Annotated in this window: 53 protein-coding genes, 1 tRNA gene and 3 pseudogenes (2 of these 57 cut by a window edge); 20 read left to right on the top strand and 37 right to left on the bottom strand. The window is 68.8% G+C overall.

What is annotated here, in order from left to right; all coding sequences use genetic code 11:
* A protein-coding gene (locus KM933_RS04770; RefSeq protein WP_221348584.1) for a phosphoribosyltransferase crosses the window boundary here: on the bottom strand, positions 1-232 show its 5' end (the start). 272 nt of this gene lie to the left of the window's left edge; the window shows 232 of its 504 coding nt (coding positions 1-232); the start codon lies at positions 230-232; its stop codon lies off the left edge, out of view.
* A 29-nt stretch (positions 233-261) separates the two neighbouring features.
* Positions 262-837 (bottom strand): dCTP deaminase, encoded by a 576-nt coding sequence (dcd, locus tag KM933_RS04765; protein WP_221348511.1) that lies wholly within the window; start codon positions 835-837, stop codon positions 262-264.
* Between the two features lie 560 nt (positions 838-1397).
* On the opposite strand from dcd, the gene KM933_RS04760 reads away from it, so the two are divergent.
* Positions 1398-1471, top strand: a tRNA-Gly gene (locus KM933_RS04760).
* A gap of 89 nt (positions 1472-1560) precedes the next feature.
* On the opposite strand, the gene KM933_RS04755 is transcribed toward KM933_RS04760, so the two are convergent.
* The 13 genes from KM933_RS04755 to KM933_RS04695 all read right to left on the bottom strand — a co-directional run bounded on the left by KM933_RS04755 (position 1561) and on the right by KM933_RS04695 (position 10132).
* Positions 1561-2727 carry a tyrosine-type recombinase/integrase gene (locus KM933_RS04755; RefSeq protein ID WP_221348510.1) on the bottom strand — a complete coding sequence of 389 codons (1167 nt, stop codon included), beginning with the start codon at positions 2725-2727 and terminating at the stop codon, positions 1561-1563.
* Positions 2727-2939 carry an excisionase family DNA-binding protein gene (locus tag KM933_RS04750; RefSeq protein WP_221348509.1) on the bottom strand — a complete coding sequence of 71 codons (213 nt, stop codon included), beginning with the start codon at positions 2937-2939 and terminating at the stop codon, positions 2727-2729. The genes KM933_RS04755 and KM933_RS04750 overlap by 1 nt, the downstream gene beginning before the upstream one ends.
* On the bottom strand, positions 2936-4234 hold the full coding sequence (locus KM933_RS04745) for a replication initiator (RefSeq protein WP_221348583.1): 1299 nt from the start codon (positions 4232-4234) through the stop codon (positions 2936-2938). Before KM933_RS04745 ends, KM933_RS04750 begins: the two co-directional genes overlap by 4 nt.
* 131 nt (positions 4235-4365) lie before the next feature.
* Positions 4366-4626 (bottom strand): SpdD protein, encoded by a 261-nt coding sequence (locus KM933_RS04740; protein ID WP_221348508.1) that lies wholly within the window; start codon positions 4624-4626, stop codon positions 4366-4368.
* Positions 4627-4639: 13 nt separating this feature from the next.
* Positions 4640-4834: a hypothetical protein gene (locus tag KM933_RS04735; RefSeq protein ID WP_221348507.1), complete on the bottom strand. Its 195-nt coding sequence runs from the start codon at positions 4832-4834 to the stop codon at positions 4640-4642.
* Between the two features lie 16 nt (positions 4835-4850).
* A complete protein-coding gene (locus KM933_RS04730; RefSeq protein ID WP_221348506.1) occupies positions 4851-5042 on the bottom strand; it encodes a mobile element transfer protein in 192 nt (63 codons plus the stop codon).
* A complete protein-coding gene (locus KM933_RS04725) occupies positions 5042-5269 on the bottom strand; it encodes a hypothetical protein (RefSeq protein WP_221348505.1) in 228 nt (75 codons plus the stop codon). The genes KM933_RS04730 and KM933_RS04725 overlap by 1 nt, the downstream gene beginning before the upstream one ends.
* An 18-nt stretch (positions 5270-5287) precedes the next feature.
* Positions 5288-5917 (bottom strand): DUF2637 domain-containing protein, encoded by a 630-nt coding sequence (locus KM933_RS04720; protein WP_221348504.1) that lies wholly within the window; start codon positions 5915-5917, stop codon positions 5288-5290.
* An 87-nt stretch (positions 5918-6004) separates the two neighbouring features.
* Positions 6005-7378, bottom strand: coding sequence for an FtsK/SpoIIIE domain-containing protein (locus KM933_RS04715; RefSeq protein WP_221348503.1), 1374 nt, complete (start codon positions 7376-7378; stop codon positions 6005-6007).
* A 5-nt stretch (positions 7379-7383) separates the two neighbouring features.
* Positions 7384-7734 carry an SCO3933 family regulatory protein gene (locus KM933_RS04710; RefSeq protein ID WP_221348502.1) on the bottom strand — a complete coding sequence of 117 codons (351 nt, stop codon included), beginning with the start codon at positions 7732-7734 and terminating at the stop codon, positions 7384-7386.
* Between the two features lie 123 nt (positions 7735-7857).
* The gene (locus KM933_RS04705) at positions 7858-8586 is read right to left on the bottom strand and encodes a GntR family transcriptional regulator (RefSeq protein ID WP_221348501.1); all 729 of its coding nucleotides are present in this window, start codon (positions 8584-8586) and stop codon (positions 7858-7860) included.
* A 62-nt stretch (positions 8587-8648) separates the two neighbouring features.
* On the bottom strand, positions 8649-9113 hold the full coding sequence (locus KM933_RS04700; RefSeq protein WP_260333039.1) for an ATP-binding protein: 465 nt from the start codon (positions 9111-9113) through the stop codon (positions 8649-8651).
* A gap of 278 nt (positions 9114-9391) precedes the next feature.
* Positions 9392-10132 (bottom strand): GntR family transcriptional regulator, encoded by a 741-nt coding sequence (locus KM933_RS04695; RefSeq protein WP_221348500.1) that lies wholly within the window; start codon positions 10130-10132, stop codon positions 9392-9394.
* An 80-nt stretch (positions 10133-10212) separates the two neighbouring features.
* Between KM933_RS04695 and KM933_RS04690 the strand changes: the two genes are divergently transcribed.
* On the top strand, positions 10213-11322 hold the full coding sequence (locus KM933_RS04690; protein WP_221348499.1) for a DUF1152 domain-containing protein: 1110 nt from the start codon (positions 10213-10215) through the stop codon (positions 11320-11322).
* Positions 11319-11552: a hypothetical protein gene (locus KM933_RS04685; protein ID WP_221348498.1), complete on the top strand. Its 234-nt coding sequence runs from the start codon at positions 11319-11321 to the stop codon at positions 11550-11552. The genes KM933_RS04690 and KM933_RS04685 overlap by 4 nt, the downstream gene beginning before the upstream one ends.
* Positions 11553-11887: 335 nt before the next feature.
* On the opposite strand, the gene KM933_RS04680 is transcribed toward KM933_RS04685, so the two are convergent.
* A complete protein-coding gene (locus tag KM933_RS04680) occupies positions 11888-15196 on the bottom strand; it encodes a type ISP restriction/modification enzyme (RefSeq protein WP_221348497.1) in 3309 nt (1102 codons plus the stop codon).
* 401 nt (positions 15197-15597) lie between these two features.
* On the opposite strand from KM933_RS04680, the gene KM933_RS38985 reads away from it, so the two are divergent.
* The 3 genes from KM933_RS38985 to KM933_RS04670 all read left to right on the top strand — a co-directional run bounded on the left by KM933_RS38985 (position 15598) and on the right by KM933_RS04670 (position 17060).
* Positions 15598-15729 carry a hypothetical protein gene (locus KM933_RS38985; RefSeq protein WP_260333038.1) on the top strand — a complete coding sequence of 44 codons (132 nt, stop codon included), beginning with the start codon at positions 15598-15600 and terminating at the stop codon, positions 15727-15729.
* Between the two features lie 252 nt (positions 15730-15981).
* Positions 15982-16368 carry a hypothetical protein gene (locus KM933_RS04675; RefSeq protein ID WP_260333037.1) on the top strand — a complete coding sequence of 129 codons (387 nt, stop codon included), beginning with the start codon at positions 15982-15984 and terminating at the stop codon, positions 16366-16368.
* Positions 16369-16595: 227 nt separating this feature from the next.
* Complete coding sequence (locus tag KM933_RS04670; protein ID WP_221348495.1) at positions 16596-17060, top strand: hypothetical protein; 465 nt, start codon at positions 16596-16598, stop codon at positions 17058-17060.
* A 369-nt stretch (positions 17061-17429) separates the two neighbouring features.
* On the opposite strand, the pseudogene KM933_RS04665 reads toward KM933_RS04670, so the two are convergent.
* A pseudogene (locus KM933_RS04665) lies at positions 17430-17627 on the bottom strand (DNA-binding protein); the annotation flags it as partial.
* Here KM933_RS04665 and KM933_RS04660 point away from each other — a divergent pair.
* A pseudogene (locus KM933_RS04660) lies at positions 17624-18027 on the top strand (transposase family protein); the annotation flags it as partial. The pseudogenes KM933_RS04665 and KM933_RS04660 overlap by 4 nt on opposite strands.
* 6 nt (positions 18028-18033) lie before the next feature.
* On the opposite strand, the gene KM933_RS04655 reads toward KM933_RS04660, so the two are convergent.
* Positions 18034-18630: a TetR/AcrR family transcriptional regulator gene (locus KM933_RS04655; protein WP_221348493.1), complete on the bottom strand. Its 597-nt coding sequence runs from the start codon at positions 18628-18630 to the stop codon at positions 18034-18036.
* A gap of 87 nt (positions 18631-18717) precedes the next feature.
* Here KM933_RS04655 and KM933_RS04650 point away from each other — a divergent pair, with 87 nt between their 5' ends.
* The 4 genes and pseudogenes from KM933_RS04650 (at position 18718) to KM933_RS04635 (ending at position 21939) form a co-directional block, all read left to right on the top strand.
* Positions 18718-19449 carry an SDR family NAD(P)-dependent oxidoreductase gene (locus tag KM933_RS04650; RefSeq protein WP_221348492.1) on the top strand — a complete coding sequence of 244 codons (732 nt, stop codon included), beginning with the start codon at positions 18718-18720 and terminating at the stop codon, positions 19447-19449.
* Positions 19450-19507: 58 nt separating this feature from the next.
* The gene (locus KM933_RS04645; RefSeq protein ID WP_221348491.1) at positions 19508-19966 is read left to right on the top strand and encodes a nuclear transport factor 2 family protein; all 459 of its coding nucleotides are present in this window, start codon (positions 19508-19510) and stop codon (positions 19964-19966) included.
* A gap of 84 nt (positions 19967-20050) precedes the next feature.
* Positions 20051-20151: pseudogene (locus tag KM933_RS04640) on the top strand (IS5/IS1182 family transposase); the annotation flags it as partial.
* An 894-nt stretch (positions 20152-21045) separates the two neighbouring features.
* The gene (locus KM933_RS04635) at positions 21046-21939 is read left to right on the top strand and encodes a phosphorothioated DNA-binding restriction endonuclease (protein WP_221348490.1); all 894 of its coding nucleotides are present in this window, start codon (positions 21046-21048) and stop codon (positions 21937-21939) included.
* Positions 21940-22036: 97 nt separating this feature from the next.
* Here the strand turns inward: KM933_RS04635 and KM933_RS04630 are convergent, their stop codons facing one another.
* The 7 genes from KM933_RS04630 to KM933_RS04600 form a co-directional block, all read right to left on the bottom strand.
* A complete protein-coding gene (locus KM933_RS04630) occupies positions 22037-23605 on the bottom strand; it encodes an ABC transporter substrate-binding protein (protein ID WP_430727277.1) in 1569 nt (522 codons plus the stop codon).
* A 1031-nt stretch (positions 23606-24636) separates the two neighbouring features.
* A complete protein-coding gene (locus KM933_RS38980; RefSeq protein ID WP_260333036.1) occupies positions 24637-24999 on the bottom strand; it encodes a PIN domain-containing protein in 363 nt (120 codons plus the stop codon).
* A 121-nt stretch (positions 25000-25120) separates the two neighbouring features.
* Positions 25121-25372 carry a hypothetical protein gene (locus tag KM933_RS04620; RefSeq protein WP_221348489.1) on the bottom strand — a complete coding sequence of 84 codons (252 nt, stop codon included), beginning with the start codon at positions 25370-25372 and terminating at the stop codon, positions 25121-25123.
* 414 nt (positions 25373-25786) lie between these two features.
* Entirely contained in the window at positions 25787-26326 is a 540-nt protein-coding gene (locus KM933_RS04615) for a hypothetical protein (protein ID WP_221348488.1), read from the bottom strand.
* 87 nt (positions 26327-26413) lie between these two features.
* Positions 26414-28393, bottom strand: a complete 1980-nt coding sequence (locus KM933_RS04610; protein ID WP_221348487.1) for a hypothetical protein — start codon at positions 28391-28393, stop codon at positions 26414-26416.
* Positions 28390-29553, bottom strand: coding sequence for a 5'-methylthioadenosine/S-adenosylhomocysteine nucleosidase family protein (locus tag KM933_RS04605; protein WP_221348486.1), 1164 nt, complete (start codon positions 29551-29553; stop codon positions 28390-28392). Before KM933_RS04605 ends, KM933_RS04610 begins: the two co-directional genes overlap by 4 nt.
* Positions 29554-30297, bottom strand: a complete 744-nt coding sequence (locus KM933_RS04600) for an NUDIX hydrolase (protein WP_221348485.1) — start codon at positions 30295-30297, stop codon at positions 29554-29556. It abuts the gene before it with no gap.
* Positions 30298-30647: 350 nt separating this feature from the next.
* On the opposite strand from KM933_RS04600, the gene KM933_RS04595 reads away from it, so the two are divergent.
* Complete coding sequence (locus tag KM933_RS04595; RefSeq protein ID WP_221348484.1) at positions 30648-31241, top strand: dihydrofolate reductase family protein; 594 nt, start codon at positions 30648-30650, stop codon at positions 31239-31241.
* Positions 31242-31279: 38 nt separating this feature from the next.
* Here KM933_RS04595 and KM933_RS04590 read toward each other — a convergent pair whose 3' ends face one another.
* The 6 genes from KM933_RS04590 to KM933_RS04565 all read right to left on the bottom strand — a co-directional run bounded on the left by KM933_RS04590 (position 31280) and on the right by KM933_RS04565 (position 39795).
* Positions 31280-31654, bottom strand: a complete 375-nt coding sequence (locus KM933_RS04590; RefSeq protein ID WP_221348483.1) for a hypothetical protein — start codon at positions 31652-31654, stop codon at positions 31280-31282.
* A gap of 50 nt (positions 31655-31704) precedes the next feature.
* Entirely contained in the window at positions 31705-33675 is a 1971-nt protein-coding gene (locus KM933_RS04585; RefSeq protein ID WP_221348482.1) for a YncE family protein, read from the bottom strand.
* Positions 33676-34079: 404 nt separating this feature from the next.
* A complete protein-coding gene (locus KM933_RS04580) occupies positions 34080-36020 on the bottom strand; it encodes a glycoside hydrolase family 5 protein (protein ID WP_430727282.1) in 1941 nt (646 codons plus the stop codon).
* Between the two features lie 216 nt (positions 36021-36236).
* A complete protein-coding gene (locus KM933_RS04575; protein ID WP_308013253.1) occupies positions 36237-36560 on the bottom strand; it encodes an SCO4225 family membrane protein in 324 nt (107 codons plus the stop codon).
* A 152-nt stretch (positions 36561-36712) separates the two neighbouring features.
* Positions 36713-37396: a response regulator transcription factor gene (locus KM933_RS04570; protein ID WP_221348481.1), complete on the bottom strand. Its 684-nt coding sequence runs from the start codon at positions 37394-37396 to the stop codon at positions 36713-36715.
* Positions 37393-39795, bottom strand: coding sequence for a sensor histidine kinase (locus KM933_RS04565; RefSeq protein ID WP_221348578.1), 2403 nt, complete (start codon positions 39793-39795; stop codon positions 37393-37395). Before KM933_RS04565 ends, KM933_RS04570 begins: the two co-directional genes overlap by 4 nt.
* A 683-nt stretch (positions 39796-40478) precedes the next feature.
* Between KM933_RS04565 and KM933_RS04560 the strand changes: the two genes are divergently transcribed.
* Positions 40479-41354: a DUF4394 domain-containing protein gene (locus KM933_RS04560; RefSeq protein WP_221348480.1), complete on the top strand. Its 876-nt coding sequence runs from the start codon at positions 40479-40481 to the stop codon at positions 41352-41354.
* A gap of 88 nt (positions 41355-41442) precedes the next feature.
* On the opposite strand, the gene KM933_RS04555 is transcribed toward KM933_RS04560, so the two are convergent.
* The 3 genes from KM933_RS04555 to KM933_RS04545 form a co-directional block, all read right to left on the bottom strand.
* Positions 41443-42123 carry a response regulator transcription factor gene (locus tag KM933_RS04555; protein ID WP_221348479.1) on the bottom strand — a complete coding sequence of 227 codons (681 nt, stop codon included), beginning with the start codon at positions 42121-42123 and terminating at the stop codon, positions 41443-41445.
* Positions 42120-43451: a sensor histidine kinase gene (locus tag KM933_RS04550; RefSeq protein WP_221348577.1), complete on the bottom strand. Its 1332-nt coding sequence runs from the start codon at positions 43449-43451 to the stop codon at positions 42120-42122. Before KM933_RS04550 ends, KM933_RS04555 begins: the two co-directional genes overlap by 4 nt.
* A gap of 230 nt (positions 43452-43681) precedes the next feature.
* The gene (locus KM933_RS04545; RefSeq protein ID WP_221348478.1) at positions 43682-45922 is read right to left on the bottom strand and encodes an MMPL family transporter; all 2241 of its coding nucleotides are present in this window, start codon (positions 45920-45922) and stop codon (positions 43682-43684) included.
* Positions 45923-46287: 365 nt separating this feature from the next.
* Between KM933_RS04545 and KM933_RS04540 the strand changes: the two genes are divergently transcribed.
* The 4 genes from KM933_RS04540 to KM933_RS04525 all read left to right on the top strand — a co-directional run bounded on the left by KM933_RS04540 (position 46288) and on the right by KM933_RS04525 (position 50640).
* A complete protein-coding gene (locus KM933_RS04540; RefSeq protein WP_221348477.1) occupies positions 46288-47613 on the top strand; it encodes an alpha/beta fold hydrolase in 1326 nt (441 codons plus the stop codon).
* A gap of 496 nt (positions 47614-48109) precedes the next feature.
* The gene (locus tag KM933_RS04535) at positions 48110-48313 is read left to right on the top strand and encodes a cold-shock protein (RefSeq protein ID WP_149511095.1); all 204 of its coding nucleotides are present in this window, start codon (positions 48110-48112) and stop codon (positions 48311-48313) included.
* A gap of 306 nt (positions 48314-48619) precedes the next feature.
* Entirely contained in the window at positions 48620-50176 is a 1557-nt protein-coding gene (locus tag KM933_RS04530; protein ID WP_221348476.1) for a DEAD/DEAH box helicase, read from the top strand.
* A 122-nt stretch (positions 50177-50298) separates the two neighbouring features.
* Positions 50299-50640 carry an SCO5918 family protein gene (locus KM933_RS04525; protein ID WP_221348475.1) on the top strand — a complete coding sequence of 114 codons (342 nt, stop codon included), beginning with the start codon at positions 50299-50301 and terminating at the stop codon, positions 50638-50640.
* Between the two features lie 113 nt (positions 50641-50753).
* Here the strand turns inward: KM933_RS04525 and KM933_RS04520 are convergent, their stop codons facing one another.
* Positions 50754-51125 (bottom strand): hypothetical protein, encoded by a 372-nt coding sequence (locus KM933_RS04520; protein ID WP_221348474.1) that lies wholly within the window; start codon positions 51123-51125, stop codon positions 50754-50756.
* A 583-nt stretch (positions 51126-51708) separates the two neighbouring features.
* On the opposite strand from KM933_RS04520, the gene KM933_RS04515 reads away from it, so the two are divergent.
* The 3 genes from KM933_RS04515 (at position 51709) to KM933_RS04505 (ending at position 54308) form a co-directional block, all read left to right on the top strand.
* Positions 51709-52035 carry a MerR family transcriptional regulator gene (locus KM933_RS04515; RefSeq protein ID WP_221348473.1) on the top strand — a complete coding sequence of 109 codons (327 nt, stop codon included), beginning with the start codon at positions 51709-51711 and terminating at the stop codon, positions 52033-52035.
* Positions 52036-52265: 230 nt separating this feature from the next.
* Entirely contained in the window at positions 52266-53144 is an 879-nt protein-coding gene (locus KM933_RS04510; protein ID WP_221348472.1) for an SCO2400 family protein, read from the top strand.
* Positions 53145-53639: 495 nt separating this feature from the next.
* On the top strand, positions 53640-54308 hold the full coding sequence (locus tag KM933_RS04505) for a GNAT family N-acetyltransferase (RefSeq protein ID WP_221348471.1): 669 nt from the start codon (positions 53640-53642) through the stop codon (positions 54306-54308).
* Positions 54309-54392: 84 nt separating this feature from the next.
* Here KM933_RS04505 and KM933_RS04500 read toward each other — a convergent pair whose 3' ends face one another.
* The gene (locus KM933_RS04500; RefSeq protein WP_221348470.1) at positions 54393-55424 is read right to left on the bottom strand and encodes a hemolysin family protein; all 1032 of its coding nucleotides are present in this window, start codon (positions 55422-55424) and stop codon (positions 54393-54395) included.
* Positions 55421-56202, bottom strand: the 3' portion of a protein-coding gene (locus KM933_RS04495) for a hemolysin family protein (protein ID WP_221348469.1). The gene runs 658 nt beyond the window's last position; only the last 782 of its 1440 coding nucleotides appear in the window; its start codon lies beyond the right edge, outside the window — the gene reads right to left on this strand; the stop codon is at positions 55421-55423. Before KM933_RS04495 ends, KM933_RS04500 begins: the two co-directional genes overlap by 4 nt.

Genomic DNA, 56202 nt, shown 5'->3' with positions numbered 1-56202 from the left:
GCATGACGGGCATGTCGAGCGTGGTCCCGACGCCCGTGTAGAACTCCACGTTCACGAGGTGGATGTTCTTGCAGTCGAGGGCGTACGCGAGCCCGCCGGCCACGAAGACGCCCCCGCGGGCGATGCTGAGCACGATGTCGGGCTCGTACCCGTCGTCGGCGATGGTCTGGGCGAGCTCGCGGACGGCGGTCCCGAACCCCTCGTAACTGAGATTCTCCCGCACGTCACTCATGCCGTCGCCGCTGCTCATGCCGTCGCCGCTCACACCTGGGTCCGGTGGAAGTTGAGGAAGGACCGCGAGGCGGTGGGCCCGCGCTGCCCCTGGTAACGGGACCCGTACCGGTCGCTGCCGTACGGGAACTCGGCCGACGAGCTGAGCTGGAACATGCACAGCTGCCCGATCTTCATCCCCGGCCAGAGCTTGATGGGGAGGGTCGCGAGGTTGGACAGTTCGAGCGTCACGTGCCCGGAGAACCCGGGGTCGATGAACCCGGCGGTGGAGTGGGTGACGAGCCCGAGCCGCCCGAGCGAGCTCTTTCCTTCGAGCCGGGACGCGAGGTCGTCGGGCAGGGTGATGACCTCGTACGTACTGGCGAGGACGAACTCCCCGGGGTGCAGGATGAACGGCTCGTCGCCCTCGGGCTCGACGAGCCGCGTCAGATCGGCCTGCTCGACGGACGGGTCGATGTGCGGGTAGCGGTGGTTCTCGAACACCCGGAAGTAGCGGTCGAGCCGCACGTCGATGCTGGAGGGCTGCACCATGGATTCGTCGTAGGGATCGATCCGCACACGCCCGGCGTCGATCTCGGCCCGGATGTCCTTGTCAGAGAGAAGCACGCCCCGAGGATACGCAGAGCCCGCGGGGCCGCCACAATCCGGCGATCGTGGCGGCCCCGCGGGCGGGTGGACAGGTGACGACCGACTGCGTGCGGCGTGTCCCGTCCCGTCCCCTCTCATGGGATCAGCGCTTCTCCAGCTCCACCGGTACGACGTTGCGGAGCCGGGCGCAACGGGGACATCGGATCAGCCGTCCGGGGCCGAGCCGTTCGGCCTGCTGCATCGGAAGTGTTGCGGTGCTGAACACGTGCCCTTCGGCACAACGGACGACGGTGCTGCGTTCCATCAAGTCCTCAGAGTCCCTTCCCCAAGAGCCGCTTCTGCCTGGCGAGGAAGCCACATTACGGTACGAAAAGGACGGGCCTCCAAGCGGCACTCCGCTCCCACCGGGCCCCTCTCCAGCGCCCCCACCGTACGCCCCGACTCCCGCACCCCGCAGCCCCGCCCACCCCACCGGAACGACTTCGAACCTCGGGACCTCAGCACCGGAGGCCCGGCATGGGGTATGGTGAATCCGCGTTTCCGACACCGGCGCGAACAGCGCGTCTTCGGCGTCACACGCGGGTGTAGTTTAGTGGTAGAACATCAGCTTCCCAAGCTGAGAGTGCGAGTTCGATTCTCGTCACCCGCTCCATGCAGAACCCCCAGGTCATTGACCCGGGGGTTTCTTGTTGTCCAGACCAGTGGGCGGGGTGCGCACCACATCCGCACCATAAGGCGTGACTAGCTGCCGGTGTGCTCCTCCTTGTGGTGCGGGCGGTCGTCGTCGTGGTGCTTCGCACGCTCGGCCCGGACCATGTCGTCGAGCCCGGCCGCCACGTCACGCTGCCGCTCCTCGTCGGAGTGCTGGTAGATCAGCGCGGCCTTCTCCGAGGACTGTCCGGCCCGGACCATCGTGTCCTTGAGGGTGGCGCCCGAGCGAGTCGACAGGGTGTGTCCGGTGTGACGAAGGTCGTAGAACCGGAAGCCGTCCGGAAGGCCGGCGGCGACACGGGCCCGACGCCACTTCCGGCCGAAGGACGTACGCCGGAAGGGTGCGCCCTTCTCCCCGACGAAGAGCAGACCATCGGGTCCCTTCTCGGCGAACCAGGCGAGATGCTGCCTCGCCTCCTTGCGGAGGAAGGCAGGGAGGACGACGGCCCGGACGCCCGCGTCGGACTTGGTCTCGCCAGGAGCACGCTTGCCGTTGGTCCGTTCCGGTTCGGCGACGCGGATGCGGATCACGAGGTTGTCGAGGTCGACGTCCCGACGGCGCAGGCCGGCCAGCTCCTCGGGCCGCATGGGGCCGTACGCGCCGAGGTAGACCATGAGCCGCCAGCGGATACCGATCGCGTCGGCGAGAGCGTCGACCTGGGCGACAGTGGCGATGCGCCGCTCAGCGGCGGACTCCTTGCCCGCGCCTTTGATCCGGCACGGATTGCGGCTCACCAGGTCGTCATCAACCGCCGTCTCGAAGATGCCCTTGAGGAGACGGTACGCCTTGGCGACGGTGGTCTTGGCCTTGGTGCTGCGAAGCCGCTCAGCCCGCCATTCACGGACACGGGGAGCGGTGATCTCGTCCAGGTCGAGCGCACCGAAGGTCGGAAGGATGTGGAGCCGTAGAAGGTGCTTGTACAGGTCCACGGTGCGAACGGCCAGCTCCCGCTCCTCGACCCACTTCTCAGCGTAGGTCCGGAAGTTGACAGCCCCGACGTCCGGAGCCCGCCAGTCCCCGCGGCTGAGATCCGCCTCTACCTGGGACAGCCAGACCTCAGCGTCCTTCTTCGTCTCGAAGGTCTCGTCCGCACGGATGCGCTCACCGTCGGGCCCGAGGTACGAAGCCGTCCAAGAGCCCGACCGGTACTGCCTCACCGCGCCGAAGCGGCGTCTCCTCCCCCGCTTGTTGGCCATCAGGCAGCCCTCCGAAGAACGGAGCGACGGAGCCGGATCGGCTCTACGGTGCGCGCTGCGATGAACTCCTCGACCGCGCTCTCAGGAATGCGGACGTGCCGGCCGACCTTCACGTACCGGATGCGCCGCTCCTCGATCAGCCGCCGGGGGAAGCGGGCGGTCGTACCGAGCAGCTCGGCGACCTGGTCGACGGACAGGTAGCGCTCGGTCATGTGGTCGGTTCTCCTTCCGTTCCGGGGGCGGGTTCGAGGGACGAGGCGAGCCAGGCCTCACCGGCGCTGAGTCCGGTACCGGCGAAGACCCAGTGCGCGAGGACGAGCGTGGTGTCCGGGTCCTGCGGGACGGGGTTCGCCTGTTCGCGGCGCCAGTCGGCACGAGCCGTACGGAGTGCGCCGAGGGTGGTGGAGTAGCGGCGGGACTTCGTGGAGAAGTGGCCGCGGAAGCCGAGCATGTGAGCCCAGGCCCGCAGCCGGAGTTCTTCCAGTTCCTTGCGCGCGCCGAGAACCCAGGCCGTGCGGATCATGCGTCGGGCGTGGTCGGTGAGCGTGGCTTGCGCCAGCTCGGCGAGGAACCTGATCGGCCGGTCGAGAGTGCCGGTCGCCGTCTCGGCGCCCTTGGTCGCGTACTTCGCGATGTACGCCGCTACGGCCCGCTCGGTCAGCTCCTGGCCGCCGTCGAAGTCGGTGGTTCGGATGGTTCGGACATCGAGCTGACGGCCGAAGGCGAAGGTGTGCGTGCGGCCGTCGATGACCGGGCCGTCGACCCGTGCCGCGCGGGCAGCGGCACCGATGGCGTCGGTGAGCAGCTCGGCGGTGGCCCAGGCGGGCGGTGCGGTGTCGCCGCCCTCGGGCCCGTCGAGGCGGATGACCGCATGGAAGTGAACGGCGCCCCGCTTCTGATACTCGGCGACCTTGGCGAACGAGATGCGTGCGTGCTCGCGGAAGGCACGTTGGGTGAGGCCGGCGCGCTTGGCGACCTCTCGGCGCAGGTAGATGGAGAACCGGCGCCACAGGGCCCCGGCATGGGCGTTCCAGAGCACGGCCGCTTCGTAGTCGTACCTGTCGGCGTCGAGGGGTGTGCCCAGGGCAGCGTCTTCCTGGTCGTGCCGGGCGCCGCAGCGGCAGGCGCGACCGCTCGAAGGGCGGTTGTGGACCGGGCCGAAGCCCGGAGCGGTGAAGGTCGCGAACACGCGCGGGTGGGTGCCGACCTGCTCGGAGGTTCCTTTGCCGCCGCGGAGTCCGGCGGTGATCAGGTGGTAGGTGTCGCGTCGGTACGTCTCGGCGCAGGCCGCACAACGGGTGGCGCGGCGGTTGTTGCAGCGGACGAGGAGGTGACCGGCGGGGAGGGCGGCAGAGTCCAAGTGGTGCAGGGCGCGGCCGATCTCGCCGGTTGTCTTGTCGACCTCGTATTCGGTGCGGTGGCCGTCGAGGCGTACGGGACGGGTGCAGCCGCCCAGGCCGGACAGCTGCCGGGCCAGCTCGGGCAGGGTGCCGAGGGAGGCCAGCATGGAGAGTTCCGCCACTGGGGGCGGAGTCTGCCGGGTGATGATGGGAGTTCCTTTCGGCTGTTTCTGCGGTTGGGAGGGGCGGCCCCGGGGCGGCGGATGCTTGGCGGCGTTGTTGCCGCCCCGGTGGCCGGTCAGCGCCTGTTGGCGCCGTTGACGAGGGAGCGCAGGACCACGGCGGCGATGGCGACCGAGACGGCCGTGACGGCGACGGCCGCCAGGAGCGCGGTGAGGACGACTCCGACGACGACCACGGCGGCGACCGCGACGACTCCGACACCCACGTACGGGGCGGCCGGACGGCCGGCGGACGGTACGGCCGGAGCCTGTACGTGCTGCTGAGCGGTGACGGTGGTCGGCAGGGGTGGAGCGTCAGGCAGCTTGGGGCGGAACATGACGGGACTCCTCTCAGTCGTTGGTGCCGTTGACGACGTCGACCCCGGAACGGGTGCCGGACTCGATGGCGGGGGCGAGGATCGTGTGCGAGAGCCAGAAGCCGAACAGGGCGATCACGGCGGCGACCCAGAGGCGTACGCCGAGGAACTTGATCGCGGCCCAGGCGATGACGCCCAGGACGAAGACGAGCGGTAGTGAGACGGTCACGGGAGCTCCTCAGCGGTCAACGGGCGGGGCAGCGGTGGGTACGGGCGGCCAGCTCGGCGGCGGCGCGGCTGTCGTAGTCGGTCGAGAAGCCGCAACGCGGAGCCGTACAGGCGGCGGTGTGCTTCTCGCGGCCCCGGCCGTCGTAGTACGTGGCGACCTGGACGGGACCGATGCGGACGACATTGCGGAATCGGCGGTTGGCGGGCATCAGATGGACTCCTTCGGGTTGTCGTGACTGGCGTGGTCGTTCTGGCTGTCGTGGGCCTCTCCGGTGAAGTCGGCGACGTGGTCGGCGAGCCAGCGCAAGATCTCGTCGCCCTCGTAGCTGTCGGCGGCGAGGATCACGGGTTCAGCGATGAGCACGGCTTCGGTGAGGCGGTTCTGGCGGGTCAGCTCGGCAGCGCGCTTGAGGGCGCGGAGCGTGGTCGGGCGCAAGGTGGAAGGTCCTCCGAGTCAGCTGAGTTGTGCGGCGATGGCTTCGGCGAGCGGTGCGGGCACGCCGAGGCGAGCGCGCAGGGTCGGGGTGTCGATGGCGGTTCCGGTCCGGGCGCGGTGTTCGTCGGCGACCTTGTGCGCCAGGGCGACGAGCGCGGGCGGGACCGGAGGTGCTGAGGGCGGGGCGGGGTTCGAGGCCACCGCGGGGAATTCGGGCGCCGTGACGATCGAGGCGGGCTCCGGCTCCTTTGCCGCCGACTCCTCCACCGGACCTTCAGTCCGCGGCAGCGCGCCATGAGCGAGCAGGGTGCCGCCGAGGAAGGCGACGGCGGGCCATCCGGCGACGAGAATGCGGAGCCAGGCCGGCACGTCGTCGAGGTCGAGCAGACCGGCGGTGGCGACGTTTGCGCCGAGTGAGGCAGTAAGCGCGACGAGGAACCAGCACCACCCGGCCGCTTTCGCCTCGCCGGAACGAAGTCGCTGCCAGGCCGCCACCATCAGCAGGTCGACGGAGACCGGATAGGCCCACGCCTTCCAGCCGTGCTGCCCGGCGGCCGAGGCCAGGTCGTGCAGGTGGGCGAAAGACAGCGCGGCGGCGATGAGCGCTTGGATGAGTACGGCGTCGAGGCGGACAGGCAGGGCACGCACGGGCGACTCCTTCCGAGTCCGTTTCGGGCATGGGAGGGGTAGGGAGTTGGCGCGGAAGGCCCGCGCCGGCGGATGGATCGGATGCGCTCAGTCGGTGACCGGGCGCGGTGTGGCCACCGGTTCGGTGACGGTTGCGGGCACCGGCGGGACGTACGGCCGGAAGGGCACGAGCGCCACTACCGCAGGGGTGAGGTGCGCCGTCTCGCGGCAGGTGGCCGCAGCGTCGGCGAGGGTCATGTACGGAGTGCGGATGCGGGACCAGCCGCCGGAGGTGTCACCGACGACGGCCAGGCCGGGCAGTTCGGCCGCGATGGCGCAGGCGCCGCCAACGGCTTCCGGGGCGATGTCGCCGAGCGCCATTTTCGCGGAGGCTTCGTCGTTGACGCGGTGGCAGACCCGGCCGGAGAGCTGAGCGCGGAGCATGGTCGCTCCCTTGCCCAACTCGGCACCGAACCGCTGGCCGCAGACCTCCAGGTAGATACCGGCAGCGCGGCCAAGCTGGGCGAGCCGGATGAGCTGGGTGACCATCTCGTCCCGCCGTTCCTCCTCCTTCCGCGTGGCGATGAGGAAGAGTTCGGCCACCTCGTCGATGAACAGCACGATGGGTGCGGGACGTTCGTCCTCGGGCAGGCCCCAGATGTCCGAGGTGATCGACTCGTCCGGGGTACCGGGGGCGATGCCCTGCCGGGCCTTGATCAGGTCGTAGCGGTCCTCCATTTCCTTCACGAGTACGGGAAGCAGCTCGGCCGCCTGCTCGGGGTCGGTCGCGAGCGCGGAGAGCCGGCAGGCGAACGGCGCCAGCTCCACACCGCGCTTGCAGTCGATGCCGACCAGGACCACCGGCTGAGCCGCCAGCCCGGTCAGCAGGTTGCGCAGGTACATGGACTTGCCCGACAGCGTGGCGCCGAGGACCAGTTCATGAGGTACGGCCCGGTAGTCCCGTACGAATGCCGTCGCGTCCTGCCGCAGCGCCACCGGCACCCGCAGCAGCCCGCCGTCGATCCGGCGGGGCATCCGCACATTCCGCAGTACGTCGAAGCCGACGAGCCGCAGTTCCACGACTCCGGGCTTCACGTCCCGCACGTACACGGCGTGAACGCCCCAGGCGTGCCGTAACCGTTCGGCAGAGGCCGCCACATCCGCGGGCTCCTGGCCCGGAGCCAGCCGGAGCCGGAGCCGCAGGCCGGTCGTGGTGGGCCGGATCATGCCCCGACGCGGGGGCACGGGCCGGACCTCACGGCGCGTCGTGGCCTTGACGGCCAGTGCCCGCAGCCGGGACGGCGCGACCGTCAGGCCGCACGCGTCCATGGTCGAGGAGTACGAGGCCATCAGCCGGAGTACCGAGACCGGCAGTCCGACCGTGGACCAGTACGCCGCAGGGTGGGCGTGCCGGGCGTAGGCCGCGCCGCCTACCGCAGCGAGCGGCCCGCCCAGCTCGGCCAGCGTCACCAGGTCGGTCACGTCGATCAGCCCGCCTGAGCGACCGGGAAGGCGCCCGCGGTGACGGCCGTGGCCCGGTAGGCGATGCCGTGCCGCTGCTGGCCGTTGAACACGCTCTCCCACGGCCGGGCGATCAGTCCCGGCAGTGAGACCGGAGCGCCGACGGTCAGCCCGTCCGTCACACCGCTCTCGGGGATGGTGACCTGGATCAGCGACGAGTCCCCCTCATCGATGAAGACGACGCCGACCGTCATCAGTGCCTCACCGCTCACCGCGTCCTTGGCGATCTCACCGGTCTGCCGGTCGCGCACCTTCGGCGACGGCGCTTCGGTGAGCAGGATCGTGGCGGACGAGGCGTCAATACGGATCACACGCACAGAGATCTCTCCTTCTGAGTGGATTAACTCGCCACATGACAAGTTGACTTAGCAAGTTCGAAGGTAAGGATGCCAGGTTGACTTGTCAAGTGACTACCGAGGCGAAGTCCACCCGCCGCAAGCTCAGTTGAGGCGGTAAGTGTCTTCCAGTTCTTGCCTGTCTGCCGGCAGGAGCACATCGACGACCTGCAGCGCTTGCCCCGAGGTATCGCAGGCGACGACCAGCACGCTGAGAACGGGAACACCCGCGGGCAGATTCAGAAGTTCAGCCTCGCCGCTGTCGGGCAGGCGCGCCGAGACCCGTTCGGTCACGTGGTCGAAGCGCACTTTCTTCCGTGCCTCAAGGTGCTCGCGGATGCTGCCGCCCAGCATTTCGAAAGCGGCCAGTTCGGTTCCCTCGACCAGGCCGGCCGGGAAGTACGACGAGACAAGCTCGACCACTTCACCGTCCTCCTCGACCAGGAGCCGACGAACGAGGACCTCCGCCCCCTTGGGCAGTCCGAGCGCCGAGGCGACCCGAGCCGGAACGGGCACGCGATCAACTTCGATCAGACGGCCCGGAACCTGCGATTCGTCGCGCTCCAGAGCTTCCCGGCCGCGGCGGTCCCTCCGCTCGACCACCTCAGGACGGCCCCGCACGATGGTGCCGTAGCCCTGACGGGACTCCAGCCAGCCGTCACGCTTCAGCAGCTCCAGCGCCCGCACCACGGTCGGGCGGGACATTCCAAAAGCCTGCACCAGCTGGTTCTCGCTGGGCACCCGGGTGCCGGGCGGATACGTACCGTCCTCGATGCGGCCCTGAAGCGTCTGCGCGAGGCGTACGTACTTCGGTGGCTCCACTTCATACGCCATGAACGCCGCCCGTCGGGATTGGCCAAGTCAACTGGTCAACCAGACTAGCGACACTTGCACAGTCACAGTAGGAGGGGGCCGAATCCTTCGTTCGCCGGCCAGGCACCGGCCACCATGACGGACACCACGGTTCCGCCGAATCGGCTCGGCCCGGAGTGCCATGAGTCCGCGATCGAGTCGACCAGGAGCAGCCCGCGCCCGTGCGCGTCGTTGGCTTCGGGACGCCGCATGCGCACGTTGGCCGGGAAACCCGGATTGTGCACATCGATCCGGAGTGCCGTCTCCACGCGGTACCAATCGACACGTACCAGCCAGGGATCATCCGCCCGTCCGTAGAGAATCGCGTTGGTGACCAGCTCGGAGATCAGCAACGTGCAGTCGTCGACCGAGCAGGCCGGGTTGTACGCGGCGATGAACTTCCGGAACCAGCTCCGGGCCCGAGGTACGGACTCCGGCGCCGGGTGAAGGAGCATCGATCCGAGTCGTGCGGTACCGAAACCGTCGCGGCCGTCGGCGGTGTCATCCATCCGTGCTCACTCCTTGCCGCTGCCGTCGCAGTCCAGGCAGCGCCGTTTCGATGTGGCACGAACGCGATCGTTGGCAGTGGAGAGCGCCAGAGCCGTACGGGAGCCGACGCGTTTCCAACCACGCCCCCGGCATCCTCGACAAGCTAACCGCGCGCCCTCGTCCGGCCGCCGACTCGTCACTCCGCGCCCCTTCCAGTCCAAGTGGCCTTAGCCACTTTGTGGATAGTGGCATTAGCCACTTGCGATGTGCAAGTGGTTCGGCACAACTGCCGGGACTGTCAGGTGAGCGGGTAACCCTGCTCGAAGGCCCACCGGTGTGGCGGGTAGGTGGCTTCGGCGAACTCCAACGGTCGGTCCTGAAGGTCGTAAACGACGTGGTGAACGATCAACACGGGTGCGCCGACCTGCAGTTTGAGATCCGATGCCTCATCTTGATCGGCGCTTCGAGCGCACATGCGGTCCTCGGCGTAACTGCCTTGACGTCCCGTCATGTCCTCGACGTACATGAGTGTCCCCTGCTGAATCCGCTCCGGCTCCAGGAGCTTCGGCGCACGCTGGGCAACGTCCGGAGCGAACCACGAGGTCGACAACGTGATCGGCCCGTCCTGATTGTTGGTCACCCGCCGCCGGTGCGCGGCCCGCCGGTCCTTGACCAGCCCCAACGCTTCGGCGACATGATCGGGCGCATCCAGCCAGCCGGCCGACGTGATGATCGCGTACTCACCGGGCGTGTAAATCTTCCCGGTCTGCCGGGCTCGCCCGTACAGCTCACGTGCCCGCCGGTTGACCTCCAGGCTGCGCACGTAGGTGCCCGACCCCTGGCGCTTCTCGACGAGCCCTTGATGGCTCAGCGCTTCCAACGACCGCGCAGCCGTAGGCCGGGAGACTTTCCAGTCCGCCGCCAACTGCCGTTCCGAGGGCACCTCATCCCCCGGCCTCAGGTCTCCCCGAAGAATCTGATCGCGGATGTAGTGCGCGATCTGGAGATACTTCGGCTGAGCCTCTTCGAGCTGAGGCATGCACCCTCCTCGTCCAAGTGGCTATGGCCTCTAGCCACTATAGGGTGAGTGGTCAACCCTTCACCCCGTACGCTGCCCGCATGAAGCGGTTGATCGTCGCAGCAGGAGGAGGGGGCGACGCTGTCGCCGCCGCCATGCTTCACGCCGCCCTCTACGGCGACGAGGACCAGGCGGTGATCCTCACGTACGCATGGGACCGCCTGCTCATCGACCCGGTACCGGGCCCCCGAGGACCGGACAACTTCACCGGCCTCCACCAGCTCACCCCTGCAGTCTGGACAGTGCCGGCGGACGCCCGCCCGATCGCCCCAGCGGGCTCCACGCTCCCGCGGCTCGCGGCAGAGCTCCCGCACACGTTCGCGCTGATCGATCCGCACCACGGCGCCGAGGGCATTACCCGCCAGCTCGAAGAGCTGATCGACCACCTGTCGCCGGAGTCGATCGACCTACTCGACGTCGGAGGCGACATCCTCGCCCGAGGCGACGAGCCGACACTGAAGAGCCCGCTCGCCGACGCCCTCACACTCGCTGCGTGCTGCCAGGTGAACGCGCCCGTCCGACTGCTGGTCGCAGGCCCCGGACTGGACGGAGAGCTTCCTCTCGACGACGTACGCGAACTGCTCGGCGCTCTCATCCACACCTTCACCGCGGATGACGTCGAACCGGTCAGCGCGGTCCTGGAGTGGCACCCTTCGGAGGCTACGGGCATGCTCGCTGCCACGGCCCGAGGAGTCCGCGGCACCTGCGAGGTCCGAGACGCCAGCCTTCCCATCGCGCTCACGGACGAAGGCCCCACCGTCCACGAGGTCGACCTGGACGACGCCCTTACCCGCAACCAGCTGGCCCGCGCCATCATGGCGACCGAGACCCTGGACGAGGCCGAGGCGCACAGCCGCGAAGTCTGCGGCTACTCGGAAATCGACTACGAACGCAACAAGGCCGCATGGCTCAGGGAGCAGCCGTCCGCAGACCTGGTCTCAGAGACCGTCTTGGCCCGACTCAACGAGTTCGAGGCTGAGGCCAGGCGCCGCGGAGTCACGCACACGACGTTCCGCCACCTCACCGAGGTCCTGAACCTCAACGGCTCTCAGCGCGAGGACTTGCGCCAACTCCTCATCAGCAACCGCCCCGAGCAGTACACGGCACCCCTGTGGCGCATCACGGTCAACGACACTGAGCCCACAGCATGAGCGCGTTCAGCAGCGACCCCGCCCTGAACGCGCAGGACGTGACAGGCAACGGCACCGAGGTCGACATCGCCACCAACCTGCTGAACGGCAACATCAGGCTGTCGATCCTCTGGACACAAGAGATCCTGCTGTCCCCTGACAGCGCCGACCAGGTGGCTCAGGCCCTGCAACGGGCCGCAGCACAAAGCCGCAAGATCACAGCCAACGAGCCCCAGCCGAAGCCTGAGTAACAACTTTCTTTACGGGTTCAAGGCCCGCGCACGGCGCGGGCGCGCGCCGCCTCTGCGGCGCGGCCTGCCTCCTGTCTGCGCCCCGGCTGGCCGCGCCCGGCGGCGCGCTACGTGCAGCGGGCAACGTGGGAGAAACCCTCTGCGGCTGGGGCGGTCGGCTCCACGGCTCTAGCCACCTCCCCGGTTCGGGTCCCGCGTCGAGCAAGACCAGGGGGCCACTCGTTCAAATTCCGGGCAGGTGCACAGCCTGCCCGAGTTGCCGGCCAGCGTACGGCCCCCTGATCATGCTCGACCCCGAACCGGGCAGGCCACCGGCCAAACCCGCTCCGCCGACCTCAGAAGAGCATCGAGTCGTCTCGCTTAACAGGACCACGAGCGGAATCAGGGCCTGGCAGCAAATTCTTCTCACTCAGGTCGCTGACGGTAACTTGAGAACCCGAGATCACCCTATCCAGTAGCACGGCCTGTGCGGTCTCTAGCTCAACAATGAGACCTAGCACATTGAGCAGTTGTAGAAGTTCGCTCGTGTACTGCGAGGTCCAAGCGGAGGTGAAAACCTCATCCAGTGGCGAAGATTTTCGCCCTCCTGGCACGCGCTTCCGGTAGCCGAACCACTTCTTAAGGACTTGCATTCCGGAAACATTGTATTCCCAAACGGCAGCGGGAACTGGACTTACAGCACCCTGACCGATTCGTAGTGTTTCAGTCGTCGGGTCGTAAGAGATCTCGGACGGCATATCCTCAACAGCATCGGGAATCTGCTGAGTGACCTTAGGTCGACGCGGGACGGGCAGCCGGACGATACCTTTCGGTCGCGCATCGCTCTCGTCAAAGAACCGCTCACCGAAAGTATGGGCCCAGATCACCCGGCGCCCCAACTGCACAGCTTCGCCCCACAGAGCAGGCTCACTCGTGAGTGGAACCCTTACTTTAGGTGTCCTCAGTTGACCCAAGAACCTTTCCGTGTAGCGAGCATGCGACACGACTGCTGCAATATAGGCAATGATGTCCTCCGGAACCACCTGAATCCCCATTGCCTCCGAGAGGTACTCGGCGAGCTTAGGCAGGAAATTTGGATGTCCGGCATCCGAATCTCTGTACAGCGGGAATACCCGCCCTCCCTCGCTACCCTTATAGTGGTCCATATCCTGAACCCAGGACGAGAAGGTTACACCCGGACCCGACTTGATAGCGTGGGCGTGATGCTCACTAACGAAGATCTGCTGTTCAGACCTACTCGCCCAGAGAGACGGCCGGGGGTCATTCATTAGTCGAGGATCGGCGATAATCCATTGCCGATCGAAGCTTCGATAAGCGTAACGCTCAATCGGCGGCTCGGTCGAAGTCTCATCTAGGAAGGCTCCCAGACGCACCCCCGAATCAAGCAATGATTCTTTGGTTCGCTTTAGATTTGAATCGCGAGTCTCGCGGAAAAGCTCAGACTTACGCTCCCCATCTGCCCGAACAACGAGCTTCCATCGTTCTGCCAAAACTTCTCTGGACGGATTAATGATCCAAGTGCGGTTGGGCTTAACACCGGGAACCGTCCACGGCATGAGGTCTTCCAGCAAGGGATAACGCGTCCAGTCCTCTTCCTGCGCCGGCCTAAAGGGATCCTGCCATCCGTCAGAGCACGTCTTCCACGAAGCGCTGTTCAGTCCTAGCTCTCCGAGGGCAGCAAACTTCTCGCTCCGCGCCCCATGAACCTCAGCGTAGTGAATGGTGGCAGGCGTCTCCGGATCTCCCTTGCCCGAGCGCACAAAGAAGGCGATCGATAGTTCTTCCTGTACGCCAGCAAAGAATCGCGTCGAAATTTGCGGCCTATGCCCTTCAGGCGACACGTTAACGATCCACGCCTCATCTGCGGCACGTCGCAGGTATTCGCGCATTGCCCCAAAGCCCGGACCAGTGCAGTAACCGCCTGGGGTGATGAAGGCGACGACACCTGACGGAAATTCAGGATGTGCGTCAAAAACTTTCCATGTAGCCCAACGCCAGAAGTAAACGTAGAGATTCTTTAGGTGCTTCAGGTGAGCTCCCATTGCCCGCGGCGATGCGGAGGGGCTGAAGTCCTTCAGCGGCGGCTGCTGACCCGCCTTCAGGTCACCCGACTCTACCCAGCCACCTTGGCCGCCGGCTTTATCCTTGTATGGCGGATTGCCAATCACGACAAGAACTGGCTCTTCCCGTTTCACCTTGTTAGCATCGCGCCTAGACCGCGCAATCGGCTCATACAGGGCACCGAGTTGACTCTGCTCAGCGTAAGGGTTGTCGAGCGTGTCCGCCACATAAACTCTGAGTCCCGGAATCTGCTCATCGCCAATCATCTCCTGCAAAGCCTGATGCAGTCGAAGTTCAGCGACCGCGAAAGGACCCGTCTGCTTTTCGAAGCCTATTAGCTGCTGAGAAGAGAACGTTTTGAGCCTTGGACCTACCGCCCCCTGCCCTTCTTCGTCGAGAATAGCGTCCTTAACTTTTTCGATGATGTTTAGCAAAAATGTTCCGGTCCCCATAGCGGGGTCGGCGATTACGATCCCATCTGATGCGATACCACTACTTTTCCCCAGCCTCTCCTTGAGAAGATCATCCACGAATCCAGTCATGAATGACACCGCCTCCTGCGGCGTGTAGTAAGAACCCGTAGCCTGCCGCAACTTAGAGTCATACTGCGCCAGGAAACTCTCGTAGAGATGCAAGTGGGCGTCTCCAGAAGCGTTGTCCAGCTTCTGCCAGTCGACAGCTCCAATAACTGCGATCAGAGATTCAAGCGTGACGCCCAAGCCGCCGTTCGAATCATCAGTCAGCACAGCTAGAGCCTTACCCATGAGGCTGTGCTTTTTACCCAACTCCCGCGCAATAACCGAGACATTCCGGGAGCAGAAATCTACCTTTTCGACGCGCGCAAGGAGAAGGGCGAAGGTTACCGTCTGAGCGTACTGATCTGCGAAAGCGTCATCGGTAGCATCAGGAAATAGCAAGCCACGCCAGTCGTCAGCTAGGACGCTGAATAGAGGGGAGGAAACTCCCTCTTTTTCAAGCTTGAGCGAGGACAGCACCTCGGCTCGGAGAAGTGCACAGAGCCCTGAAATGGCCTTGACGAGCTGAGTGATTGTCCGGGGAGGACTTGGGCTCCACAACAGGAACGAGCGAAGGACTTGAGAGAACAGACCGTCATCAGAGGCAAGGGAGGAACCTGCCGTCCTGACGGACTTATTAAGTCGGGCTATTTCACCAACTCGTTTCCCATTCCTGTAGACGGCCCACTCATTACCATCCGTGTACAGCACATTTGGCAGGAGCTTCAACTTATTCCACTGCCGACCGTTATGCCCAGTGAAGACAGTGGGATCCGCCCCTTTACCGGGACGCTTGATTTCGATATACCCCACCGGCGCACCGCTTACATCAACCCCGTAATCCGGCCGCGCCTCTAGGTCGACTAGCCTCACCTCGCCGTGCATGACGACGTTTAGCCCCATGGCGGACGCTACCGCCGACACCAAGGTTTCTGTTGGCGCGCGGAGCTGGTCTTCTGGGTCGCCAGGTCCATGCAACTTGGGCTTGAGGATTGCGCCGTATTTAGAGATGGCCGCTTGAACGGCCGCATCAAAACCAGCGGAAAGAGCATTCGATGCGGTCGCCACGCTAGGTCACCCCTTCGCTACAGATACAGGCCATATGTACTGTAGCGGCAAGATCGCTCCGACCGTGAGGAGATGAAGGAACAGGACCTGCCGGTCACCGGCTCTACCACCTACGGTGCTCAGCCAGGCGTGCACTATCCGTGGACTACTGGCGCCTGATCTGTCAGGTGCAAAGCCCTGACCTGCTGCGTTGCCTTGGTGCCAAGCGGCCTCCGGAGCCGTGTGCGACTCAGGCCGCCGCTGGAAGCGTGGTCGACTACGTCCAACAACATGGTTGAGGCCAGCGGAGGCACAGCGAGGCATACGCGCGCCTGATCAGTCGACGCACCCGCCATCGCGGCTGACTGTCGTCGGCTGAGGCTCAAGCGGGCAGCGTGGGAAGCCGCCCGGAGCCGTACTCGGTGACAGCGATGACGGCGATGACGGCAGTGCTGACGGCAACGGCGGCAGACAGCGGCAGCCGTCAGCAGTCGGGCACGGCAGTGGTGCCGGCCGAGCAGGAGGCGTCGCAGGGCCCTGCCCGCGTCTTCTAAGCACTTGGTCACGACCGCAAGGCCGCGGCCGACTGAGGCCCCACGTGCCAGGTGCGTGCCAGATCGTGCGGGGAACCACGGGGAATGGCGGGGACCAGGCCGGCGGTCAGATAGGCCCCCTCGACACTTCGTCGCAGGTCGGCGCAGCAACCGCAGCCAAGAAACCCAAGCTTCCCAAGCTGAGGGCCCACCAAGGCACCGAAGTTGGTTACTTCTACGGCCAGGCCGGCCACCGTCATGGACGATGGCCGCATGCGTTACTTCAACGGGACGGGTTGGCTCGCGATCTTCACCGGCACGGAAACCATGATCGGTCGGACCGTGGACGTAGACGCCTGGGACGAAGCGACGGGCGTGGCCCTCGTCGTCGACCCCCAAGGCGGCACCCGGCGGCCGATCACGGACTACCCGGACTTCTCCCACCTGGAGCGAGCCGGCCAGGTCGTGTCCGCCGTCCCCGGAGGCGGCTGGCGCGCGTACTGGAAGAACGAGGGACCCGACAACGGGCCATTGACCGAGCAAGTACTCGCATGGCTGGTCACCTCCAAGGGCCGAGCCACCCCGATCACTGTCGACGCCCACGGTCACGTGGACGACGCCGAGAGCGCCGATCGCCTCATCCCACCTGGGGAAGAGTGAAGCAGCCTCTCCCGCGCCACCGTCTCAGTTTCCGTCTCATTCAGCCCAGTTCACGGCCGTTCAGAGAAGACCACGCGTCAGATCAGCCACACGGACCAACCGCCCATGAACGCAGGTGAACGCCCCCGCACGAGTCCCACCGCCCCACCACCACAGTTGGAAAGCGTGTTGGCGTGAGAGCGGAGCGGGTACTGCGCCCGGTCGGCGATACGTGATCAGCTTGGGGTGTGGAGACCATCATCGCCAGTGCCATAGCCGTTCTGGGAACCCTGCTCGGCTCGGGGCTCACCCTGGCGTTTCAACAGCGCACCACCGACAAGGGGCATCAGTTCACCCGCCACGAGAGGCTCCGCCAGGAGCGACTCGATGCTTACTCCGCCTACGCCGGCGCACTCATCAACTACCGCCGCTGCCTGGTACATCTCTGGTTCTGCGAACACGAACAACCACCACACGAGGACCCCAGCGTGGTGCGAGTCCGCGCATACGACCTGCGTTCCAACACCCAAGAAGCTCTCTTCCGGGTGCAGATGCTCACCGATGACGACGCCTTGAGCGAGGCGGCAGAAGCTGCACTTGCGGACATCACAGCCCTGCCCAAGACAGACAGCAGGACCGAACTGGACCAGCGCAGGGTGAAGACCCGCGACGACATCAGTCGACTGGTCAGAGCGTCCAAGCGCCATCTCTGATGCGCCTGCCAACGCGCCTGCACGTAGGGTCAGTCCGTCAGAGCCGTGCGCCGCACCACAAGCGCACCAGATGAGGCGGGGAACAGCGGGGAATCACGGTGAAAGCGGTCTAGCCTGAAGAGGCGCTAACCGGGGTGTTCCCCCAGATCATTGCCCGGACGGCCGCCAAATGCCCACAGCTTCCCAAGCTGAGAGTGCGAGTTCGATTCTCGTCACCCGCTCCACGAAGAAGGCCCAGGTCATCGACCCGGGCCTTTTTGCTGTCCTCGCGGATCACTCGCCGCGTGCCGGATCCGTGCCGGATGGTCGATCGTCTGGATCACCAGCGGTTTCCGCGCAGCGAGCGCCAGCTCTGCAAGGCGCTGCGGCTCATGCCTTCTCCGCGCTCAGGCGCGGATGCCCGGCAATGAGCAGCCCGGTGTCCTCCACGTCCGGAGTCAGGATCGTCACCCGGCCGGAGTGTTGCAGGGCGGTCGCGCACGACATGGCGTCGATGGCGTGCTTGTGGCCGTGCAGCCCCGCTGCACGCAGCAAAGCGGCAGCGGATTGCGCGACGGTTCGGGTCACACAAACACCGGCGCCACGGTGTGAACGTGCAGGTCGTCACGATGCCGGCGGCCGGCTGCTGTGGCTCTCGCCCGCCCTGCCGGGCCGCACCCACGACCTGACCGCCGCCCGCACCCACCTGATCATCCGGATCTGCGAGCGCCAGGGCGTTCCCGTCCTGGCCGATCTCGCCCACCAGGGCGCCGACCCGTGGCTGACCACCGGTATCGAACGCAGGCCCCTGCAGGAACTCACCCCCGCCGAAAAGTCCCGCGATCAGGCGCCGGCCGCAGCACGAGCGCCCGTCGAACGAGGTGTCGCGAGGCTGAAGTCTTGGCGGATCTTCCGCAGGCCCCGGTGCAGCCCCAACCGCATGACGTCAATCGCCAAGGCCGTCCTCACGCTGGAGCGGCAATGGTGAGGAGACTCAGTGGGCGGTGCGGGGCAGGACAGCAAGGGCTGTCCGGGCGATATCGGTCAGCGTCTCCTCGCTCGCTCCGGCCTTGCCCAGCGCTTCGATGCCACGCAGCACGGCGAGCACCAGAACAGCCAGCTTTCCCGGATCCGCGTCCGCGGCGATGTCGCCATTGCGCTGACAGGCTGCGATGTCGTCCTCCAGCAGCGCCTGCAGTGCCTCAATGGCCGCGCGAGCCCGCTTGGCCACCGTCTCGTCGTGTTCGGCCAGCTCGGCGGCGCCCTTGGCCAACAGACATCCGCGGTGGGCGGTGTCTGCGGCAGTCGCCGCCGCCACCGCGTACACGTGGGCGGACAGGCGCGCGTAGGCGTCCGCGTCGGTGCCGCGCAACTGCCGGCTCGCAGCGTCGACGACGGAGGTGCAGTAGGCGTCGAACACGCGGTGGAACAGTTCCTGCTTTCCGCCGAACGCGCCGTACAGGCTGCCTTTGCCGAGCCCCGTTGCCTCGGCAATGTCTTCCATGCGCGTGGCGGCGTACCCACCCGACCAGAACCGCTCCCGGGCAGTGTCCAGCACCTGCTGCTCGTCGAACTTCCTGGGTCGTGCCATGGGGACAGCCTACCGGTTCTTGACTGGTTCGTCCATAACGATTAGCGTTATGGACGAACCAGTCAAGAATCAAGGAGCGGGCACGTGATGACCGAAGTACTCGCAGGCAAGGTCGCGGTGGTCACCGGAGCCAACAGCGGCATTGGGCTTGCCATCTCCAGGCGGTTCGCCGCGGAGGGGGCACGGGTGTTCCTGGCCGGTCGCCGTCAGGAGCCGCTCGACGCGGCCGTCGCTGAGATCGGGCCAGCGGCCACCGGTGTCAGGACCGATGTTTCGGTACAGGCGGACCTCGATGACCTTTACTCGGTCGTGCGCGAGGAGGCGGGCCGCATCGACGTGCTTGTCGCCAACGCCGGCAGCGCTGTCCCTCAGCGTCTCGGTGAGATCACAGAGGAAGCCATCGACGCCACCTTCGGTACGAACGTGAAGGGCACGATCTTCACCGTGCAGAAGGCGCTGCCCCTGCTGTCGGACGGCGCCTCAATCGTAGTGACAGGGTCGACCAATGCGCTCTCCCCCGGAACGGGCCTGGCAACTTACGGCGCATCGAAGGCAGCAGTACGCAACCTGGTGCGCAGCTGGGCGCTCAGCGCGCAGGAACGGAAGTTCCGGGTGAACGTGCTGAGCCCCGGCCCGACCGAGACCCCGGGCCTGGTCGGCGTCCTGGGCCCGGACCACCAGCTCGCCTCGGAGGTGCCGCTCGGCAGGATCGGCCGGCCGGACGAGATCGCCGCCGTGGCGACGTTCCTGGCCTCGGACGCTTCCAGCTTCGTCAACGGCGCCGAATGGTTCGTCGACGGAGGCATGGCGCAGGTCTGACCGCGTCCCTCAACCAGCGCGAGAGCGCACCACAACGCACCACGTACCAGGAGGAAAAGTGAACGCCAACAGCGATATTGAGAAGCGTCGCGAAGAGATTGCCATCAACTACTTCCGCATGGTGGACGCCGGCAACCCTGCGGTCATCGACGTCTTCACGGAAGATGCTCGCATGTTTTACCCGAAGTTCGGCATCGCGAGGGGGAAGGCGCAGATCGGAGCGTTCGCTCAGGGTCTCGGCCGGGGAATCGCGTCGCTCAGGCACGAGATCGAGGGCTTCACCGTGTTGACGTCCGGGAACTACGTGATCGTCGAGGGCGTGGAAAGGGGAACAACGACGTCAGGCGTGGACTTCCCTGACGGCGTTTCCTCCTTCGGGCTGTTCTGCAATGTGTTCGAGTTCGAGGGTGAACTCATCAAGAGGGTCCACATCTACGTGGACCCGGACTTCGCCAACACGCACGTCGAGGGTGTGGCTTGGGGCAAGTCGGTGCAGGACAGCATCATCAGCCTGTAGTCGACAGCCTGCACCGTGGTGCGCGCCACTGGTACGGGGGCCGTGTGGCGACGAGGTCGCAGTGCTCGACCTTGTCGCCTCGGCTCCCGCCTCGGGTCCTGGCAGTTCTTCCGCCACGCCCGCTGCAGCCCGAACCGCATGACGTCCATAGCCAAGCCGTACTCACCCTGGAGCGGCACCGCTGAAGAAGCTCACGGATCGCGTGCAGAGTTCCGGCGGTCGGAGTGACGGAGGTGCCACTGGTGGGGCCATCGCCTGGTGGAAAGTCAACGTCTTCATCAGCCACACTTCGAGTACGCCATTGAACATGACATGACATGTGGCGAGTGCACGGGGTTCTGCCCGGGTGGCAGAAGGATCAAACATCGACGGCTGGTGGGCGCTGAGCAGTTGCAACGCCACTTCACCATCCGGTCTCTGCACAGGTCGGGCCCAAGCAGAGTTGTCCCCGACGGCGCCGGCCTCACCTTTTGCGAGATTCCTTGCCCTCCGCATGCCCGTCAAGGCGGAAACCCGCAGTCAACAGCGGTGCGATCCGACCCACAGGAGGGCACCGCCGAGTTTCAGGTATCGCCGGTCAGGCGTGACGTAGCAGCGGATCGACCTGAGCCACTCGTCCTCTTCGTCGGTACGAGGCATGTCGGCATCCTCGTACGGACGAAGCCGGTGGACCGGCGATCCGGACGGTCGGCCGCCTCGGCCTTATGTGTCCGTCCGTCTCAGTTTCCGCCTCACGGAAGGGACCACGGTCCGGGTCCCGGCCACGGGCTCCGTGTCGTCCGCACGCGCCGTCCCTTCAGCCGTTCCAGCTCTGCGAGGTGAACGCCCACTCGCAGATGATCGAGGTCGATGCCTCGGCGACGGAGGCCAGACGGCTGCTCCGGCCCCACCGACCGGGCCGTACGCGCCGGACATCCGTACAGGTCAGCGCAAGATCAGCACAAGAAAAAACCGCGTTTGCACGCCCCCGGCCAAAGGGCGGCGTGGATCTGGTACGACGAGCTCGGCCCGCGTGCGCCGGCGACACTTGATCGCGACGCCGGCGCACGCGACCCAGAATCTCACTACGATCACCGGTCATGGACTGGCTCGGGCGGATGGCGGAGCTCAGACAGTGGACCAGGAGCGGGACGCGTGCCCCGCACAAGCCGCTGCTGCTCCTGCACGCCCTCGGCCGGTTCCAGCAGGACGCCGACAGCGAACTCCGCTACAGCACGGTGGAGAAGGACCTGCAGAACCTGCTGACCGAGTACGGACCGCCCAACAGGACAACGCCCGCCTACCCTTTCCACCACCTCGTCAGCGACGGGGTGTGGGAAGTGCGCACCGACCGTGGGCACGGCAGTCCCGGGACCGGGGTGCGGATTCTCCGGGAGACAGGTGCCACTGGCCGGCTCGCACCGGAACTCAGAACCGCCCTGCGTGATGAACCCGAACTGCTCGGGCAGATCGCGTGGTTGCTGCTCGACCTGCACTTTCCGCCGTCGCTCCACGGTGAGTTGTGCGAGTCCGTCGGCCTGGAACTGGAGCCGACGGGGACGGCGCGTCTCGTGCCCGCGCGCAGACGGCGGGACCGGCGCATGCGCGAACTGGTGCTCACCGCCTACGAGTACCGGTGCGCGTTCTGCGGCTACGACGGCAGGATCGGCACCGTCCCGGTCGGGCTGGAAGCCGCGCACGTGCGCTGGTGGGCTTTCGGTGGACCGGACGAGGTGGACAACGGGCTGTGCCTCTGCTCGCTGCACCACAAGCTCTTCGACAAGGGTGTCCTCGGCGTCGGCGACGACCACCGCATACTCGTCTCCCAGCACTTCGTCGGCCACAGCCCCGCCGCCCGCGAGCACGTCGTCGCACTCGCCGGCCGTCCGCTCATCGGTCCACAACCGGCCGCACGCCCTGTCGCAACCGCCCACCGTGCCTGGCACACCACCCAGGTCTTCCACGGCACTCCGCGTCCTGCCACCTCTGCCTGACGGATTCGCGACCGCACCAGCGCCGGCTGACCCCGGTCCGCTCCATGACCTTCGCGCTCCCCGATGTCTCAGCTCGATTCCCGTCAAACCTTGCTGATCAGACCTTGCTGAGCTCCCAGAACCTGAACACCGTCGAGGCATCCAGGCAGTACTGGTATCCACGGATGTCATCGTGAACCGCTGCGTACTGCTTTGCCTGCCAGATCGGCAGTACCGGAACATCTTCGGCCACGATGTCCTGAATCTTACCGAAGTCGCCACTCGCCTCAAGACGGTTCATTTTGGTGGCTGAATGCGGAATCAGCGTCTCGGTTATCGTTCGATTCGAATAGTTATTGGCCAGTACGTTGCCTTCACCGAAGAACGGGGCAGTGAAATTGTCGGCGTCGGGATAGTCTGGCAGCCAACCCTTCACATACACACCGTACTTGCCCGAGGCGATGTCCTTCTCATAGCGATCGAAAGGTACGGACTTGACCTTGGCCTCGAAGAGTCCACTACTGTTGAGCTGCTCGGCGATGACCCGCATTTCCTGGTCGGTGGCAAGACCGTAACGGGACGGGGTGGACCACAGTGTCAGCTCCACCTTGCCCTCGATCCCGTCGGCGCGCAGTGCCGCTTCGGCTTTTTCCTGCGAAGGACGATCTCCATAGGTGTCAAAAAACGCCGTCGTATGACCGATGACCCCGGCAGGGATGATCGAATACAGAGGAATCGCTGTGTCCTGGTACACCTGCTTGATCAGAGCGTCCCGATCCAGCAGGTGACTCACGGCCTTACGGACGCCGACTTTTCCGGCCACCGGGTCGTTCATGTTGAAGACCAGATGTTGGACCTCGGCGCTGTTGCCCTCGACGATTTCGATTCCCTGCTCGCCACCCAGACTGTCGGCGCCGGCAAGGTCCTTTGCGGGCAGTCCCCGGAAGGCCATGTCGATGCCGTGGTCCGTCAGGCTCTGCCTCAGACGGTCCTGGTCGGAGTGAAAGAGTTTCAGCGTGACTCCGCCGTTCTTCACTTCGGCTGGTCCTTTATAACTTTCATTCGGAGAGAAGACGGCTTCGTCCTTGCTCATCGATGTGAGCTTGTACGGCCCGGAGCCCGAGACCAGACCGTCCTTGCGTAGGGACTTGGCCTCGTACTCACGGTGATTGACTATGGAACCGGCGCCCGATGCTATTTTGCTGGGAAAAGTGGCATCGGGAACTTTGAGGCGGAACACCACAGTTTTACTGTCGGGCGTCTCGACGGAGTCGAGCATGTTGAACATGACGGCCGGGCCGGCCTTGTCATCGATGAGACGTATGCGGTCGAAGGAGAACTTGACGTCCTCGGCGGTGAGCGGATCGCCGTTGCTGAACTCCAGGCCATCTTTGAGTTCGCAACGGTAAACCTGTACGCGAGTGTCCTCGAAGGCGCAACTCTCCGCAGCCTCCGGTTGCGGATCCGTACCTCCGTTCGGAAAACTCAGCAGAGTCTGGAAAACGTTGTTGAAAAGCAGCCATGAACCGGGGTCGTAACCGGAGGACGGGTCCGTGGACAGGATTTCCTCCGACATCCCGATAGTAATTCCTGACGATTCTTCGGCCCAGCCGCTGCACGCGGTGAGCGAAGTGCAGGTCAGTGCGGTTGCAGCAGAAAACCCCGCCACCCGATTACGCATGTTCACAACTTGTTTCTCCTTCTTGCGAGTTGATGCTCGCATTACAGAACTCGTCACCATGGGCCGCCTGCTGGAAACTGGCCGGTCGGGCCAGGACGCAACGGACGCCGAGGCGAAGGAGCGCACGGCAGGCCGGGCCATAAGCGTTGCCGGAACGGAGCCAAGCCGGGCCACGGGGTACCGGTGGCTCGGCCTGACCGGTAACGCCGCAAGCGTGCCTCGGATGATCAGGATGACCAGATCGATGCGCGGGAGCGGGGCCGCCTCTGATGGATCCGATGGATCCGCGCGGTCGTGGCGCCCGCGTCCGGATATACCTCTTCTTCCAGATTATTCACAAAGACCCACCAGAGGGCCGCCGCAAGCTGCCCCGTCAACCCGCATCGAGCGCACAACGACAGCCACGACAGCTACGACAGCTACGACAGCTACGACAGCTACGACAGCTACGACAGCTCACCGCATTGTCGAGATTGCCCGAATCCGTCCAGTATGGAAATGCCTCTCCGACTTGCGCCGCGTATCCCGTTCAATGCCGCTCGGCAACCCATCGGTGATGACGGGGCGATGCCGACCCAGCGGGTCGATCATGACATTACGAAGACTAACCGATGCTGTACACGGAGTGATTTTTCGCGCATCGCCGCGAGTAAATATCAATCGATGTGAGAGCGAAGTGCAGGCGGAGTTAGTTTTTGGTGGATTCATAGCCAATCGAGAAAAATATCCGTGTACGACCAGAAGCTGTCGCACAGGGCTTGACGTCGGTGCGGCATGAGTCGGTCGCGGGTGCGGATCCGTCGCAGCGCCTCCTCCCTGATGAACTGCAGTGCAGGAGCCAGTCACCCCGTTACTGCCGCCGTTCGCTGCACGTCCGCGGTGGGGTCTCCGGTGGCCGGCCCGGGATTCGACTCCGGCGAGCGGCTCGGAGAGGCGCCGTTGAAAGATCGAACGCCTCGCCAGGAAGCTCTCCCGTCGAGGCCCCAGGGCCAGTGGTCTGGGGCTTGTCCTTTTGTCTGCCGGCCGGCAGAAGCACGTCAGACGACGTCGTGGATGTCGTGCCCGGTCAGGTCGGACGCATGCCGGGCAACAGTGCCGTAGTCGGCATCGTCATGCAGGACAGTCAGGCCGTGGTGGGACGCGGTAGCGCCGATGACCAGATCCACTGCAGAGGCACTGCGATGCTCACCGGCCCGTGCCATACGGTGTTGCACCACGCTGATCCAACGTCCTGCGTTCTTCGGCACCGCGGCGTCGGCCACCGCGCCACGGACCTCATCCTTGCTCGGCGTACGAACCCCGCCTTCGAAAGCGCGCGAGAACAGCGGCTCGTCCCGGACACGGTTCGCCACGGCCGCGAGGTGGGTGCCCTGACGGCCGACACCGAAAGGGGCATCCACACCACCCCCGGAGGCAACCGCATCCGTGCCACACCGTGCGGTCAGCCACGGTGAACGACGTCTGGTCGCGGCCGAGATGTGCCGATGGGCCGGGCTGAAGCCGGTGGCACCCGACGCCATTTCATTGCGGCAGTCGTCTGGCCAGGTTTCGTACGATGTCGTCGATCCGTCCGTTGCTGGCCTCGTACCCCGCGCCCCCGTCCTCCAGGAGCATGATCTCCCGGATCTGGGCGGGTGTCAGTCCTCGGTCGTGCAGCGCTATCACCTGGTCCCGCCAGGCGATGGCCGACATGGCCCCGTCGATGTTGTAGTGCGCTTGCAGGGTGCGTTCCGCGATGTGCTGCGCCTGCGTGAGCGCCGCGTCCGCTCTCATGAGGCTGAGTTCTGACTGGGCCTCGGACTGGGCCAGGGCACGTTCGGCCTTACGCAGGCTGAGGACGGCTATGACGACGGCAATGACATTTCCGGCAAGTCCTGACCATGCGGCGATACTGCCCGAGTCCACTTCCAGCCCCCTACGACATGTTGGTGCCATGTTGGCCGCAGAGACGCATCTGTGGACAAACCGGTTCCCCGCAACACCGACGGAAAACAGCACACAACATCTGGACGGTCCTGAGTCGGCAGGAACGCCGACCGGGAGAGGTGGAGAGCGCGCCGGGCACGTCGGCGATTTCGTCCTCGGGTCGTACACCTCACGGGGACCATGAATCTCCGTCTCGTTCCGGCGTCGTGCCTCAGCGGGCAGGTGCTCGCAGACCGGCGGGCGGCGGGCGGCGGAGCAGTATTACCGCTCCGCGTAGCGCAGGAACTGCCAGCCCAGTACGGCCAGGGCAAGAGTCTGTGCGAGGGAGACGAGCACGAGCAGAGGCCGGGCAGCGGGAGAGCACCAGAACGCGGTCATGCAGATCATCGGCATGGCCAGGTACGTGAACAGATCCACAGCGGTCTGCAGCCGCTTGCGCGTGGTGCGGCGCGCATCGTCGCGGTGGTAGACCTCCCAGCCGAACACTGCGTCATGGGCGCCACTGAGCTCGGCCAGCCGCGGTCCGAGCTGATCGCGGATGTAACAGCCGACCGCCGAGATCTTCTCGTCGTTGACCAGGTAGGTCCAGCCCAGGACCAGGCAGATCACGGGAACGGCGAGCAGCAGTTGGGGCTGCCTGCTCTGGACGGTGATCGTCAGGACCGCGGTGGACGCGGCGAGCGTGAAGTAGAGCAGGTTGTCACGGAACCCTATCCGGGTTTTCTGCTCCTCCTTGATGCGGTCGTACTCGGCCAGCAGGAGTCTGCTCTCGGGGACGTCCTCTGTCTCGGCCACGGTCATTCCTAAGCTCGGGTCCCGGCTGGTTGATAAGTGGGCGGGCAGGATTCCGGCGCTCCGGTCCCTGCCCGCCCTGAAGGCCCGGACAACTCAGTCGGCAGCACGGAAGGGTGGCAGATTGTTGGGATTGTTCCGTTCGATCCAACCCTTTCCGTCCGCCGCGATTCCTTCCAGGAGACGGAAGGTGTGGATGAAACCAGCCGAATTGAGGTTTATTTCGGCGATCTCCTGGACGTTCTCGTCCGGTTCCAGTTGATGGGTGTCGGCGTCTTTGACGCGAATGTTCCTGGCCGGCCCGTTGGTGAGGACGAGCTCCAGGTCATAGCCCACATGAGTGCGTTCCGTGACCTGCACGGAGGACAAGGCGTCGAACCGGTAGTTGCTCCGCTGCTCGTCCCCGCGTTTTGCGTCGGCGAAATCGAATTCCGTACTGATTTCACGGACACCGTCCTGTGTGACCAGGAAAAGACGGAAGCTGTAGCGCGAGTACCGCCAAGGGCCGCCCTTCACACGCCCTCGCTTGTAAGGGCGTGCGGGTGTCACCAGAATGGTGTGGGTGATCAGGTCGCGCCAGGTGAGCTGATAGTGACGGAGCGCTTCGTCGACGAACAGCGTCTTGTCACAGGTGAGCCAGGTCTCCATTTCCAGCTCGGTGGGTCGCGTGGTGTCCAGGAAGGTTTTCCATTTTTGGTACGCGATTTGCCGAGCGGTCAGCCGCTCCTGATATTCCTGGGTTTCCTCGGCCAGTCGGTGCTCCTCACCCCGGGCCTCCAGCCACAAGGACGCAGCCGCGCGCCCGGACCAGACCGCACCGGCTGCGGCCAGGACGACCGGCAGCATCTGCGACGCGCCGACACTTGAGGCCGCTGTTCCGAACAGGGCCAGACCCGTGATGCCGAGAACGGTGAGGGCGACCACGCACAGCAACTTCGCCACCGCCGACGTCTGGGGGCGGTGATCGAACAAAGTACCCTCGTTGTGACGGTCCCGGGCGTCCTCGGCAAGGTAGCGGATCAGCCAGTTGACCCGGTCCACACTGATTCGGCTCTCGCGGTAGAGAAATGCGATCTCGGCGGCAAGGCTGTTGCGGATGTGGCCGGTATATCCGAGCCATTCGTACGAGGCGAATCCGTGGGGTACGCGGATGCTGAAGTAGTGATCGAACGAATGACGGACACGGTTGGTGAACCCGTCCCCGGCATAGGCCGGATCGCCCGTGTGCGGGACCTGGGACTCACGGTCCCTGGCCTTCCGCTGATGTTCCTCGTACCACCATCGGCGGCCGAAGCGAGCCGCGGTCACGCCCGCACCGAGCGCCACCAGCAACTCGACGACTGCCGCAGCCGGCTCCGCCACCAGCGCCAGAATCCAGAGAAGCCCGGTGACGACGACGAACAGGCCCGTTCGGACCGGAAGGGCCCCCCGAGCGGCAGGAGCGGTGCTCGGGCGGGGCGGCAGGGCCCGTGGCCCGATGGGATCGGGCTCGAAATAGGCCCAGACCCGTTGGACCCGGTCACTGCCGAAGCGAGCTGTCTCGGCCCGTTCGCGGTTCTCGACCCACAGGCTGTCCTTCAGCCCTCCGGTGAGGACGAGGTCGAGGTGGCGGAGGATCGCGTCACGCTGGTGGGACGACAGGGCGCGCAACCGCTCCAGTACGCGCCCTGTTCCGCCGTCCGCGGTGCTGAACATCGCCAGCAGCTCGAAAACGACACGCAGAGCGTTTTTCCACTCGCCCTCGGCGTAGGTCCGTACGAGTCCGGAAGCGCGGTGCAGCCGCTGGATCTCTTCGGTGCTGAGATCGTGGTAGCCGCGTGCACTGAGCATGGCAAGCACCCAGTGGAAACGGACCTCCGCGTTGTCGTGTCCGTGGGCGATCGCGTCACTGATCATTTCGCGAGCGCGGCTGGGGATGCCATCGGCCAGGAACCGCACACCGACCCTGTATTTTTCCTGAGGCGACGCGTCCGGATGGACGAAGTAGACGTTGGAATTGTGTACGGTCTCGGCCTGGATTCCGACGGTGGAGCCGTATGCGGCCGAATTGTTCGTCCCGCTGCTGCCGTCGTTCATGACAGGTCACCCGCCGCCACGACCAGTGGTGCCAGCCTGCCCACCAGCTCGGGCAACTCCGCGATCAGACCGCGCAGCCTCTTGAGTGCCATGGTCGCCCTCTTTGACGAGTCGGGAGTTTTCTCCCTTGCCGCCCGGCGGGCGAAGCCCAGCTCGGCCAGTGCCTCCCGGTAGGTGTCGTCGTCGAGAGCGCCCTCGGCGTGGTGACGCTTCAGGTGCCCACGGAACCCGTCCAGTTCCACGACCAGGTCCGCCGGGCCGGTCGCCTTCGGGTCCGCGTTCAAGTGAACGCTGCTCTCCTTGACCGAGCCGGCCATGATGCCGACAGTGCTGTTATGAGCGGTGTTGCTGACGTGCGCTTCGGCTCTGTCGGCCGTATGGGTCCGGTCTGCATGGGACATTGCTATCTGCTCCTGTTCCCCCACCAGTTCCGCAGCCAGCCGCGTGGCGAATGACGCCGCGTTCGCCGCGGCCCGTGGCTGCCGGTCACGATCCTTCGCACTGCTCTTCGTTCCGTCCGCCCGGTCGCTGATCCCGCGGATGATGGCCACCGGTGCCCCGTTGAGATGACCGGCCTGCGCCACACCGGCGGCCTCCATCTCGATCGCGAGCGCGTCGTTGTAGTGCTGCCGGATCCATCGCGCCTCGGCCGAGATCTTGGAGTTCTGTACGACCTCGCCGGCGGCGATCGCCCCGAAACGCACCTGCGGCGCGCGTCCACGGCCGGACGTGCCGTCGGCCCAGTCGTTCACGCGGGCCAGATGCAAGCCGAGCTGGCTGATGCCGTGCGGCGCCTCCCACACCCTGGGACGGGCCTTGAGTCCGTCGTCCTCGCTGGTCCCGCCGTGGTAGGCGTACACGTGTGTCGCCATCACCACGTCACCCAGCCTGGCGGTGTCCCACAGGGCACCGGCGACACCGACGAACAGGACGGCCACCGGCGAGAACTCCTGTATCGCGCGCTCAGCGATCACTGCGGCGGAATGATTCCCCTTGCCCGTCAGACCGAGCGCGACACGACATGAAGTGCCCTGCACGGTTCCCACCTCGAACCGCGTGCCACGCTCATGACGGTGCACCTGCGGACCGGCCAGTTTCCGGCGCACAGCCCGGTACTCGAGATTGAGGGCGGTGAGGATCACCACCAGGTCTTTCGACATCTATTCCCCTTCCTCTTCCGTGTCCTCCCCCGTCGTGGACGGCACGGGTCGGATCAGTGGTGGGAGCAATACCGCCCTCGGCCCGGCCCGGTACAGTCGCGCGGGCCGTCCTCCCGTGGTCCTGCGTCCCGAGCCGGCGGGGATGATGAATCCCTTCACGGCCTGAACTTTCCGGTAGAAATTACGAGTGTCGAGTTCGGTGCCCCAAACCGCCTCGTAGACCTGCTGCAACTCGGTTATGGTGAAAAGTTCTCCGCAGAATGCCGTGGCCAGTGCCGAGAATTCGAGCTTGGTACGCGCCCGTTCAATTCCGTCCGTCACGATCCGGCGGTGATCGAAGGCCAGTTCCACCTCACCGGACAGGACGGCTTCCGCGGGGACCCACGCGGCGTCCGTGGCATCCGTTCCCGCGACCGGCTCGGGAAGTCCGGGCGCGATCGCCAAGTGGGCCACGGAAACGACTCGTCCTCGTGGATCACGGCCCGCGTCCCCATAGGTGGCCAACTGCTCAAGATGCACCCACCCGGAGCCCAGGGCGGTTTCCTCACTCAACTCACGGTGGGCGGCGTCCAGGATCTCCTCACCAGCGTGATTGAGGAATCCACCGGGCAGTGCCGGCATGCCTTGAAAAGGATCCTCGCCCCGCTCCACGAGGAGGACACACAGCTTCCCCTCACGCAGCGTCAGGATCACAAGATCGACCGTCAGTAGCACAGGCGGGGGTGACCACACGTCAGCTTGCATGCAGGTCACGGTACTTGGGTTTCTGTCAGTTTAACAAGAAGGGGGGTGGAGATCATTGGCGGCGCAGGGCGAAGGCACGAGGACATGGAGGTGGGAGCCTCGGTTCGCACAGCAGCACTGCACAAAGACCGGCTCACCGGTCTGGTTCTGCACACCACCCGCGGCCGTCCCTCCCTCCCCGGGCGTGTGTCCGGGGCTCGGCCGCCGGCGGATGGGGCGGGCCGGCTCCGTCAAGCCGTGGGTTTCAGGGCGATGAGTCCCGGCGCGGTTGCCGGTCTGTATCTCCGACACGGCGTGACGCTGCACGGCGTCACGCGACGGACGCGGGTTCCGCGAACGAGGAGAGCAGTATGAGTGCCGACTACACCTTCGATGTCTTCTGCAGTCTCGACGGCTACGGCTCCTACGACAGCAACGGCGACTGGGGCGGTTACTGGGGCAAGCAGGGGCCCGAGTTCCTCGACCGCCGCCTCGCCCAGTACGCGGCGGAGCAGCGGATGGTGCTCGGGGCCAACACCTTCCGCCAGTTCGTGGAGATGCTGGGGCCGGGTGCCGCGAACTCCGCGGAGTTCGAGAGGAACGACCCGGTGAACAGCCGGATGAGGAACATGCCGACGACCGTGGTGTCGAACACGCTCCGGGGGCCCCTCGACTGGCCGGACGCCACCCTCGTCGGCGGGGACGCCGTCGATGTCGTCGCCCGGCTCAAGGAGGAGTCGGAGGTGCCGTTGCGCTCGCACGGCAGTCTGTCCGTGAACCGGGCGCTGATGGCCGCCGGTCTGGTCGACCGCGTCCAGGTGACGCTCTTCCCCGTGATCACCGGCCGGACCGGAACGGACCCGGTCTTCCGGGGAGCGGCCGACTTCGACCTCGAACTCATCGAGAGCGTGACGCTCGACGGCCGCATCCAGGAGCCCACCTACCGGCCCACCCCGCACAAGTGAGTCCGGTCGGGCCGACCGGCGCAGTCGGACCGACCGGCTTACGCGGTGTGCTTGCCGGCCCGGTGCGACATCCGGGCCAGCAGCAGGGCCCCTCCCGCCGCGGCTCCCACCGCGCCCGCGGCCAGGAAACCGCCGTTGGCGCGCCACGACAGCACCGACCACCTCGACTGCGCGGAGAACAGCGAACCCGTACTCAGCCACGACCCGGTCGAGATCAGGGACTGGGCGGAACCGATCGAACCGACCGACAGGGCACTTCCGATCGAACCGACCGACAGGGCCGAACCGATCGACCCCACGGACAGCACCGACCCCACCGAGCCGATCGACAGCACGGAGTCCTGCGACCACAACGACAGCACCGAACCGGAGGAGGAGCGACGACGGACCGGCCGTACGGAGAGCTTTGTCATGAGGTCATCTTGCCCGCTCGTCGTCCCGCGCCGGGAGCGGGCACGTCCGGTCAGTTGGTGAAGGTGATGTACTTCCAGGCGCCGTGCGTCGTCGAGTTGACCGTGTCGCCGGACGAACCGTTGATGTACGACGAGCGGATCCGGGCCCGGATGCCGGACTCGCCCGGCGCCCCCAGGGCGACGACCGACTTGCCGTTCGCCCCCAGGGCGACGTACTCGGAGGCCGAGTCGTACCAGGAGCCCTGGTAGTACACCTGGAGCTGGAAGCGCTGCTTGCGGCCGGTGTAGTAGTTCATCGTCGTCGTGAACACCGGGTCCGTGTTCTTGCGGAACCAGGAGTACGTCGTCGAGCCGATCTTGGCCGTCCTGTAGTGCTTGGAGACGGTGGTCGAGACCTTCGCGTGGGCGTACGCCGTCGAGGTCGCGGTCTTCGCGGCGTAGCGCGCGTCGCCCGTGAAGACCGCGGTGACGGTGGTGTCACGGGTCATGTCGACGGTCGCCGACAGGTTGCCCGCGGAGTTCACCTTGGCGGTCTTCAGCAGCTTCTTCGGCTTGTCGGAGCCGAAGGGGTCGGCGTAGATCGCGACGGTGCGGTTCTTGTACGTCGTCCCGAGGTGCGCGGTGAAGGTGACGTCCTTGCCGTACGTGTACAGCTTGCCGTTGTTGCCCAGGCTCAGCGCGGTCGCCTTGCGCGACACCTCGACCGCGTCGGAGACGGAGACGGCGGCGTGCTCGGCGTCGCCCGCGTAGGAGACCCGGTAGGTGACCTTGCCGCCGGCGGGCGGGGTGTCCGTGAAGGAGAAGCTGCCGTCCGCCTTCGTCCTGACGGCGGCCAGCGCCTTGCCGTTCGGGGACTCGACGTCCGTACGGGTCACGCTCAGGGCGGTACCCGCCGGGAGGGCCGACTTCGAGGTCAGCCTGCCGGTGACGGTGAGCTTCTTGGCGCGGTCCGACTTCGCGGGGGCCGACACCTTGAGCGTGGGCAGTTCCTTGGTGGGGTCGGCCAGGGCGCGCAGGGTGTACGTGCCGCGGGTGTTCACGGAGACCGCGAAGACCTGGCTCGCGTCCGGCGCCCAGGCGAGCGCTCCGTCCACCAGGGTGTCGGCGCCGCTGCTGTCACCGGTGTTGGGGAAGTCGTACTCGCGCACCGGCACCGCGTCGCCGGGCCGGTGGATGTGGACGTCGGGTTCGTACCCGGAGGAACTGCCGCCCGCGACGCTTCCGTCGGGCGCGACCCGCACCGCGTTCGGGTAGGGGTCGATGGGGTAGCCGGTCCGCTCGGTCAGGTCGGCGGCCGAGTAGGCGCCGATGCCGTAGCCGCGGTCGGGGGAACCCCAGGAGGTGAGGACCTGGCTGCCGTCGGGCGTCAGGTCCAGCTGCCGCACGGCGGTGTCCATGTCGCCCTTGACCCGCAGGGCGGCCCCGTCGGCCGAGACGTCGTACACGGCGAGGTCTCCGCCGTTGCCCGCCACGAGGACACCGGGGACGGCCGGGTCGGAGGCCAGGAACATGCCGTAGGCGCCGGAGAAGCCGACGTCGCCGCGCTGGGCGAGGTGGACGACGGGCTCGGCGCCGGAGATGTCGAGCGAGCCGAAGTCGGTGCCGTGGGCGAACCAGATCCGGCCGTCCACCACCTCCAGGTCCGCGGGGGCCGCGCCCACCGGGTAACTGGCGGTCCGGACGTACGTGTCCGTCTCCACCGAGACGATGCGGTTGCCGTTCCTCACGGCCGCGTAGACCTCCCCGGAGTCGGCGGACAGGGCGAGGCCCGTCACGCCGGGGAGCCCGGTCAGGGTCGCCTTCACGGCACCCGTGTAGTCCGTCACGACGATCTTGCCGCCGGTGGGGTCGGAGACGTAGACCCGGCGGTGGGCGCCGTCCACGACGATGTCCCCCACCGACGCCACCGGAAGGACCTTGGCGGCGTCGGCCGACGCCGGACCCGCCGCTCCGGCCGTCAGGACCGCGGAACCCAGGACGACCGCGAGCGCCGTCGCGATCGACGTGCTGCGTCTGTGCACAGTGATGGTTACTCCCACAGAAGATGCCCGGTACGCGCCGGGCATGGATGAGGCGGCCGCGCGTCCCCCTCGCGCCGTCAGAGACGCATGGACGCGGCCGAAGGTGCAGCGTATGGCATGCCAGTGACAACGAAGCCCGGTTTTCGGCGTCCTCGGCCGTGCGCGGCGGTGCCCGGTGGTGCACGGCCGCCCCCGGCCGCCGAGACCCCGTCGGCGAGGGCGCCGCTGCGGCTGCCCCTGCGGCTGCCCCTGCAGAACGGGAAGTCCGTCTTCCACGTGGCCCTGACCGCGGTCGGCGCGCCGCTCGGCCGCTGTCCGGCGTCGTTCGCGCGGTTCCCCGCGCCCTTGGGTACCTGGGTACTTGGGTACCTGGAGGACGGGGAACCGCGCGGTCCGCCAGTGGGTCAGCGGAGCTTTCGGCAGAAGAGCGCGTCGGGAGTGCGGGACGAGCCGATGCGGCCCGTGCAGGCGATGCCGGCCACGTACTCGTCGTCCGCGCACTGGCCCTTGTAGTGGCCCGTGGCGAAGTCACCCCCCTTGGGGGACGCGCCCCGGTCGTCCCCCCGGTCGAACCAGACCGTACGGCCTGCCGTACCCGTGATCACCCCGGACGGGGCAGCCGTGCACAGCGCGGACGAGACGGCCGCCCCCCGCACGCCGTAGCCGGACACGAACTGCCCGTCGGCGCACTGCAGCTTGGTGTAGCCGGAGGCCCAGTCGCCGCCCGCCTTCACATACCGCTCGTCCTTGACGACCTCGTACCCGCCGCCCCCGCCCGGCGCGTCCGGCAGCGGACCGGTGGTCACGTCGGAGCACAGGCCCCGGTTGCCCGTGTGGCCGAGACCGAGGAGCCGCTGCCCGTCGGGGCAGGCGGCCTTGCGCGCGCCGGAGTCCCAGTCGGGCAGCGCCCGCATCCGCCGGGACTGGACGAAGTCGCCGTGGTCGGGGCTGAGCATCGACCACTCCGCCACGGGGGCGACCCGGCCGGTGCGGCCGGCGGCTCCGACGAGCCGGGACCAGGCGGCGGCCCGCCAGTCGTCGCCGTCGTACGGGCCCATGCGGTTCCCCGCCGCGTCCCAGTGCAGCAGGGCCCAGCCGTTGCCGCGGCGGTTCTCGTGCCATCCGACGAGCGGCCAGTACGCGAAGTCGGCGTCGGTGCGGATCAGGTGGTCGACGAAGTTCCCGAACCACGCGCGCGGCTCGGCACCCGTCTCCTCCCGGCCGCCGACGCCGAACTCGCTGATCCAGACCGGGGCGGTGAAGTGCTGGTCCTGCCCGTCGGTGACGTAGAGGGCCTGGCGGTTCAGTACGTCGATCAGTTCTGCGGGGGAGAGGTCGCGGTAGCGGGGATCGGTGGTCTCGCCGGTGCCGGTCGCGCCGCTGTGGTTCGGGCCGGTGTAGTCGTAGAAGTGGGCCGAGTACACGAGCTTGCCGGAGTCGACGAGGGTGTGCGAGAGGGTGCGTACCGGCGCCAGGGTGGGGCGTTCGTGCGGGAAGCCGTCGACGGGGATGCCGGTCCAGTTGATGCCCTCGACGACGATGAGGAGGTCGGGGTCGGCCTCCGTCAGGATGCGGTCGCCCGCGCGCTGGGATGCGGCGAACCAGTCGTGGTCACCGCCCAGTCCCCAGTTCGGGTCGTCCCAGACGTTGCGGCGCACCTCGTTGTAGAGGTCGGCGCCGACGACGCGCTGGTTGTCCTTGTAGCGGCGGGCCATGAAGAGCCAGTCGTCCTCCCATGCCCGGACGGACTGGGAGGTGTTCCAGCGTTCGTTGCCGTCGACCCCGCAGCACCACCGGGTGGTGTTGGTGTGGTTGTTGAGGATCACGGCGAGTCCGGCGGCGGTGAGTTCGCGGACCACGGCGTCGTACACCTGGAGCGGGGTCCTGCCGCGCAGCGCGGGGTTGGCGGCGACCGCGTCGTCGGTGACCGGGCGGTCGTCGTGGACCATCTCGTTGGAGAACGGCAGCCGGACGCTGTTGATCCCGATCTCCCGGAAACCCGAGATGATCTCGGCCATCGGGGCCCGGTCCAGGCCGAGGGGGACGCGGCCGGAGTTCTCGCCCGCGTGGTGGTTGGCGTCCTCGTCCGCGCTGCCGGAGCCGTTCCAGGTGCCGCTGGCCCCGTGCCAGTTGCCCGACCGCAGCTTGAAGCGGTCGCCGTCCGCGTCGACGATCCACCGCCCCCGCGTGCTGAGCGGCGGCGTCCAGTCCTCGGCGGCCGGGCCGGCCTCCCGGGGAAGGCCGGCCGCGGGGGCGGCGGGGTCCGGCGGGGCCGCCGCGGCGGCCGCCGGGCCGGGGATCAGGGACAGCAGGAGGAACAGGAAGAGGAGGAGGAAGAGGAACAGGAGGAGGGGCAAGGGGGGCGAGGTCGCCCTGCCGGGGGATCCGCGCACGGTCACCGTCCTGATGACTGAGGGCTGGGTCCGGACCTGGGGCCGGAACCGGGCCGAACCGGGGCCGAACCGGGCCGGAACCATGACTACGTTGTCATGGCAGCGACATCATGAAGGACGGCGGTGACGCCGGTCCAGGCCCTCGGGAGGTTCAGGACACCAGGAGGTTCAGGACACCGGGTCCGGGGTCCTGCCGTGGCGCAGCGTGCGGGCGCACCAGCCGATGACCACGGTGTTGACCAGCGCCCCGAGAACGATGGAGACCAGGAACACCGAGGACCCGTCCGGCAGCAGCAGGAGCGGCACGATGCTGGTGGGCGCGGTGGCGAACAGCGGGATGACGCCCGCCATGGACCCGTCCGAGTTCTCCAGGAGCGCCCAGCCGAGCAGGACGGTGCACAGGCCCAGGTAGGAGAGGGCGAAGAGGTCGCTGAGCAGGTAACCCAGCCGGTGCGGAAGGGTACGGACGAAGGTCGGGATCTTGCTGCTCACGGGTGGTGTGCTCCTGGTTCTTCGACGGTTCGGTGTGGTCTGGATACCGGGTGTGGTCTGGATGCCCGGTGTGGTCTGGATGCCGGGTGTGGTCGGTATGCCCGGTGTGGTCTGGATGCCGGGTGTGGTCGGGGCGGCTGGGACAGGGGCCCTCACATGGGCGAGCCGGGCGGGTTCGGACGGGCGAGACCGAGGTCGTACGCGAGGATCGTCGCCTGTACGCGGTCCCGCAGGCCCAGCCTGCGCAGCAGCGCGTTCACATGGGACTTGACGGTGCCGACGGTGATGCCGAGTTCGTCGGCGATCTCCGCGTTGTTGAGGCCGGCCGCGATCAGGGCCAGGACGTTGCGCTGGCTGCCGGTCAGGCTGTCCAGCCCGTCCGGACCGCTCCCGGTCCGCGTCCCGGCGCCCGCCCCCGACGCGTAGTGGCCGATGAGCCGCCGGGTCGCGGACGGGGCCAGCACGCTCTCCCCGTCGGCCACCACCCGGATGCCCTGGAGCAGTTCGGCGGCGTACACGTCCTTGAGCAGGAAGCCGGAGGCACCCGCCCGCAGCGCGTCGAAGACGTACGCGTCGAGGTCGAAGGTCGTCAGCACCAGGACCCGGGGCGCGTCCTCGCGGCCGGTGATGATCCGGGTGGCGGCGATGCCGTCGAGCACGGGCATCCGCACGTCCATGACGATCACGTCGGGGGCCAGTTCCGCGGCGAGGCGCACCGCGGCCGCTCCGTCGGCGGCCTCGCCGACGACGGTCATGTCCTCCTCGGCGTCGATCACGGCGGCGAACCCCGCCCGTACGATTCCCTGGTCGTCGACGACCAGCACCCTGAGGCTCATCGCTCCCTCTCCCTCTCCCTCTTCCCGTCCCCGTTCCTGGCCTCGTCCCCCTCCTCGTCCCCGTCCCCGTCGTCCTGGGCGTCCAGGACGACGGGGACGCCCAGGACGTCCAGGGCGGGGGCGAGTGGCAGCCGGAGGCCGATCGTGTCCGGCCGGCCGGTGTCCAGGGTGCCGCCGAGCGCGGCGGCCCGGGCCGCCAGCAGCTCCCGTACGGCGGGGCGGGCGGCGCGGGGCACTCCGGTGGCGGTGAGGGTCAAAATATCCCCGTCGGCGTCGAGCTCCAGCACCGCGGGCTCGTCGCCGCCGGCCGCGAGAACGGTCTCGGCGGCGTGGTAGGCGGTCAGGTCGACGGCCGTGGGCAGCCGCTGCGGTACGCGGTCGGTCAGCCGTATCTCGACGTCGCGGCCGGTGGCCCGGCACTGGTGGGCGAGCAGGTCGAGGGCCTGCAGGGTGGGCTGCGGGCGCAGGTCGGGTTCCGTCGCGCCGTCGCGGACCGTGTCCAGCAGGGCGCGCATCGCGGCGAGGGCCTCCCGGGCGCGTTCGGCGGTCGCGTCGAGCCGGCCGGCCTCCGCCTCGGCGACCATGTCGGCGGTGCGGGCCAGCACGGTGGTCTCCAGGCCCGCGGCGATCCGCCGCCGCTCGGCCCAGGCGTCCCGCACGGCCTCCCCCGTCCAGACGGCGAGGCGCTCGTCCCGCGCTCCCCGGGCGGCCCTCTCCCGCCGCCCCCGCAGGGCACCGCCCCACAGGGCCCCGCAGAGTGCCGCGCACACCCCGGCCGTGGCCCCTGCGACGACAGCCCAGACGGGAACCGCCGTACCGCGTTCCAGCACGGCGGTGACGACAGCCGCCGCATGCACGACCACGCCCACACCCGCGAGCACCAGAAGGTTGCGGGGGACCGCGCGGCCGGTGCCCGCCGCCGCGCGGGCCGCCTGCGCGGCGAGTGCCGCGCCCGTGGCCAGCAGGCTCAGCGCGGGCGGCAGCACGACCGGCCCCGTGTAGTCCCCCTCGGCCATCGCCGCCGGCCAGAGCAGGGCCAGCCCCGACAGCACCACCTGAGCGGTCCGCGGCGCCCGGCGCAGCCACAGCAGCGCGACCACCTGGGCCGCGGCCAGCAGTGCGAAGAGCATGCCCACGGACACGCCGGCCCCGCTCGGCGCGTCCTCGGCCCGTATCACCAGCACCGGGAGCAGCGGCTGCAGGACCAGACCGGTGGCCGCCGTCAGCTGCGCGACGCGGTAGCTCCGCGGCACGGGCTGTTCCGCCGTCCCGGCCGAGCGGCCCGGCAGGACCGCACGCACCTCCCAGCCGCCCTCGGCCGTCGGACCGCTGGTCAGTGTGCCGCCCGCCTCCCGGGCCCGGGAGCGCAGGAAGCCCTGGCCTCGTCCGCCGCCCAGACCGGCCCCGTGCGCCACCGTCCCGGACGGCGGTGCCGCGCTGGTGACCACGACGTCCGTGCGGGTGTCGCCGTAGCGGCACAGCACCTTCGTGTGCGCGCCGGGCGCGTGCCGGGCCACGTTGGTCAGCGCCTCGCGCACGATCCCGTAGGCCGCGTCCGCGACGGCGCCGTCCGGCAGCGGGCCGATCTCGCAGTCCACCGGCTGGTCGAGGCGGCGGAACCCGGCGACCAGTTCCCGCAGCCGCTCCTCGGGGGAGGGCAGGTCCTCGCGGGAGGGTGCCGGCGCCCGTACGGCGCCGAGCGCCCGGGTCACCTCGCGGCCGGTCCCGACCGCGAACCGCAGTGCCTCGTCGGCCAGTTCGGGGCGGCGTTCGCGCAGTCCGAGGGCGGCGCCCGCCGTCACCACCACGGCCGTCAGGTGGTGGGCGCTGACGTCGTGCAACTCCCTCTCCATACGGCGTCGTTCGGCCGCCGGGAGCCGGTGGCGCTCGGCCTCGGCCCGCCGCAGCAGCCGTGCGGCCGTCCGCCGGACGCGCCTGGTCCGCCGTACGCGGAGGCCGGCGCCGCACGCGGTGGCGTACAGCAGGGCGGTCAGGACGAGGTCGAGTCCCTCGCGATCGCTGAGCCCGTGCAGGCTGATGCTCTGCAGCAGCTGCCAGAGGGCGAGTGCCACCACGCACAGCACGGTGGTGAAGGTGTCGCGCTCGGTCGCCACGGTGAACAGGGTCAGCGCGACGCCCGCGGTCCCGAGCACGGCCGTCGCCCCGGTGGGCAGCGGTCCGGCGCCCAGCGCGCAGGCGGCGGCGACCAGGACGAGGGTGGTCACCGGGCGGGCGCGGCGGAGGGCGAGCGCGGCCGTGACCGATCCCGCGACCAGGACGGCGACGAGGAGGGCGGACGCGGCCGGGACGGTCCCGCGCACGAGCGCCGCCCCGGGCCAGACCACGGCCTGGACGCAGAGCAGCAGGACCGGGAGCAGCCGGTCGTCGGCGCGGTCCAGGACGGGTCGCGGGGCGGGGCTCGGGGCGTGGCCCGGGGCAGGGTTCGGGGCGGGGCTCGGGACAGGCCCGGAGGCGGGGTCCGGGGCGGGTCCGGGGGCGGGTCTCTCAGCGGGGTTCATGACAGATCCAGGCTAGGTCCGCAGGTGAGGGGGGCGGCTCCGGCTGGAGATGGATTCGCGTCTCTTACCTGGGTTGCAGACGGGCGGGCCGCGGCCGACGCCCCGGGCACCCGTGGGCACCCGTGGGCACCCGTGGGCCCGGGCTCAGGGCCGCCGGACGAGGAGCGGACGCGTGTCCATCACTCCGGGTGAATCGGTGGAGGGTGTGCCGAGGGCGGATTCGTCACAGTGCGCAAAGTTCCTTCGCCCGGGCGTTCCCGCGGCTCGATCCGCTTGTGGGGCCCGCCGCGGCCCGGGCTTAATGGACATCGCGCAGCCACCCGCGGACCCGCTCCGGGAAAGGATCCGGCACGGGCGGCACATTCCTTCCGGGACATTCCCGGCACATTCCTTCCGGGACATTCCTTCCGGGGCCTCCCGGAGCACTTCCGTACCGCGGGAAACGCACCCCCGCCCCGTAACGGGGCATCGTCCAGGGCGCCCTGCTCCGCCGCGCCCGTCCGGACACCGGAAACACGAACTCTTTCCGTATCACGCAGATGAGCAAACGGGAGGGAACCATCATGAAGGCAGGACTCAGGAAGAGAATCGCGGCGGCGGTGGCGGTCGTGTCCGCCGCGGCCGCGCTCACGGTGAGCGCGCCCGGCTCCAGCTCCGCCGCCCCCGCCGCCACCCCCAGCCTGCGGGCGTACGGCATCACCGGGGACGGCACCCTGATGGCCACGTTCAAGACGGACAACCCGAAGGTGCTCGACTGGGTCCGGCTCGTCACCGGCCTCTCCGGCGACACCAAGCTGGTCGGGATCGACTTCCGGGCGCAGAACGGCCTCCTGTACGGCCTCGGCGACAAGGGCGGCATCTACACGATCACGATGCCGCCGGCCACCCCCGACGTGGTCGTCACCAAGGTCTCCCAGCTCAAGGTCGCGCTCTACGGCACGGTCTTCGACATCGACTTCAACCCGGCCGCCGACCGGCTGCGGGTGCTCAGCAACTACGGCCAGAACCTGCGGCACAACCTGAACGACGGCAGCACGGCCACCGACACCATGCTGAACTTCCCGCCCTCCACCACCGCGGCCCAGGGCGTGACCGCCGCCGCCTACACGAACAACGACCTGGTCGGATCCACCGGGACCACCCTGACCGACGTCGACACGCTCAACGACCAGGTCGTCATCCAGTCGCCGCCCAACGAGGGCAACCTCGTCCCGACCGGGCTCCTCGGCTTCGACGCCCTCACCGACGCGGGTCTGGACATCTACAGCGACCTGACCAACGGCAGGACGACCGCGAACACCGCCTTCGCCTCGCTCACGCCGTACAACGCCGGTACGCCGTCGCTCTACACCGTGAACATCTTCACGGGGGAGCCGACGCTCGTCGGCCAGTTCCCGCTGAACATCACGGACCTGGCCGTCTCCCTGACCGGAAGCTGATCCCTTCCCGGTCCACGAAACCGCTCCGGTCCACGAACCCGCCGCGGTCCGCACACCCGGACCGCGGCGGTCACCCGGACCGCGGCGGTCAGAGTGTGGTCGGTCCCGCCCGGACCAGGCCCGTCTGGTAGGCGATGACGACCAGCTGGGCCCGGTCCCGGGCGCCCAGCTTCGTCATGGCGCGGTGCACATGGGTCCGTACCGTCAGCGGACTGACCACGAGGTCCTCGGCGATCTCGGTGTTGGACCTGCCCTCCGCCGCCAGGGCCATCACCTCGCGTTCGCGCACCGTGAGCTCGGACAGCCGCTCGGGGGGTGCCAGGTGGCTCCCGGGCTCGGGGGACGTGAGGAAGCGGGTGATGAGCGTGCGGGTGGCGCCCGGCGAGAGCAGGGCCTCGCCCGAGGTCACGGTCCGCAGCCCGGCGAGCAGGGTGTCGGCGGTGACGTCCTTGCCGAGGAAGCCGCTGGCCCCCGCGCGCAGCGCCTGGGCGACGTAGTCCTCGGTCTCGAAGGTGGTCAGGATGAGGACGCGGGTCGCGGAGAGTTCCGGGTCGGCGCAGATGACCGACGTGGCGACGAGACCGTCCGTGCCCGGCATGCGGATGTCCATGAGGACGATGTCGGGGCGGTGCGCACGGGTCAGATCCACCGCCTCCGCGCCGTCGGACGCCTCGCCCACCACCGTCATGTCGTCGCAGGAGTCGATCAGTATCCGGAAGGTGGCCCGCAGCAGGGCCTGGTCGTCGGCCAGCAGCACCTTGATGCTCATGGCTTCTCTCCTCCTGCGGAACCGGCGGTCCCCACCGGGGCGGCGACCCCCACCGTCCCCGACGTCCCCGACCTCTCCGGTTGCTCCGGTTGCTCCGGTTGCTCCGGTTGCAACGGCAGCGCGGTGACGACCTCGAAGCCGCCCCTGGGACGCGGGCCCGCGCAGAGTTCGCCCCCGATGGACTGGGCCCGTTCACGCATCCCCATGACCCCGAACCCCCGGCCCGGCCCGACCGCGGCGGCGAGGGGGACGGCCGCGGGCGCGCCCCCGGCGGGCCCGTCGTCGGTGACCGTGATCAGGAGGCGGGAGGTGACGTACGTGAGCCGCACCTCCGCGGTCTCCGCGCCCGCGTGCTTGGTCACGTTGGTCAGCGCCTCCTGCACGATCCGGAACGCGGTCAGGTCCACCCCGGGCGACAGCGGCCGCGGCTCGCCCTCCGTGGTCACCGTGACCGCGACCCCCGCCGACGCGCACGCCGCGACCAGGTCCGGCAGGCAGTCGAGGCCGGGGGACGGCTCCAGCGACGGGCCGGCCGGGTCGTCGCTCCGCCGCAGCAGCCCGAGCGTCGCCTTCAGCTCGCGCAGCGCGGAGGACGTGGTCCCGGTCAGGTCGTCGAGGATCTTCCGCGACTGCTCCGGGTTGCTGACCGCGAGATGGGCGGCGGTACCGGCCTGGGCGTTGGCCAGCGCCAGGTGGTGTGCGACCACGTCGTGCAGTTCGCGGGCGATGCGCATGCGCTCCTCGGTGACGCGCAGCCGCGCCTCCTCCTCCCGCGTGCGCTCGGCGTGTTCGGCACGGGCCTGCACCGAGGCCAGGTAGGCGCGCCGCAGCCGGGTCATGTTGCCGGCGGCGAGCGGCAGCAGCAGCCAGAAGAAGGGCCCGATCGTCCTGAGCAGCAGGGAGAGGCTGTCCATGGAGTCGGAGACGGCGTACACGACCGTCAGCGGCGCCGCGACGGCGATGCCGTAGACACGGGTGGTCCTGGCATCGGTGAGGGTGGCCAGCCAGTAGAGCGCGGCCATCACGGGTGCCAGCAGCAGGGGGGTGAGCAGGTATCCGAGGGTGACCGCGACCACGGTGCAGCCGGCGGTCACGACGACGGCGGTACGCGGATACCTGCGGTACTTGAGCAGGGCGAGGCAGGAGACACCCATGAGGACGATCGCGGCCCGGTCCCGGTCGGGCGGGTCGGCGCCGGGCAGGGTGAGGTTGCTGCCCATGACCGCGCAGCCCGTCAGCGCCAGCACCAGCACCCCGTCGAAGGCGTGGGGATGGCGGTCCGCGTACTGCTCGAAGCGGTCCGTGTAGCGCTCCAGGCTGCTGGACATCGGTCTCTCCGGGGTTTTTCCGGCGGGCTGTGCGGCGGGTTGTGCGACGGGCCGTGCGGCGGACTCCGTGGTGGGCGGCCGGGACTCCGTGGTGGAGTCCCGGCAACCCGCCGTGTCCATCGTGGACGCTTCCGGGTGCGTACGGCCGACGGGGCCGCCCGTGTCGTTCGTCACGGGCGGCCCCTGCCGCGGGGAGGGCGCGGCCGTCTCAGGTGCGTCTCAGGTACGGGTCAGGTGCGGGCCACTTCCAGCTCGGCCGTGTCGGAGGGGGCCGGGGCCGCGGCGGGTCCGCGGTTGAGCGCCTCGCCCTCCACGTCGACGCGGGGCAGCAGCCGGTCCAGCGCACGCGGCAGCCACCAGGCCCGGTGGCCGAGCAGGGCCAGGACGGCGGGCACGATCGCCATCCGTACGACGAAGGCGTCGAAGAGGACGGCGGAGGCCAGCCCGAAGCCGATCATCTTGATCATCGGGTCGCTCTCGCCGATGAACCCGGCGAAGACCGCGATCATGATCAGCGCGGCGGCCACGACGACCCGGGCGCTGTGCTTGAACCCGCTGACGACCGCCTGGTCGGGCGACTCCCCGTGGACGTACGCCTCCCGCATCCGGGAGACCAGGAAGACCTCGTAGTCCATGGCCAGGCCGAAGACGATGCCCACCAGGAAGATCGGCATCAGGCTCATGATCGGCCCGGTCTGCTCCACGCCCAGGATCCCGGCGCCGTGGCCCTGCTGGAAGACCAGGACGACCACGCCGAGGGAGGCCAGCACCGACAGGAGGAACCCGAGGGCGGCCTTCAGCGGGACGAGCAGGGAACGGAACACCACCATCAGGAGCAGGATCGCCAGACCGACCACGATGACCAGGTACGGGACCAGGGCCGCCTGGACCTTGTCGGAGATGTCGATGTTCAGGGCGGTGGTGCCGGTGACCTCGAAGGTCGCCCCGGTCCCGGACTCGACCCCGGGCCGCTCGCCGCGGATGGTCTCCACCAGGTTCGTGGTCCTCTCGTCGGTCGGCGCGGTGGCGGGCACGACCGAGAACACCGCCGTGTCACCGGCCTCGTTGAACTGCGCCGGGGAGACGGACACGACGCCCTTCGTGGCGCCGATCTCCTCGGCGACCGCCTCCACGGCGCCCTTGGGGTCGGAGTCGCCCTCGGCGTCCACGACGATCGTCAGCGGGCCGTTGAAGCCGGGCCCGAAGCCCTCGGCGAGCGCGTCGTAGGCCCGGCGTTCGGTGGTGGAGGTCGACTTCGCCTCGTCGCCGGGCATGCCCAGCTGCAGATCGGTCATCGGTACGGCGAGGGCGCCGAGGCCCACGACCCCGAGAAGCAGCACGGGTACGGGACGGCGCAGCACGAACCGCGCCCAGCGGGTGCCGCCGTTGGCCTTGGCGTCCCGGGGACCGCGCTCCTGCGGACCGGCCCCCTGCTCGGCGCGGCCGCTCCGGCGGGCCCGGCGCGTGAGCACGGCGTTCGGCCAGAAGCCGAGGAGTGCGGGGACGAGCGTCAGCGCGATCAGTACGCCCACGACGACCGCGCCCGCGGCGGCCAGGCCCATCTTGGTGAGCATCGGGATGCCGACGACCGCGAGCCCGGCGAGGGCGATGACGACGGTGAGTCCCGCGAAGACGACGGCCGAACCCGCCGTACCCGCCGCGAGCCCGGCCGCCTCCTGCGGCGTACGGCCGCGGGCGCGCTCCTCCCGGTAGCGCGAGACCACGAAGAGGGCGTAGTCGATGCCCACCGCGAGGCCGAGCATCATCGCGAGGGTGCCGGTCGTCGTGGACAGGCCGAGGGTGCTGGCCAGGGTCAGGATCGTGGCCATGCTCACACCGACGCCGATCAGGGCGGTCAGCAGCGGCAGCCCGGCCGCGGCGAGGGATCCGAAGGTGACCAGCAGGACGACCGCGGCCATCGCGACGCCTATCAGCTCGGCCGCTCCGCCCGGTCCGCCCTCGGCCTCCATCGCGGTGCCGCCGGCCTCGACGGTCAGCCCCGAGTCGCGGGCCTCGACGAGGGTCTCCTCCAGCTGGGACCTGCTGGCGTCGGTCAGCTCGCTCGGTCCGACCTTGTAGCCGACGGTCGCGTACGCCGTCGTGCCGTCCTTGCTGACCGCCTTCGTCGTGAAGGGGTCGGCCACGCTCGCGACCTGTGAACCGTCGGCCAGTTCGGTCACCGCCTCCTCGACGGCCCGCCTGTTCCCGGCGGCGGTGACCTTCCCGCCGTCCGGTGCGACGAAGACGACCCGGGCGGTCGCGCCGTCGGCCGACGTCCCGGGGAAGCGCTCCTCCATCAGGTCGAACGCCTTCTGGGACTCGATGCCCGGCATCGAGAACTCCTCGTCGGCGGCGGCGGGGGCCTTGATCGCGCCGAGGCCGACCGCGGCCAGGACGGCCGCCCACACGAGGGCGACGTACCAGCGACGCCGGAAGGCCAGACGGCCCAGTCGATAGAGAAAAGTAGCCACGGCAGAAGGTCTCCACATCTGGTGCCGAATGTCCGTCCAGGCTGTCCGGTGGAGGGGTGTCCTGTCGTCGTGCGGCTGCCGACACATTCCGCTACTCGGATTGCAGTAGCGGCGGGTCCCGGGGTCCGCCTGGGGAACGACGGGGGACGCTTCCGTCTCCGACCCTGGTCTTGCCCGGCCGGTCCCGCCCCGGTGCGGCCCGATCGGCCGTCGTCGCTCCGCCGCGAGACGGCGCGCCAAGTTACCGAAACGTAACCACTCTGCCGCTACCGCGAGTAACTTACCCATAGGTAAGTTCCGACCGGACCGCTCCCGTACCCGCGCCCCGTGCGCCGCTCCGCCCGCCGCCCCACAGGAGGTCCGCCATGCCCGCACGCAGAAGACTGCTCGCCGCGGCAGTCACCGCCGCCGCCTGCCTCGGCACCCAGGCACTCACGGCCACCGCCGCCCCGGCGGCGGACGAGGTCGTGTCCCGGGGCGTCACCATCCCGGCGTTCTACAACCCGCCCGCCACCCTGCCCGCCGCGAACGGCACGCTCGTCCGCAGCGAACCCCTCCCGCTGGCCCTGTCCCTGCCCAGCCTCCACGGGCCCCTGCCGGGCACCGCGACCCGGCTGATGTACAAGTCCACCGACTCGAACGGGAAACCGGTCGCGGTCACCGGGGCGTACATCGAACCGACGGCCCGCTGGAAGGGCGACGGGCCGCGGCCCCTGGTCGCGGTGGCGCCCGGCACCCTGGGCCAGGGCGACCAGTGCGCCGCCTCCATGGGCCTCGAACACCCGCTGCGGTTCAACGGCGAGACGGTCTCCGTCGGCTACGAGGACATCGCGATCTACCGGCTCCTCGCGAAGGGGACCGCCGTGGTCGTCACCGACTACGCGGGCCTGGGCGCCACGGACCGGCTGCACACCTACGTCGACCGGGTCGACGAGGCCCACGCGGTCCTGGACGCCGTGCGCGCGGCCCGCTCGGTCGCGGGCGGCTCGGTCACCGCCGGCTCCCCGGTGGGGCTGTACGGCTACAGCCAGGGCGGCGGGGCCACGGCCGCCGCCGCGGAACTGCAGTCCTCGTACGCCCCCGACGTCACCCTCTCCGGAACCTACTCCGGCGCGCCGCCCGCCGACCTGACCTCCGTCACCGGGGCCATCGACGGCAGCGAGCTGGCCGGGGCGCTGGGCTGGTCGCTCAACGGGTTCCTCCAGTCCGACCCCGAGCTGAAGCCGATCGCCGAGGCCCATCTGAACGCGGCCGGGAAGGCGGCCCTCGCCGATCTTTCCACCATGTGCGTCGGGGACGCCCTCTTCGGCTACGGCTACACCAAGAGCACCGAATGGACGAAGGACGGCCGCACCCTCGCCGACATCGTCGCCGCCACGCCCGAGCTCAAAACGTTCCTGGACGGCCAGCGCATCGGCAGGCTGAAGCCGTCCGGTCCCGTGCGGCTCGCGACGGGCACCGCCGACAACCTCGTCCCGCACGGTCAGGCCCGGGACCTCGCCGTCGACTGGTGCCGCAAGGGCGCCGACGTCACCTACAAGCCCGTCGTCCTGCCGAACGCCGGCAGCGCGCTGCTCAACCACTTCGCCCCGCTGCTGACGGACCAGGGCAGCGCGGTCGACTGGCTGACGGACCGCCTGTCCGGCAGGCCCGCCACGTCCAACTGCGGCTCCCTGCCGCTCCGGCCCTGACCCGCGGTCCTGACCCGCGGCCCTGCTCTCCGGCCCTGATCCGCGGCCCGCACCTTCCGGGGTGGGGGGTTGTGACACACGCGACTCCACCACCCGGGCACGCCCGGCGCCGCCCGTCGCGGTCCGCCGCGGCCCACGCACGGCGCCGGCGGCGGGACCCTTGGCCCGCAAGGGCCCCGCCGCCCGCCGTGCAGAAACCATGCGTCCCGGCACAGTCAATATCTGTGCCCGTCGGATAAGAATTGGATCCGGCGCGCGATGAATATTACTTACGCGACAGGCCGGGCCGGTTTTTCGGACCACGCGCCGCCGATCCCACCGTGCTACTGTCGATCTCAGTTGCAGTTGTGGTTCCCGAAAATCTTGCAGGTGTCCCCACCGGTTCATTCGGGTGGGGATCCTTTATGGCTCCGGTTGTTTCCGGAGGGGTGATCATCACGGCGACACGGAGTACACGCAGTGTGCACTCCGAAGCACCGCCCCGAAGGAGAAAAACATGGCTTCCGGTACCGTGAAGTGGTTCAACAGCGAAAAGGGCTTCGGCTTCATCGAGCAGGACGGCGGCGGCGCCGACGTCTTCGCCCACTACTCGAACATCGCCGCCCAGGGCTTCCGCGAGCTGAACGAGGGCCAGAAGGTCACGTTCGACATCGCGCAGGGTCAGAAGGGCCCGACGGCCGAGAACATCGTTCCCGCCTGATCGTCGGCACGCACTTCGCAGCTGGGGCCCGCACCTTGGGGTGCGGGCCCCAGCTCGCTGCGTTCCAGCCGCGTTCCAGGGGATTCGCTCCCCGCTCCCCGTCACCCTCGCCGCCCTCGCTCACTCGTCGAGGTCCCCGGTCCGAGTCCGGATGACAATCCTCCGGAGCGTCCCGCGCGCATTCCCGCCGAATCGATCCATCGACCGATTCGGCTCCCTTTTTCTTCGGCTCGTTCTTGCAATTCCCTGCGTTGCTCGTTCTTCGCGGGAATTCCTTGATACGCGCCATGTCAAGGAAGGTTCCACGTGAACCGCACACGCTCGAACGACCGCTACTCCCGTACCCGCACCGGAAACACGGGCTCCGGCTTCGGCTCGGACTCCCGTTCCGGATCCGGCTCCGGCTCCGGCTCCGGCAGGGGCGGCTACCGCACCGGCGGGCCGCGCCGCTCCGAAAGCTACGGACGCCGGCAGAGCGGGCCCCAGGGCGAGTTCGCCCTGCCGAAGACGGTCACCCCGGCGCTGGACGCCGTCGAGGCGTTCGCCGATCTCGACATGCCCGAGCAGCTGCTCGCCGCGCTCGGGCACGAGGGCGTGACCGTCCCGTTCCCGATCCAGGGCGCGACCCTGCCGAACTCCCTCGCGGGCCGCGACGTGCTCGGCCGGGGCCGCACCGGCTCCGGCAAGACCCTGGCCTTCGGCCTCGCGCTCCTCACCCGTACGGCGGGACTGCGCGCCGAGCCCAGGCAGCCGCTGGCCCTCGTCCTCGTCCCCACCCGCGAGCTGGCCCAGCAGGTCACCGACGCGCTCACCCCGTACGCCCGCTCCCTGCGGCTGCGGCTGACCACCGTGGTCGGCGGGATGTCGATCGGCAGGCAGGCGGGCGCGCTGCGGGCCGGCGCCGAGGTCGTCGTCGCCACGCCCGGCCGGCTCAAGGACCTCATCGACCGCGGCGACTGCCGCCTCGACCAGGTCGCCGTCACGGTGCTCGACGAGGCCGACCAGATGACCGACATGGGGTTCATGCCCCAGGTCACCGAGCTGCTCGACCAGGTACGCCCCGGCGGCCAGCGGATGCTGTTCTCGGCCACGCTCGACCGCAACGTCGACCTGCTGGTGCGCCGCTACCTGACCGACCCCGTGGTGCACTCCGTCGACCCGTCCGCGGGCGCGGTGACCACCATGGAGCACCACGTCCTGCATGTGCACGGCGCGGACAAGCAGCGCACCACCACCGAGATCGCGGCCCGCGAGGGACGCGTGATCATGTTCCTGGACACCAAGCACGCGGTGGACCGGCTGACCGAGCACCTGCTGAACAGCGGGGTGCGGGCCGCGGCCCTGCACGGCGGCAAGTCCCAGCCGCAGCGCACCCGGACCCTGTCGCGGTTCAAGTCCGGGCACGTGACGGTCCTGGTGGCGACCAACGTCGCGGCACGCGGCATCCACGTCGACAACCTCGACCTCGTCGTGAACGTCGACCCGCCGACCGACCACAAGGACTACCTGCACCGCGGCGGCCGCACGGCCCGCGCAGGCGAGTCCGGCAGCGTCGTCACCCTGGTCACCCCCAACCAGCGGCGCGACATGAGCCGTCTGATGGTCGCCGCCGGCATCACCCCGCAGACCACCCAGGTGCGCTCGGGCGAGGACGAGCTGAGCCGCATCACGGGCGCCCAGACACCCTCGGGCGTCCCGGTCACCATCACGGCCCCCGCCTCCGAACGCCCCCGGCGCAGCGCCTCGGCCGGTCCCTCCTCGTCGGTCCGCGGCCGACGGGGCCGCGGGAGCCGGAGCCGCTTCACGGGTGAGGCGGTACGCCGTACGGTGCCGCGCCCGTCCACGGCCGACGCGGCCGCCTAGCCCTCCGGGTAGCCTCCGGGCCGGATTCGGTCGCCGGGTCCGGCTCCCGGGCCCGGCCCCCGGCTCTCCCCCCTCTCCCCTCTCCCCTTCCCTCCCCCTCCTCCCTGTGACTGTGAGGCATCATGCGCTGTGTCATCGCCCGGTTCCCGTTCGACCTCACCAAGGCGGGGGTCCTGGACTCGATGAAGGGCGTCAAGCCCGAGGCCATCACGGGTGAGTCCGTGCTCATCGGCCGCCGCCACTACCCCGTCAAGCAGGTCGGCGAGGTCATCACGCGGCAGGACCGCCGCGACTTCACCGGCGCGGAGGTCACCCGGGCCATGACCCGGCTCGGCTTCACCTGCCGCAGCCCCCAGGAGCCCGCGCCCGCCCCGATCGCCCTCACCCCGATGCAGAACGCGTCGGCGATGCTCGGAGCCCCCGAGCCCGACGCCGCGGACGCGGTTGCGGTTGCCGCCCGCTGACACAGCGGACAGCGACCGGACCGGACCGGTACGACGACGAGGGCCCCACCGACAGATGTCGGTGGGGCCCTCGTCGTCGTACCGGTCGGCGGGAAGAGGCCGCGTACGGGGTCTCAGTGGTCGGAGTAGCTGAAGTCGCCCATCGTCCAGGCGCTGATGTCCTCGATGGCGACGCGGTACATCCCGCCGGTCTCCGGGATGCCGACGTTGCCCTGCAGGATGCGGGCCAGATGGAAGTGCAGATGGGTGGGCGCCTCGTCGTCGGCACGCCCCTGTGGCCGGTCCGCGAGGAAGACGCCGGCGAACGGACCGAGATGGTCCGAGTCCTTCAGCACTTCCGAGACCCGTTCACGCCATACGGCTTCGGGAGCCAGTCGACCGGTGATGACAGCACCACCGGTTACCACGGTCAGCGACATCCGATTGCTCTGCCCGGACTCCACCAGGGCTGCGATGCCGACGAGCAGTTCGTCAGGGTTCGACATGAGAGCCGATTCTATCCAGTGGTCGGTCCTGCTCACCTCCCCCGGGACGGCGGCAGGATAACTGGGACCCACGCCGAGCAAAATCTATCTTTGCCAGAGTAGACATTGGCCGTGTGCGTGGCTAAGGTTTCTCCCGTAGCCAACGTCGAGGAAGCCCGGCAGACACGAACTGGCGGGATGAAGTAGGAGAAGTTCGCAGTTCAGGGCGGTTGTGGAGTTCCGAAGCCAGGTGTTCGCAGGACGGTGACGGGACTGACGACCGCACTGGGTGGCTCGCAGGTTCAGGAGCTGCCGACCAGCACCTCACCGATACCGAGAAAGAACGGAGGAGCAGACGCCATCGGGATCGCCCGGCCGAGAGCATTCGGTCCGGGTACCGCAAGACCCCGGATTGGAAGGTGGTCCCCGGTCACGCAACCGCGATCCCCGCACTTCCCGCCCTCTCCCGGGCCGGGCTGCGGAAACAGAAGGTCGGCGAGACAGTAGCGCCGGCAGATGGTGTTCAATTTCCTTCGGGGCCCTGGTGCCGTACGGCGCCAGGGCCCCTCGACGCGTTGCGGAACGAGTTGCAGAACGAGGTGACATGACAGCGGACAACCCACTGGGCGATCGTCTGGAGGACGACGACTATCCCGCGTACACGATGGGGCGGGCCGCCGAGATGCTCGGCACCACGCCGGGTTTCCTCCGGGCCATCGGTGAGGCGCGGCTCATCACTCCGCTGCGGTCCGAGGGCGGACACCGGCGCTACTCGCGGTATCAGCTGCGGATCGCCGCGCGGGCCCGGGAGCTGGTGGACCGGGGGACGCCGGTCGAGGCCGCCTGCCGCATCGTCATCCTTGAGGACCAGCTCGAAGAGGCGCAGCGGATCAACGAGGAGTACCGGCGGTCGGCCGAGGACTCTTCCTGAGCGGCCGGCCGAGGACTCTTCCCGAGCGGTCGGCCGGGCAGGCGGGGGACAGGGGGGTGTGATGTCCGGATGCGCGGTGACCTGCACGTGGCGGGCGGGGAATCCGTGCAGGAGCGTCACACGGGCTGCACACGGTCCGCCCCGGGGCTCGTTAGCGTGGCTGACTCCCGTACGACCCGGACCGGCAGCGGACCGGCGGGTCGGCGACCGGTCGACTCAGGAAGACGCTGATGGACTACTGCTCCTCATGTCGTCGGCATCTCAACGGCGCCCTGGTGTGTCCCGGGTGCGGCGCCTACGCCCCCGACATCGCTCCGGTGATCGTCAGCCGTCACACCGTCCAGCCCCGGGTCACCCTGGCCGCCGGAAGCGCGGCGACGGGCAAGGTCCCGCCCGCGTGGGAACCCGCTGACACCGAGGCCGAGGCCGAGGCCGAAATCGACGCAGACATCGACGCCGGTGGTGGTGACAGCAGCGGCAGCGACCCGTACGGCGGTCTCGAAGGCGCGGTGCCCGAGCCGCAGGGGCGGGCCGCGCGGCGTCGGCAGCGCATCCGCTGGAAGAAGAACCAGCGCCGGGCCGTGGTCGCGACCGCCGTCGCTCTCGTCGGCGGCGGCCTGACCTTCGCCGCGCTCGACCAGTACGCGGCCGACCGGGCGGAGGCCGCCTCGGCACCGGAGGCCCCGGGCGGCGGCGCGGGTTCCGCACAGGACGAGACGTCACGCTCCACCCGCTCCCCGGGAACGCGGCCGGACACCCCGCGGTCCTCGGCCGCGCCCTCCAGGGAATCCCCCGCGAACGGCAGCCGGTCGCAGCGACGGGCCTCCGCGGCCCCGACCGCCACCGCACCGCAGGGCTCCCGGCCCGGCACCCGTTCCTCCGCGGGTACGGCGCCGGCGTCCGACCCCCGTTCGCGCGACGCGGCCTCGTCCCCGGGTTCCGGCGCCGGCTCCGGCCCGGTCTCCTCCTCGCCCTCCGGCGGTCCGTCCGGCACCGCGTCGCAGCAGCCGTCGAGCCCCGCCGGCACCGGTGGGCCGGGCGGGGCGAGCCCTTCCGCTACGCCGACCTCGCCGTCGGGGCTCTGCCTGCTCGTGGTCTGTCTCGGCTGACGCTCCGGCCGTGGGCCGGGTCGTGCCGGTCGTGCCGGTCGCCGCCGGTGTCGTGCCCACCGGCGGCGACCGCACCGCCCTTGCGCGCCGCCCCCCGGCAGCGTTCCAGGGCTGGGAGTCCCTCTTCGGGTCGCGGCGGCACGCGGGAGTGCGCCGTCGGCGGGACCGCGAGGGACACAGGGATGTGGGACTCGGGTACGTGGAACTCGGGGACGTGGTGAGCGCCTCGTCCGGGCAGCCGGGATCAGGGACCGATGCACCCAGGGACCGGGGGCGCGAAGGAAGCCGCGCGTGCGGCTTCGACACCGTTGAGGGCTCTCGACGAGCCCTGTTCGTCACTCTGTCAAAGAGCGTAGGCGAGACCGGCGGCCCTGCCCACCCCCTCGGACGGCCGTCCCTCGGCGACGACGTCCACGGCACCGTTTACCCCGGCGGCTCCTGCTGTGATGATGCCGAGTCCGGGGACACCGGTCCCGCGGCCGGGGGGAGGCCCGTATGGCAGAGGTGTACTTGCGCAGACTGTCCCGATGGCAGGCCGAACAGGAGCGGAACGCCGTCGCGGACGTGTACGTCGACGCGTACCGGGGCGCGGCCGGGACGGCGGGTGCGACGGGTGCGGCGAGGGTGGCCGGAGCGGCGGGGGTGGCCGGAGCGGCGGGGGTGGTGCAGGGCGACCGGCAGGGTTTTCTGCACCGGCTCGAACAGCACGTGCGGCACACCGGCTTCGACATGGTGGTCGCCGACTCGGCCGGGACGGTCGGCTGCGCGTACGGGTTCCGGGTGCCGCCGGCCGGCGAGTGGTGGACCGAGGACGAGGACATCCGGGGGGAGTTGCCCGCGGACGTCGGTCACCTCACCGCGTCGGGGCGCACGTTCCTGCTCGCCGAGCTGATGGTGCTGCCGGCCCACCGCCGCCGCGGCATCGCCACGCGCATGGTCGAACAGCTGCTGATCCGGCTCGACGCCGAGCTGGTCGTCGCGACCACGAGCGGCTCCGGCGGTGACGACGGTGACGGTGGCGACGGCCACGACCCGGGCGGCACGGGTGACACGGACGGCGCGGCGGAGACCTTCCGCGCCTGGGGGTGGTCGAGGTCCCCGGTCCCCGCCACCGGTCCGCACGCGGCGGCCCGGGAGATATGGCTCCGCAGGCCGCTGCGGTGACCGGCGGCGGGGACCGGTAGCGGCGACCGGCCGCGCTGACCGGTAGCGGGGACCCGCAACGGTCACCGCTACCGGTGACCGGCGTCAGACCTCCGCGGGGGACGGTCCGACCAGCTCCGACAGGACGTCCTCCATCGTGACGAAACCGAGCACCTTGCCGGCCTCCCCGGTGACCGCCGCGAGGTGGCTGCCGGTGGCCCGCAGCGCGGTGAGGGTGTCGTCGAGCGGGGTGTCGATGCGGACGCGCGTCACCGGGTGCAGCGCGCCGCGGGGGAAGGGCCGGTCGCGGTCGGTGACACCGAGGGTGTCCTTGATGTGGAGGTAGCCGAGCAGCGTGCCGTCCCCGCCCGTCACGGGGAACCGGGAGAAGCCGGCCTCCGCCGCCGCGCGCTCCAGCCGCGCCGGGGTCACGGTGTCGTCGACCGTACGCATCCGCTGGGACGGCACGAGGATCTCGCCGACCGGGCGGGTGCCCAGCTCCAGGGCGTCGCGCAGCCGTTCGCCGTCGGCGGCCGTGAGGAGTCCGGCCTCGCTGGAGTCGACGACCATACGGGCGAGCTGGTCGTCCGTGAAGGCCGACTCCACCTCGTCCTTGGGCTCCACGCGCAACAGCTTCAGCAGGACGTTGGCGAAGGCGTTGATGCCGAAGACGAACGGCTTCAGCGCCCGGGTGAGGGCGACCAGTGCCGGGCCCAGCAGCAGCGCGACCGGCACCGGCGCGGCGAGCGCCAGGTTCTTCGGGACCATCTCGCCGAACAGCATGTGCAGATACGTCGCCGCGGTGAGCGCGATCACGAAGGCGATCGGGTGCACCAGGCCGTGCGGGACGTGGGCCGCCTCGAAGGCGGGTTCCAGCAGATGGGCGATGGCCGGTTCGGCGACCGCGCCGAGGACCAGCGACGAGACGGTGATGCCGAGCTGGGCGGTCGCCATCATCGCCGAGATGTGCCGCAGGCCCCACAGGGTCATACGGGCCCGCTTGTTGCCCTCCTGGGCCAGCGGTTCGATCTGGCTGCGGCGCACGGAGATCAGGGCGAACTCCGCGCCGACGAAGAACGCGTTGGTCAGCAGGGTCAGGGCCCCGATGGCCAGCTGGATGGTGGTGGACGTGCTCATCGGGACTCCCGCGTGCTCCGGCGGACGGACCCGTCGTCCGGACCGCCGCCCTGACCGTGACCGCCGCCCGGTTCACGCACCGGTCCGCCGGGCGGACCGTCGGGCGGACCGTCGATTGGGCCCCCGGGCGGTCCGCCGGCCGGGCCGGTGATGCGGACGCGGTCGGCCCGGTGGTGCTCCACGTCGAGGACGTCCAGCCGCCAGCCGTCCAGGTCGAGGGTGTCGCCCTTGGCCGGGATGCGGGCGAGCCGGGTGGCGACCAGCCCGGCGACCGTCTCGTACGGCCCCTCCGGGGCGCGCATGCCTATCCGGGTCAGCTCGTCGATCCGTACACCGCCGTCGGCCTCCCAGACCGCGCGGCCGTCCGGCGCGGCGGGCGCCGGCAGCAGGTCGGGCACCTCGACGGGATCGTGCTCGTCGCGGACCTCGCCGACGACCTCCTCCACGATGTCCTCCACCGTGGCCACCCCCGCCGTGCCGCCGTACTCGTCGATGACGACGGCCATCGCGCCGGCCGTGCGCATGCGCTCCAGGAGCCGGTCGGCGGGCAGGCTGTCCGGCACCAGCAGCGGGGCCGTGGCCAGTTCGGTGACCGGGGTCGTGGCCCGCCTGCCGGGCTCCAGGGCCAGGACGTCACGGATGTGGACCGTGCCGACGACCTCGTCCAGGGTGTCGCGGTAGACCGGGAAGCGGGACAGACCGGTCGCGTACGTGAGGTTGGCGGCGTCGGTGGCCGTGGCGTGCGCCTCCAGCGCCCGCACGTCCACGCGCGGCGTCA

Source organism: Streptomyces beigongshangae (assembly GCF_019710745.1).
GTDB classification, from domain to species: Bacteria; Actinomycetota; Actinomycetes; order Streptomycetales; family Streptomycetaceae; genus Streptomyces; species Streptomyces beigongshangae.
The sequence above is the reverse complement of the archived record's forward strand: the minus strand, read 5'-3'. Positions and strand labels throughout refer to the sequence as shown.

Excerpts from the sequence above, each read along its gene's own strand:
- KM933_RS04755 (WP_221348510.1), bottom strand. The coding sequence starts at position 2,727 with ATGGCCAACAAGCGGGGGAGGAGACGCCGCTTCGGCGCGGTGAGGCAG.
- KM933_RS04750 (WP_221348509.1), bottom strand. The coding sequence starts at position 2,939 with ATGACCGAGCGCTACCTGTCCGTCGACCAGGTCGCCGAGCTGCTCGGT.
- KM933_RS04745 (WP_221348583.1), bottom strand. The coding sequence starts at position 4,234 with ATGCTGGCCTCCCTCGGCACCCTGCCCGAGCTGGCCCGGCAGCTGTCC.
- KM933_RS04740 (WP_221348508.1), bottom strand. The coding sequence starts at position 4,626 with ATGTTCCGCCCCAAGCTGCCTGACGCTCCACCCCTGCCGACCACCGTC.
- KM933_RS04730 (WP_221348506.1), bottom strand. The coding sequence starts at position 5,042 with ATGCCCGCCAACCGCCGATTCCGCAATGTCGTCCGCATCGGTCCCGTC.
- KM933_RS04705 (WP_221348501.1), bottom strand. The coding sequence starts at position 8,586 with ATGGCGTATGAAGTGGAGCCACCGAAGTACGTACGCCTCGCGCAGACG.
- KM933_RS04700 (WP_260333039.1), bottom strand. The coding sequence starts at position 9,113 with ATGGATGACACCGCCGACGGCCGCGACGGTTTCGGTACCGCACGACTC.
- KM933_RS04695 (WP_221348500.1), bottom strand. The coding sequence starts at position 10,132 with ATGCCTCAGCTCGAAGAGGCTCAGCCGAAGTATCTCCAGATCGCGCAC.
- KM933_RS04690 (WP_221348499.1), top strand. The coding sequence starts at position 10,213 with ATGAAGCGGTTGATCGTCGCAGCAGGAGGAGGGGGCGACGCTGTCGCC.
- KM933_RS04685 (WP_221348498.1), top strand. The coding sequence starts at position 11,319 with ATGAGCGCGTTCAGCAGCGACCCCGCCCTGAACGCGCAGGACGTGACA.
- KM933_RS04675 (WP_260333037.1), top strand. The coding sequence starts at position 15,982 with ATGCGTTACTTCAACGGGACGGGTTGGCTCGCGATCTTCACCGGCACG.
- KM933_RS04655 (WP_221348493.1), bottom strand. The coding sequence starts at position 18,630 with ATGGCACGACCCAGGAAGTTCGACGAGCAGCAGGTGCTGGACACTGCC.
- KM933_RS04650 (WP_221348492.1), top strand. The coding sequence starts at position 18,718 with ATGACCGAAGTACTCGCAGGCAAGGTCGCGGTGGTCACCGGAGCCAAC.
- KM933_RS04635 (WP_221348490.1), top strand. The coding sequence starts at position 21,046 with ATGGACTGGCTCGGGCGGATGGCGGAGCTCAGACAGTGGACCAGGAGC.
- KM933_RS04620 (WP_221348489.1), bottom strand. The coding sequence starts at position 25,372 with ATGAGAGCGGACGCGGCGCTCACGCAGGCGCAGCACATCGCGGAACGC.
- KM933_RS04615 (WP_221348488.1), bottom strand. The coding sequence starts at position 26,326 with ATGACCGTGGCCGAGACAGAGGACGTCCCCGAGAGCAGACTCCTGCTG.
- KM933_RS04610 (WP_221348487.1), bottom strand. The coding sequence starts at position 28,393 with ATGAACGACGGCAGCAGCGGGACGAACAATTCGGCCGCATACGGCTCC.
- KM933_RS04605 (WP_221348486.1), bottom strand. The coding sequence starts at position 29,553 with ATGTCGAAAGACCTGGTGGTGATCCTCACCGCCCTCAATCTCGAGTAC.
- KM933_RS04600 (WP_221348485.1), bottom strand. The coding sequence starts at position 30,297 with ATGCAAGCTGACGTGTGGTCACCCCCGCCTGTGCTACTGACGGTCGAT.
- KM933_RS04595 (WP_221348484.1), top strand. The coding sequence starts at position 30,648 with ATGAGTGCCGACTACACCTTCGATGTCTTCTGCAGTCTCGACGGCTAC.
- KM933_RS04590 (WP_221348483.1), bottom strand. The coding sequence starts at position 31,654 with ATGACAAAGCTCTCCGTACGGCCGGTCCGTCGTCGCTCCTCCTCCGGT.
- KM933_RS04570 (WP_221348481.1), bottom strand. The coding sequence starts at position 37,396 with ATGAGCCTCAGGGTGCTGGTCGTCGACGACCAGGGAATCGTACGGGCG.
- KM933_RS04560 (WP_221348480.1), top strand. The coding sequence starts at position 40,479 with ATGAAGGCAGGACTCAGGAAGAGAATCGCGGCGGCGGTGGCGGTCGTG.
- KM933_RS04555 (WP_221348479.1), bottom strand. The coding sequence starts at position 42,123 with ATGAGCATCAAGGTGCTGCTGGCCGACGACCAGGCCCTGCTGCGGGCC.
- KM933_RS04550 (WP_221348577.1), bottom strand. The coding sequence starts at position 43,451 with ATGTCCAGCAGCCTGGAGCGCTACACGGACCGCTTCGAGCAGTACGCG.
- KM933_RS04540 (WP_221348477.1), top strand. The coding sequence starts at position 46,288 with ATGCCCGCACGCAGAAGACTGCTCGCCGCGGCAGTCACCGCCGCCGCC.
- KM933_RS04535 (WP_149511095.1), top strand. The coding sequence starts at position 48,110 with ATGGCTTCCGGTACCGTGAAGTGGTTCAACAGCGAAAAGGGCTTCGGC.
- KM933_RS04525 (WP_221348475.1), top strand. The coding sequence starts at position 50,299 with ATGCGCTGTGTCATCGCCCGGTTCCCGTTCGACCTCACCAAGGCGGGG.
- KM933_RS04520 (WP_221348474.1), bottom strand. The coding sequence starts at position 51,125 with ATGTCGAACCCTGACGAACTGCTCGTCGGCATCGCAGCCCTGGTGGAG.
- KM933_RS04515 (WP_221348473.1), top strand. The coding sequence starts at position 51,709 with ATGACAGCGGACAACCCACTGGGCGATCGTCTGGAGGACGACGACTAT.
- KM933_RS04510 (WP_221348472.1), top strand. The coding sequence starts at position 52,266 with ATGGACTACTGCTCCTCATGTCGTCGGCATCTCAACGGCGCCCTGGTG.
- KM933_RS04505 (WP_221348471.1), top strand. The coding sequence starts at position 53,640 with ATGGCAGAGGTGTACTTGCGCAGACTGTCCCGATGGCAGGCCGAACAG.
- KM933_RS04500 (WP_221348470.1), bottom strand. The coding sequence starts at position 55,424 with ATGAGCACGTCCACCACCATCCAGCTGGCCATCGGGGCCCTGACCCTG.